The 55,993-nt window shown below is 73.6% G+C and carries 53 protein-coding genes, 1 pseudogene and 1 riboswitch (2 of these 55 cut by a window edge); of the genes and pseudogenes, 34 read left to right on the plus strand and 20 right to left on the minus strand.

Annotated elements, in window-relative coordinates; translation table 11 throughout:
• Nucleotides 1-419: the end of a nucleotide pyrophosphatase/phosphodiesterase family protein gene (locus HCC30_RS00420; RefSeq protein ID WP_169439914.1), read on the plus strand. The gene continues 775 nt to the left of window position 1, outside the view; the window shows 419 of its 1,194 coding nt (coding positions 776-1,194); the start codon falls outside the window, past its left edge; the stop codon is at nt 417-419.
• Nucleotides 420-514: 95 nt separating this feature from the next.
• On the plus strand, nt 515-1,222 hold the full coding sequence (locus HCC30_RS00425) for a thymidine kinase (RefSeq protein WP_169439915.1): 708 nt from the start codon (nt 515-517) through the stop codon (nt 1,220-1,222).
• Nucleotides 1,223-1,246: 24 nt separating this feature from the next.
• Here the strand turns inward: HCC30_RS00425 and HCC30_RS00430 are convergent, their stop codons facing one another.
• The gene (locus HCC30_RS00430; protein ID WP_169439916.1) at nt 1,247-2,056 is read right to left on the minus strand and encodes a VOC family protein; all 810 of its coding nucleotides are present in this window, start codon (nt 2,054-2,056) and stop codon (nt 1,247-1,249) included.
• A 416-nt stretch (nt 2,057-2,472) separates the two neighbouring features.
• Between HCC30_RS00430 and HCC30_RS00435 the strand changes: the two genes are divergently transcribed.
• Nucleotides 2,473-3,303 (plus strand): sulfurtransferase, encoded by an 831-nt coding sequence (locus HCC30_RS00435; protein WP_169439917.1) that lies wholly within the window; start codon nt 2,473-2,475, stop codon nt 3,301-3,303.
• Nucleotides 3,304-3,414: 111 nt separating this feature from the next.
• Here the strand turns inward: HCC30_RS00435 and sepH are convergent, their stop codons facing one another.
• Complete coding sequence (gene sepH / locus HCC30_RS00440; protein ID WP_169439918.1) at nt 3,415-4,620, minus strand: septation protein SepH; 1,206 nt, start codon at nt 4,618-4,620, stop codon at nt 3,415-3,417.
• 459 nt (nt 4,621-5,079) lie between these two features.
• Between sepH and HCC30_RS00445 the strand changes: the two genes are divergently transcribed.
• Nucleotides 5,080-6,330, plus strand: coding sequence for a hypothetical protein (locus tag HCC30_RS00445; protein WP_169439919.1), 1,251 nt, complete (start codon nt 5,080-5,082; stop codon nt 6,328-6,330).
• Nucleotides 6,331-6,395: 65 nt separating this feature from the next.
• On the opposite strand, the pseudogene HCC30_RS00450 reads toward HCC30_RS00445, so the two are convergent.
• Nucleotides 6,396-7,682, minus strand: a pseudogene (locus HCC30_RS00450) (D-arabinono-1,4-lactone oxidase); the annotation flags it as partial.
• A gap of 7 nt (nt 7,683-7,689) precedes the next feature.
• Complete coding sequence (locus tag HCC30_RS00455; RefSeq protein WP_240979241.1) at nt 7,690-9,042, minus strand: MFS transporter; 1,353 nt, start codon at nt 9,040-9,042, stop codon at nt 7,690-7,692.
• Between the two features lie 140 nt (nt 9,043-9,182).
• On the opposite strand from HCC30_RS00455, the gene HCC30_RS00460 reads away from it, so the two are divergent.
• Complete coding sequence (locus HCC30_RS00460; RefSeq protein WP_169439921.1) at nt 9,183-10,337, plus strand: ferrochelatase; 1,155 nt, start codon at nt 9,183-9,185, stop codon at nt 10,335-10,337.
• A gap of 52 nt (nt 10,338-10,389) precedes the next feature.
• Complete coding sequence (locus HCC30_RS00465; protein WP_169439922.1) at nt 10,390-11,199, plus strand: inositol monophosphatase family protein; 810 nt, start codon at nt 10,390-10,392, stop codon at nt 11,197-11,199.
• Between the two features lie 88 nt (nt 11,200-11,287).
• Here the strand turns inward: HCC30_RS00465 and HCC30_RS00470 are convergent, their stop codons facing one another.
• Nucleotides 11,288-11,464: a hypothetical protein gene (locus HCC30_RS00470; RefSeq protein WP_169439923.1), complete on the minus strand. Its 177-nt coding sequence runs from the start codon at nt 11,462-11,464 to the stop codon at nt 11,288-11,290.
• A 448-nt stretch (nt 11,465-11,912) separates the two neighbouring features.
• On the opposite strand from HCC30_RS00470, the gene HCC30_RS00475 reads away from it, so the two are divergent.
• The 4 genes from HCC30_RS00475 (at nt 11,913) to HCC30_RS00490 (ending at nt 15,525) form a co-directional block, all read left to right on the plus strand.
• Entirely contained in the window at nt 11,913-12,566 is a 654-nt protein-coding gene (locus tag HCC30_RS00475) for a response regulator transcription factor (protein ID WP_169439924.1), read from the plus strand.
• A gap of 3 nt (nt 12,567-12,569) precedes the next feature.
• Nucleotides 12,570-13,826, plus strand: a complete 1,257-nt coding sequence (locus HCC30_RS00480) for a HAMP domain-containing sensor histidine kinase (protein WP_169439925.1) — start codon at nt 12,570-12,572, stop codon at nt 13,824-13,826.
• Between the two features lie 438 nt (nt 13,827-14,264).
• The gene (locus HCC30_RS00485) at nt 14,265-14,564 is read left to right on the plus strand and encodes a DUF4193 domain-containing protein (protein WP_016910133.1); all 300 of its coding nucleotides are present in this window, start codon (nt 14,265-14,267) and stop codon (nt 14,562-14,564) included.
• A gap of 31 nt (nt 14,565-14,595) precedes the next feature.
• On the plus strand, nt 14,596-15,525 hold the full coding sequence (locus tag HCC30_RS00490) for a hypothetical protein (protein ID WP_346776438.1): 930 nt from the start codon (nt 14,596-14,598) through the stop codon (nt 15,523-15,525).
• A gap of 42 nt (nt 15,526-15,567) precedes the next feature.
• Here the strand turns inward: HCC30_RS00490 and HCC30_RS00495 are convergent, their stop codons facing one another.
• Entirely contained in the window at nt 15,568-16,092 is a 525-nt protein-coding gene (locus HCC30_RS00495; RefSeq protein ID WP_169439926.1) for a DUF3093 domain-containing protein, read from the minus strand.
• A gap of 148 nt (nt 16,093-16,240) precedes the next feature.
• Here HCC30_RS00495 and HCC30_RS00500 point away from each other — a divergent pair, with 148 nt between their 5' ends.
• From HCC30_RS00500 to HCC30_RS00530, 7 genes are all read left to right on the plus strand, one after another.
• Nucleotides 16,241-16,804: a PaaI family thioesterase gene (locus HCC30_RS00500; protein WP_169440471.1), complete on the plus strand. Its 564-nt coding sequence runs from the start codon at nt 16,241-16,243 to the stop codon at nt 16,802-16,804.
• The gene (gene dut, locus HCC30_RS00505; RefSeq protein WP_169439927.1) at nt 16,801-17,307 is read left to right on the plus strand and encodes a dUTP diphosphatase; all 507 of its coding nucleotides are present in this window, start codon (nt 16,801-16,803) and stop codon (nt 17,305-17,307) included. Before HCC30_RS00500 ends, dut begins: the two co-directional genes overlap by 4 nt.
• Nucleotides 17,308-17,319: 12 nt before the next feature.
• Nucleotides 17,320-18,090 carry a DUF3710 domain-containing protein gene (locus tag HCC30_RS00510; RefSeq protein WP_169439928.1) on the plus strand — a complete coding sequence of 257 codons (771 nt, stop codon included), beginning with the start codon at nt 17,320-17,322 and terminating at the stop codon, nt 18,088-18,090.
• A 287-nt stretch (nt 18,091-18,377) separates the two neighbouring features.
• A complete protein-coding gene (locus tag HCC30_RS00515) occupies nt 18,378-20,975 on the plus strand; it encodes a sensor histidine kinase KdpD (protein WP_169439929.1) in 2,598 nt (865 codons plus the stop codon).
• Between the two features lie 103 nt (nt 20,976-21,078).
• Nucleotides 21,079-21,765, plus strand: coding sequence for a response regulator (locus HCC30_RS00520; RefSeq protein WP_169439930.1), 687 nt, complete (start codon nt 21,079-21,081; stop codon nt 21,763-21,765).
• Nucleotides 21,766-21,842: 77 nt separating this feature from the next.
• Nucleotides 21,843-22,250 (plus strand): OB-fold nucleic acid binding domain-containing protein, encoded by a 408-nt coding sequence (locus HCC30_RS00525; protein ID WP_169439931.1) that lies wholly within the window; start codon nt 21,843-21,845, stop codon nt 22,248-22,250.
• Nucleotides 22,251-22,331: 81 nt separating this feature from the next.
• The gene (locus HCC30_RS00530) at nt 22,332-23,018 is read left to right on the plus strand and encodes a DUF3159 domain-containing protein (protein ID WP_169440472.1); all 687 of its coding nucleotides are present in this window, start codon (nt 22,332-22,334) and stop codon (nt 23,016-23,018) included.
• 101 nt (nt 23,019-23,119) lie between these two features.
• Here the strand turns inward: HCC30_RS00530 and HCC30_RS00535 are convergent, their stop codons facing one another.
• Both HCC30_RS00535 and HCC30_RS00540 read right to left on the minus strand, forming a co-directional pair.
• Complete coding sequence (locus tag HCC30_RS00535; RefSeq protein WP_169439932.1) at nt 23,120-23,785, minus strand: TrkA family potassium uptake protein; 666 nt, start codon at nt 23,783-23,785, stop codon at nt 23,120-23,122.
• Entirely contained in the window at nt 23,782-24,453 is a 672-nt protein-coding gene (locus tag HCC30_RS00540; RefSeq protein ID WP_169440473.1) for a TrkA family potassium uptake protein, read from the minus strand. Before HCC30_RS00540 ends, HCC30_RS00535 begins: the two co-directional genes overlap by 4 nt.
• A 69-nt stretch (nt 24,454-24,522) precedes the next feature.
• On the opposite strand from HCC30_RS00540, the gene HCC30_RS00545 reads away from it, so the two are divergent.
• Nucleotides 24,523-26,685, plus strand: coding sequence for an APC family permease (locus HCC30_RS00545; RefSeq protein WP_169439933.1), 2,163 nt, complete (start codon nt 24,523-24,525; stop codon nt 26,683-26,685).
• A 193-nt stretch (nt 26,686-26,878) separates the two neighbouring features.
• A complete protein-coding gene (locus HCC30_RS00550) occupies nt 26,879-28,222 on the plus strand; it encodes a class I SAM-dependent RNA methyltransferase (protein ID WP_169439934.1) in 1,344 nt (447 codons plus the stop codon).
• Between the two features lie 256 nt (nt 28,223-28,478).
• Here the strand turns inward: HCC30_RS00550 and HCC30_RS00555 are convergent, their stop codons facing one another.
• The 6 genes from HCC30_RS00555 to HCC30_RS00580 form a co-directional block, all read right to left on the minus strand.
• Complete coding sequence (locus HCC30_RS00555) at nt 28,479-28,949, minus strand: DIP1984 family protein (RefSeq protein WP_169439935.1); 471 nt, start codon at nt 28,947-28,949, stop codon at nt 28,479-28,481.
• Nucleotides 28,950-29,086: 137 nt separating this feature from the next.
• A complete protein-coding gene (locus tag HCC30_RS00560; protein ID WP_169439936.1) occupies nt 29,087-30,073 on the minus strand; it encodes an acyl-CoA dehydrogenase family protein in 987 nt (328 codons plus the stop codon).
• A gap of 247 nt (nt 30,074-30,320) precedes the next feature.
• Entirely contained in the window at nt 30,321-30,713 is a 393-nt protein-coding gene (locus HCC30_RS00565; RefSeq protein WP_169439937.1) for a hypothetical protein, read from the minus strand.
• On the minus strand, nt 30,713-31,300 hold the full coding sequence (locus tag HCC30_RS00570) for a hypothetical protein (protein WP_169439938.1): 588 nt from the start codon (nt 31,298-31,300) through the stop codon (nt 30,713-30,715). The genes HCC30_RS00565 and HCC30_RS00570 overlap by 1 nt, the downstream gene beginning before the upstream one ends.
• A gap of 153 nt (nt 31,301-31,453) precedes the next feature.
• Complete coding sequence (locus tag HCC30_RS00575) at nt 31,454-32,317, minus strand: GNAT family N-acetyltransferase (RefSeq protein ID WP_169439939.1); 864 nt, start codon at nt 32,315-32,317, stop codon at nt 31,454-31,456.
• A gap of 122 nt (nt 32,318-32,439) precedes the next feature.
• Nucleotides 32,440-33,636, minus strand: coding sequence for a GTP-binding protein (locus HCC30_RS00580; RefSeq protein ID WP_346776472.1), 1,197 nt, complete (start codon nt 33,634-33,636; stop codon nt 32,440-32,442).
• Nucleotides 33,637-34,081: 445 nt separating this feature from the next.
• Nucleotides 34,082-34,272: riboswitch (cyclic di-AMP (ydaO/yuaA leader) on the plus strand.
• Between the two features lie 6 nt (nt 34,273-34,278).
• On the opposite strand from HCC30_RS00580, the gene HCC30_RS00585 reads away from it, so the two are divergent.
• Entirely contained in the window at nt 34,279-35,049 is a 771-nt protein-coding gene (locus HCC30_RS00585; protein WP_169439940.1) for a LysM peptidoglycan-binding domain-containing protein, read from the plus strand.
• A gap of 273 nt (nt 35,050-35,322) precedes the next feature.
• Here the strand turns inward: HCC30_RS00585 and HCC30_RS00590 are convergent, their stop codons facing one another.
• Complete coding sequence (locus HCC30_RS00590) at nt 35,323-36,477, minus strand: PLP-dependent aminotransferase family protein (protein WP_346776439.1); 1,155 nt, start codon at nt 36,475-36,477, stop codon at nt 35,323-35,325.
• Between the two features lie 573 nt (nt 36,478-37,050).
• On the opposite strand from HCC30_RS00590, the gene HCC30_RS00595 reads away from it, so the two are divergent.
• Both HCC30_RS00595 and HCC30_RS00600 read left to right on the plus strand, forming a co-directional pair.
• Nucleotides 37,051-38,394 carry a bifunctional o-acetylhomoserine/o-acetylserine sulfhydrylase gene (locus HCC30_RS00595; RefSeq protein ID WP_169439942.1) on the plus strand — a complete coding sequence of 448 codons (1,344 nt, stop codon included), beginning with the start codon at nt 37,051-37,053 and terminating at the stop codon, nt 38,392-38,394.
• Between the two features lie 2 nt (nt 38,395-38,396).
• Entirely contained in the window at nt 38,397-39,530 is a 1,134-nt protein-coding gene (locus HCC30_RS00600) for a homoserine O-acetyltransferase (protein ID WP_169439943.1), read from the plus strand.
• Between the two features lie 37 nt (nt 39,531-39,567).
• Here the strand turns inward: HCC30_RS00600 and HCC30_RS00605 are convergent, their stop codons facing one another.
• Both HCC30_RS00605 and HCC30_RS00610 read right to left on the minus strand, forming a co-directional pair.
• A complete protein-coding gene (locus tag HCC30_RS00605; protein WP_169439841.1) occupies nt 39,568-39,747 on the minus strand; it encodes a hypothetical protein in 180 nt (59 codons plus the stop codon).
• An 85-nt stretch (nt 39,748-39,832) separates the two neighbouring features.
• Nucleotides 39,833-40,987, minus strand: a complete 1,155-nt coding sequence (locus tag HCC30_RS00610; protein WP_169439944.1) for an LLM class flavin-dependent oxidoreductase — start codon at nt 40,985-40,987, stop codon at nt 39,833-39,835.
• A gap of 480 nt (nt 40,988-41,467) precedes the next feature.
• Between HCC30_RS00610 and HCC30_RS00615 the strand changes: the two genes are divergently transcribed.
• The 8 genes from HCC30_RS00615 to HCC30_RS00650 all read left to right on the plus strand — a co-directional run bounded on the left by HCC30_RS00615 (nt 41,468) and on the right by HCC30_RS00650 (nt 49,746).
• On the plus strand, nt 41,468-42,715 hold the full coding sequence (locus HCC30_RS00615; protein WP_169439945.1) for an ATP-binding protein: 1,248 nt from the start codon (nt 41,468-41,470) through the stop codon (nt 42,713-42,715).
• A gap of 113 nt (nt 42,716-42,828) precedes the next feature.
• Nucleotides 42,829-43,158 (plus strand): nucleotide pyrophosphohydrolase, encoded by a 330-nt coding sequence (locus HCC30_RS00620; protein WP_169440475.1) that lies wholly within the window; start codon nt 42,829-42,831, stop codon nt 43,156-43,158.
• A 105-nt stretch (nt 43,159-43,263) separates the two neighbouring features.
• Nucleotides 43,264-43,722, plus strand: a complete 459-nt coding sequence (locus HCC30_RS00625; RefSeq protein WP_169439946.1) for a DUF6099 family protein — start codon at nt 43,264-43,266, stop codon at nt 43,720-43,722.
• Nucleotides 43,723-43,827: 105 nt separating this feature from the next.
• Nucleotides 43,828-44,751, plus strand: coding sequence for an LLM class F420-dependent oxidoreductase (locus HCC30_RS00630; RefSeq protein ID WP_169439947.1), 924 nt, complete (start codon nt 43,828-43,830; stop codon nt 44,749-44,751).
• The gene (gene mmuM / locus HCC30_RS00635) at nt 44,748-45,671 is read left to right on the plus strand and encodes a homocysteine S-methyltransferase (protein ID WP_169439948.1); all 924 of its coding nucleotides are present in this window, start codon (nt 44,748-44,750) and stop codon (nt 45,669-45,671) included. The genes HCC30_RS00630 and mmuM overlap by 4 nt, the downstream gene beginning before the upstream one ends.
• A gap of 73 nt (nt 45,672-45,744) precedes the next feature.
• Nucleotides 45,745-46,977 carry an arginine deiminase gene (locus HCC30_RS00640; protein WP_169439949.1) on the plus strand — a complete coding sequence of 411 codons (1,233 nt, stop codon included), beginning with the start codon at nt 45,745-45,747 and terminating at the stop codon, nt 46,975-46,977.
• 108 nt (nt 46,978-47,085) lie between these two features.
• Nucleotides 47,086-48,096, plus strand: a complete 1,011-nt coding sequence (gene argF / locus HCC30_RS00645) for an ornithine carbamoyltransferase (RefSeq protein ID WP_169439950.1) — start codon at nt 47,086-47,088, stop codon at nt 48,094-48,096.
• 210 nt (nt 48,097-48,306) lie between these two features.
• The gene (locus tag HCC30_RS00650) at nt 48,307-49,746 is read left to right on the plus strand and encodes an amino acid permease (protein WP_169439951.1); all 1,440 of its coding nucleotides are present in this window, start codon (nt 48,307-48,309) and stop codon (nt 49,744-49,746) included.
• A gap of 10 nt (nt 49,747-49,756) precedes the next feature.
• Here HCC30_RS00650 and HCC30_RS00655 read toward each other — a convergent pair whose 3' ends face one another.
• Nucleotides 49,757-50,557: a hypothetical protein gene (locus HCC30_RS00655; RefSeq protein WP_169439952.1), complete on the minus strand. Its 801-nt coding sequence runs from the start codon at nt 50,555-50,557 to the stop codon at nt 49,757-49,759.
• A gap of 216 nt (nt 50,558-50,773) precedes the next feature.
• Between HCC30_RS00655 and HCC30_RS00660 the strand changes: the two genes are divergently transcribed.
• From HCC30_RS00660 to HCC30_RS00675, 4 genes are all read left to right on the plus strand, one after another.
• Nucleotides 50,774-51,628, plus strand: coding sequence for an enoyl-CoA hydratase family protein (locus tag HCC30_RS00660; protein ID WP_169439953.1), 855 nt, complete (start codon nt 50,774-50,776; stop codon nt 51,626-51,628).
• A gap of 109 nt (nt 51,629-51,737) precedes the next feature.
• Nucleotides 51,738-54,068 carry a bifunctional salicylyl-CoA 5-hydroxylase/oxidoreductase gene (locus HCC30_RS00665; protein ID WP_169440476.1) on the plus strand — a complete coding sequence of 777 codons (2,331 nt, stop codon included), beginning with the start codon at nt 51,738-51,740 and terminating at the stop codon, nt 54,066-54,068.
• Between the two features lie 52 nt (nt 54,069-54,120).
• Nucleotides 54,121-54,387: a CopG family transcriptional regulator gene (locus HCC30_RS00670; RefSeq protein ID WP_169439954.1), complete on the plus strand. Its 267-nt coding sequence runs from the start codon at nt 54,121-54,123 to the stop codon at nt 54,385-54,387.
• Nucleotides 54,384-54,809 (plus strand): hypothetical protein, encoded by a 426-nt coding sequence (locus tag HCC30_RS00675; RefSeq protein WP_169439955.1) that lies wholly within the window; start codon nt 54,384-54,386, stop codon nt 54,807-54,809. The genes HCC30_RS00670 and HCC30_RS00675 overlap by 4 nt, the downstream gene beginning before the upstream one ends.
• A 216-nt stretch (nt 54,810-55,025) precedes the next feature.
• Here the strand turns inward: HCC30_RS00675 and HCC30_RS28340 are convergent, their stop codons facing one another.
• Together HCC30_RS28340 and HCC30_RS00685 are read right to left on the minus strand one after the other, a co-directional pair.
• The gene (locus HCC30_RS28340) at nt 55,026-55,199 is read right to left on the minus strand and encodes a DUF3099 domain-containing protein (protein ID WP_240979273.1); all 174 of its coding nucleotides are present in this window, start codon (nt 55,197-55,199) and stop codon (nt 55,026-55,028) included.
• A gap of 142 nt (nt 55,200-55,341) precedes the next feature.
• Nucleotides 55,342-55,993: the 3' portion of a PaaX family transcriptional regulator C-terminal domain-containing protein gene (locus HCC30_RS00685; protein ID WP_206323260.1), read on the minus strand. The gene runs 143 nt beyond the window's last position; the window shows 652 of its 795 coding nt (coding positions 144-795); the start codon falls outside the window, past its right edge — the gene reads right to left on this strand; the stop codon is at nt 55,342-55,344.

Below are 55,993 nucleotides of genomic sequence, written 5' to 3' on the forward strand. Positions count from 1 at the left end.
CGCTCTACATCACCGCCGACCACGGCATGGTCGACGTCCCCGACACCCCCGAGGCCCGCTTCGACGTCGACGAGGACTGGGAGCTGAGCGCCGGGCTCGCGCAGCTCGGCGGCGAGGGCCGGATGCGGCACGTGTACGCGGTGCCGGGCGCCGCGAGCGACCTGTACACGGTCTGGCGCGAGGTGCTGGCCGACCAGGCGTGGGTGGCCACCCGCGAAGAGGCCCTGGCCCTGGGCTGGTTCGGGCCGACGGTCGACGACCGGGTACGCGCCCGGCTGGGCGACGTCGTCGCCGCGATGACGGGGAACTCCGCGGTCATCGCCACCGAGCGGGAGCCCAACGAGTCCGCGCTGATCGGCATGCACGGTTCCGCGACCTCGGCGGAGCAGCTCGTTCCGCTGCTTGAGGTCCGTACCTGAGCGCACGTCCCCGCCCCGCGCACCCGGGGTACGCACGTCCTGCGCCCGCCCGTCCGCACGGGGTGGGCACGCTGTCACGAAAGGCCGAAGTCCCCATGTCAGAGCTGGTGTTCTTCTCGGGAACCATGGACTGCGGCAAGAGCACCCTCGCGCTCCAGATCGAGCACAACCGTTCGGCCCGCGGCCTCTCGGGCGTGATCTTCACGCGCAACGACCGCGCGGGGGAGGGGCGGCTCTCCTCGCGGCTGGGGCTGGTCACGGAGGCGGTGGAGACGGAGGACGGCTTCGACTTCCACCTGCACGTGGTCAAGCACCTCACGGCCGGCGGCCGCACCGACTACGTCATCGTCGACGAGGCCCAGTTCCTGGAGCCGGAGCAGGTCGACCAACTCGCCCGGATCGTCGACGACTTGGGCATGGACGTCTTCGCCTTCGGCATCACCACCGACTTCCGCACCAAGCTCTTCCCCGGCTCGCAGCGGCTGATGGAGCTCGCCGACCGGATCGAGGTCCTCCAGGTCGAGGCGCTGTGCTGGTGCGGCGCCCGTGCCACGCACAACGCGCGCACCGTCGGCGGCCGGATGATCGTCGAGGGCGCCCAGGTCGTCGTCGGCGACGTCGGCCGTCCCGCGGCCGAGGTGGGCTACGAGGTGCTGTGCCGCCGTCACCACCGCAGGCGGCTGACGGCCGCGAGCGCCGGCGCGGGCGCGCTGTCGCCCGACGTCCTCCCCGTCGACGCGGCGCAGCCCCCGGCCGAGCGGCCCCAAGTCCCCGGCGCGCGCGCCGAGTTCCCCGGCGCCTGAGCCGGGCCCCGGCCGGTCCGGGGGTCAGTCCGCGCCGGACCCGCCCGAGTGGATCACGCAGAACTCGGCGCCCTCCCGGTCCGCGAGGGTCGCCAGCCGGCCGTAGGGCGAGTCGCGTGGCGGCTCCACGACCCGGCCTCCGATGCGCTGCGCGGTACGCGCCGCCGCGTCGGTGTCCGCCACGGAGAAGTACGTCTTCCAGTGCGGGCCCTTGTCGCGCGGCAGTTCCTCGCCGACCCCGTGCACCCCCGCCACGGGCTCGCCGCCGACGTGCAGCGTCAGATAGTCGAACTCCCCGGAGACGACCGCCTCCGCATGGTGACCGAAGACCGACCCGTAGAACTTCCCGGCGAACGAGGTCTCCACCGTGACCAGCTCGTACCAGACGGGAGTGCCGGGCGCGCCGGCGGCCGACGGCTTCAGGCCGATGTGCGCGCCGCCCTGCCACACGCCGAACGCGGCCCCCACCGGGTCCGAGACGATCGCGATCCGCCCCTCCTCCTCGGCGTCGAGCGGACCGACGGCGACGGTGCCGCCGCACTCGTGGATCCGGGCGGCCGTCGCGTCCGCGTCGTCGCTCGCGAGGTACGGCAGCCAGGCGGCGCGGTGGTGCACTCCCGGCTTCATCTGCCCCAGCCCGGCGACCTCGTGCCCCTCGGCCAGGGCCCGCACGTACGGGCCCATCTGCTGCGGTCCGGGGCGGAACTCCCAGCCGAACAGCTCGCGGTAGAAATCCTGGCAGTCGGCCAGGCCGTGCACCAGAAGACTTGCCCAGCAGGGCTTGCCGGGGGTGTGGCGGGCCGGCCGGTGCCGGGTGGCTGCTGCCTCGGTCATTGTCGCTTCTCTCCTCGGACCATCATCGATGCGGTCGTGCGGCGGGACGGCTGCGGGCCGTGCGGTACGGCCCTGTGCGGTACGGGTACCCCGCGGAGCGCGGGCCGTGCGGTGCGCGCTCCCGTGCGGTGCGTGCCGGTTCAGATGCTCGCACCCGTGACGCCGCGCCGCCGCCCGGCAGCGCCGCGCCGGGGCGCTTCCGCCGGGTGGTGCGCGCGTACGGCCCGGCGCGTGCGCCGCGTCCCACGCCGCGCGGCGTCACCGGGCGCACGCGCGTACCCGCGGACGCCCGGCCACGAGAATCTGGCCGAGAACGTACCCGAAGCGTGATCCCGCCGCTGCCGTCTGTCCGAACTCAGCCGCCGCCGTCCGGACGGAACCGTCCGGGCGTGCCGGGCTGCGCGAGGATGGGCGGTATGACAGCCATCATCTCCGCATCCGGACTCGCGGGCGACCTGGCGGCGGGCCGGGCGCCCGTACTCCTCGACGTCCGCTGGCAGTTGGGCGGCCCGCCCGGCTACCCCGCGTACCAGGCCGGTCACCTTCCCGGCGCCGTCTACGTCGACCTCGACACCGATCTGGCCGGACCGGCGGGGGAGGGGAAGGGACGCCATCCGCTGCCCGGGGCCGCCGAGTTCGGCGCGGCGATGCGCCGGGCCGGCGTCCGGGCCGACCGCCCGGTGGTCACCTACGACGGCGGACAGGGCTGGGCCGCGGCCCGCGCCTGGTGGCTGCTGCGCTGGGCCGGACACCCGGACGTACGCGTCCTCGACGGCGGCCTCGCCGCCTGGGACGGACCGCTGACCACGGACGAGCCCGCGCCGGAACCGGGCGACTTCCAGCCGTCGCCCGGCACGCTCCGCACCCTCGACGCCGAGGAGGCCGCGACCCTCGCCCGGCGCGGGGTGCTGCTGGACGCGCGGGCCGCCGAGCGGTACCGGGGCGAGGTGGAGCCGGTCGACCCCGTCGGCGGTCACGTCCCCGGCGCCCTCTCGGCCCCCACCTCGGACAACACCGGCGAGTCCGGAACCCTGCGCCCCCGCGCGGAACTGCGCGAGCGCTTCGCGGCCCTGGGTGCGACGCCCGGCGCCGAGGTCGGGGTCTACTGCGGCTCCGGCGTCTCGGCCGCGCACCAGCTGCTCGCGCTGACCGAGGCGGGCGTCGAGGCCGCGCTCTACCCCGGCTCGTGGAGCGAGTGGACGTCCGACTCCGCACGCCCCGTCGCCACCGGCCCCGAACCGGGCTGAGCCACAACGGGACCGGCCCCGGCCGCCGTCAGGCAGCCGGGGCCGGTCCGTGCAGAAACGTTTACGGCAGGTGTTCGGCGCCGGTGTTCCGCCCGGGGAAGGGGCGGCGGGTCATTCCTTCTTGCGGCGCGTACCGAAGACGATCTCGTCCCAGCTCGGCACCGCGGCCCGGCGGCCGGGCCGGACGCCGTCCGCCTCCGCCTGCCGGTCGGTGGTGCCCTTGAGCCGGTCCCGGTGCGCGGTGACCGAGCGCGGCATCAGCACGTCCGCGTACGCCGACCCCGCGCTCGCCGCGGGGGCGGGCGGCTCGACCGGCTCCTCCTCGGCCTCCGCCTCGCGGTCGTCCTCGTCCGTCACGGAGGGACCCGCGACGGAGGGACCGACGACGGGGGCGACCGGCGGCGGCTGCTGATCCGGCACGACCATGTCGCCCCGGAAGTTCGGCACCGCCTCCAACAGGCTGGTCAGGGACTCCGGTTCGTCGTCCGCGGCGAACGCGGCCGCCGCCGTGTCCTCCTCGGGCGTGCCCTCGGGGCCGTCCCCGTCCTCGCGCCGGACGGGGTACGGCGCCGGCCCGACGGGTGAGACCGAGGCGGGCTCCAGCTCGGGGCGCGGGTCGCGGCCGCCCCAGCCGTCGCGGCCGTCCCGGTGGTCGCGGCCCGTCCGCTCGCCGGACTCGCCGCGCTCCTCGCGCTGCGGGAGCCGCGCGATGCGCGGGATGAACGGGAAGCTCGGCTCGGGCGACTCGTCGGTCTCGCCGATCAGTTCGCGCGCCTCGTCGTCGACGGCCTGCACCAGACGGCGCGGCGGGTCGTACGTCCAGGTCGCGGCGTGCGGCTGTCCGGCGACGCGGTAGGCGAGCAGGACCTCCCAGGTGCCGTCGTCCCGGCGCCAGGAGTCCCAGTGGGTGGAGTCCTTGTCGGCGCCGCGCAGCAACAGCCGCTCGCCGACGGCCTCTCCGAGCTGCGGGCCGGCGTTCTCGCCGGGGCGGCGCACGGGTGTCTTCCGGGCGCGCTCGGCCATGAACGCGCGCTCCGCGAGCACGGGGCCCTCGAAGCGGCGTACGCGGTCGACGGAGATCCCCGCGAGCTGGGCGACCTCCTCCGCCGAGGCACCGGCCCGTATCCGCGCCTGGATGTCGCGAGGGCGGAGGTGGCTCTCCACCTCGATCTCGATCTGGCCGAGCCGTGCACGGTCGTTGCGCACGGCGGCGCGCAGGCGCTCGTCGATCGGAAGCGTGTATTCCGTGCTGTCGGCAGCCTTGAGCACCAGCCGTGTGCCGTCGTTGCTGACGGCCACGACACGCAGTTCGGGCATGGGAACCTCCCGGGTGGTGCCTGCCGACGTCACGTGCGTCGCTGCTCCCGCTAGACGAGTGTGGCGTGCCCGGGTGCAGCCTGCCACAACCTTGCCGAGTTGCTCGGCGCCCCGGTTCGCTGGATTCGCTTGCCGGAACCGCCAGTTGGCACGGTTACCACTTCGCAACGCATAGTGACCGTCCAGGTCACCTGTGCTGCCTGCGCCGGGCCATAGCCGAGGCCAGGGCTCGTCACACTACTCCATTAGGGCCAGCGGAGTAGAGCGGCACGCCGTCGAAGTTGCTCCGGGGCGCGGGAGTTGGTCCCGACTGCTGCCCTTCCGTCCGTCCCTGCCCAGGGTGAAGCGGCACGAAACGGGTGGCAAGGTTCACAGAACCCCCTGAACCGGAACCATCCGCTTCGCGCATTGGGTCCCTTTCAGTGCACAGTGGATGAAGTGTGCGAACGAGGGCGGGTAATGGGAGAGAAGGACAAGCCGGACAAGACCGGGGAATCGGACGGTTCCTCGTCCAAGCGAATAGACGTGAGCTTCGCGCAGGTTGCGGGGAGCGCCGTCGCGGCGGTGATCGCCGCGCTGCTCGCCGGACGCATGGGCGTCTACGGCACGTTCATCGGCGCGGGTGTGGTCAGCGTGGTCGCCACCACGGGCGGCCCGCTCTTCCAGCATTTCTTCAGCCGTACCGGGGAGCAGATCAAGGACAAGACCGTCCAGGCGCAGCCCCGTGTGCGGAAGGTCACCCTGCGGGAGCGGACCACGGGCAAGCGGGGCGGCAAGGTCGTCACGACCGTCGAGGCCCGGCCCGAGGCCACCGCCCCGGTCCCCGCGCCGGTCCCCGGTGACGACGCGACGCGGCTGCTGCCGCGTGCCGTGCCGGGCGCGCGCGGTGCCGAGCAGGACGACCGCACACGGCAGTTGAGGCCCGGTGCGATCTCGCAGGGCGACACGGAGCGTACGCAGCTGCTCGCGTCCAGTGACGTCACGCAGCTGCTGCGCACCGCCGAAGACCCGGACCGCACCCGGAAGTTGACCGCGGCCGGAACCGGAAACGGAACCGGAGCGCAGGACGGTACCGGTGCGGGTGACCCCTCCGGCGACGGCGAGGCTGACGTCGTCCTCCCCGCGGAGGACGAGGAGTTCACCGAGGGGACCACGCACGGGACCCGGTGGCGCGGCTGGCGGCGGACGCTGATCCCGACGGTGATCGTCTTCGCCGTGGCCATCGGCGGCATCACGCTGTACGAGGTGATCACCCAGAACAACGTCTCCGGCGGCAAGGGCACCTCGATCAGCAACCTGTTCCACTCCGGCTCCTCGCAGGGCGCGGACGAGGACGGCGAGCGGAGCACGGACCCGGCGCCGCGGCCCGAGCAGTCCGGGCCCACCGGCGAGCCCACCCCGGAGACCGGCACCGACGGCGGCGGCGCCACCCAGGACCCGGGCACCGGCACCCAGCAGCCGGGCACCGGCACCGGCACCGGTGACGACGGCGGCACCGGCGACGGCTCGTCCCCGCAGCCCGGCACCGGCGGCACCCCCGCGCCGGGCACGGGCGGCGAGCAGGGCACCGGCGGCGAGGACGGAAGCGGAACCGAAACCGGAACCGGCGGGGACACGGAGACCGGCGACCCGTCCGAGACCGGCGGCGAAACCGAGGGCGCCGACGGGCAGTTCGACGACCAGAAGCAGCCCGCCCCGAGCGAGAGCTGAACCCACCACGCGCACACCGGCGGGGCCCGGCCTGAACGATCAGGCCGGGCCCCGCCCGTACGCGCTCACTCGCCCAGGACGCGGCGCAGGTAGTCGTTGCCGAAGACGCGGTGCGGGTCGAGCCGGTCGCGCAGGGCCGTGAACTCGGCGAAGCGCGGGTAGACCTCCCGGAGGTACCCGGCGTCCCGCGAGTGCACCTTGCCCCAGTGCGGGCGTCCGCCGTGCGCCGTCATGATCGACTCGGCGGCGGTGAAGTACGGCTCGTGCGGGGTGCCCCGGTACATGTGCACGGCGATGTACGCGGTGTCCCGGCCGCTCGCGGTGGACAGCGGGATGTCGTCGGCCGGGGCCGTGCGCACCTCGACGGGGAAGCTCACCCGGAAGTCCGACCGCTCCACCAGGGCCTTCAGCTCGCGCAGCGCGTCCATCGCGGCCTCGCGCGGCACGGCGTACTCCATCTCGATGAAGCGCACCCGCCGCGGGCTGGTGAAGACCCGGTACGGGATGTCGGTGTAGGTCCGGGCCGAGAGCGCGCGGCTGGAGATCTTCGCGACCGGCGGGACGGAGCCGGGGAGCGCCCGGCCCAGCGAACACACCGCCTGGAACAGGCCGTTGGAGAGCAGCTCGTCGTCGATCCAGCCGCGTACCGCGGGCAGCGGGCGCGCGGGGCCGGCGCTGCGGTTGTTGCGCTTGGTGCTGCATCCCTCGGTGTGCGGGAACCAGTAGAACTCGAAGTGCTCGTTCTCGGCGACGAGTTGATCGAACTCCTCGGTCACCCGCGCGAACGGCATCGGCTCCTCCCGCGCGGTGAGCAGGAAGGACGGCTCCACCGCGAAGGTCACCTCGCTGATCACCCCGAGCGCCCCGAGGCCGAGCCTGGCCGCGGTGAAGACCTCCGGGTGCTCGGTGGCGGAGCAGCGCAGCACCGAGCCGTCGGCGAGCACCAGCTCCAGCGCCACGATCTGCGCGGCGAGCGAGGCCGAGTCCCGGCCGGTGCCGTGGGTGCCGGTGCTGACGGCGCCGGAGACGGTCTGCTCCATGATGTCGCCCATGTTCGTCAGCGACAGGCCCTCGGCGGCGAGGGCCTCGTTGAGGTGGTGCAGCGGGGTGCCGGCGGCGACCCGTACGGTTCCGGCCGCGCGGTCGATCTCCCGGACGCCGCCGAGCAGTTCGGGCCGGATCAGGACGCCGTCCGTCGCGGCGGCCGCGGTGAAGGAGTGGCCGGTGCCGACGGCCTTGACCCGGAGCCCGTCCTCGGCGGCCCGGCGCACCGCCTCGGCCAGCGCCTCGGTGCAGGAGGGGGAGACGCTGCGGGACGGGGTGACGGTGACGTTGCCCGTCCAGTTGCGCCAGGTCCGCTCAGCCGCCGGGCTCCGCCGCGGCGCGGGCGTCCGGTGCGCCGGATTCCGGGGCGTGCCCCTGTTCCGGGAGCCGTGCTTCGGGTCGTGCTGGGGCTGGTGCGATTGTGCCGGTTGCGTCGTCATGTACGACCGTCCCCTCTCGCCGTGGCGCCGGCCGAGGGCTCAGCCGGCGGTAGCCCAGGAACGCCACCGCGGCCGCCAGCGCTCCGGCCACCGCCGGGACCAGGTACGCGCGGTCCGGGCCGTACGCGTCCACGGCCCAGCCCGCGGCCGAGGAACCGAGCGCCACCCCGACGGCGAGCCCGGTGCTGGTCCAGGTCATGCCCTCGGTCAGCTTGGCGCGCGGAACGAGCCGCTCGACGAGGCCCATGGTGGTGGCCATCGTCGGCGCGATCGTCATGCCCGCGAGGAAGAGCGCCACGGCCAGGGACGGCAGGTTCCCGACCAGTTGGAGAGGGATCATACTCACGGCCATCAGGCCCACCCCGGCCAGCCAGCGGGGCGCCGCGTGCGAGCGGAACCGCACCAACCCGTAGACGGCGCCCGCCAGTACGGAGCCCAGCGCGTACACCGCGAGGATCAGCGAGGCGGCGCTCTTCGCACCCGCGTCCTCGGCGTACGCGACGGTGACGACGTCGATCGAGCCGAAGATCGCACCCGTGAACGCGAACGCGGCCACCAGCACCTGGAGTCCCGGGGTGCGCAGCGCGGAGCCGCCGCCGTGCTGCTCGCGCGGGCGGGGCACCGGCTCCGTCGCCCGCTGGGTGCTCAGCCACAGCACGCCGACGGCGAGGAAGGCGGCGGCCAGCAGCGGCCCCGCCTCGGGGAGCACCGCGGTGGACAGGCCGATGGCGAGGATCGGGCCGAAGACGAAGCAGGACTCGTCGACGACGCCCTCGAAGGCGAAGGCCGTGTGCAGCCGGTCCGGGCGGTGCTCGTAGATCTCGGCCCAGCGGGCCCGCACCATCGAGCCGACGCTCGGCGTGCAGCCCGCGCCGGCCGCGAAGAGGAACAGCAGCCAGTCCGCCGCGCCCGAGCGCGCGGCCAGCACCAGCCCCGCGACGGAGGCGACCGAGACCAGCATCGTCGGGCGCAGCACCCGCGCCTGCCCGTGCCGGTCGACGAGCCGGGAGATCTGCGGGCTGAGCGCCGCCGTGGCCAGCGCGACCGTCGCCGCGAGGGCACCGGCGAGCCCGTAGCGGCCGCTGAGCTGGGAGATCATCGTGACGATCCCGACCCCCGTCATGGACAGGGGGAGACGTCCGAAGAAGCCGGCCGCGGAGAAGGCGGCACTGCCGGGCGACGCGAAGATCGCGCGGTAGGAGCCGGAGGAACGGGAGGAACTGGACAAGGGGGCGACGCTCTTGCTGCTCGGGTGCCGGTCGGGACGGAGGGGGCACCGGCGGGCGCGTAAGGGACGTCGGTGCCCATACAGCTTACGGGTGGGAGGCGGCGGCCCGGACCGCCCGCGGGTAAGGCAGGATCGGAGATATGTCCGATGCGCTCGATGTCACCGAAGCCACCGCCGACGAGGCGGCCCGCCCCTACGACGCCCTTCTCCTGCTGTCCTTCGGCGGGCCCGAGGGGCCCGAGGACGTGGTCCCGTTCCTGGAGAACGTGACCCGCGGCCGGGGCATCCCGCGCGAGCGGCTGGAGGAGGTCGGGCAGCACTACTTCCTCTTCGGCGGCGTCAGCCCGATCAACGCCCAGTGCCGCGAGCTGCTCCAGGCGCTGCGCAAGGACTTCGCCGAGTCCGGCCTGAACCTGCCGGTGTACTGGGGCAACCGCAACTGGGCGCCGTATCTCACCGACACCCTGCGGGAGATGGTGCGCGACGGGCACCGGCGCATCCTCACCCTGGCCACCAGCGCGTACGCCTCCTACTCGGGCTGCCGCCAGTACCGCGAGAACCTCGCCGAGTCGCTGGCCGCGCTGGAGGCCGAGGGCCTGCCGGTGCCCCGGGTGGACAAGCTGCGGCACTACTTCAACCACCCGGGCTTCGTGGAACCGGTCACCGAGGGCGTCCTCGCCGCCCTGGACACGCTCCCCGAGGACGTACGCGACGGCGCCCACCTGGCGTTCACCACGCACTCCATCCCCACCGCCGCCGCCGACACCTCCGGCCCGGCGGAGCAGCACGGCGACGGCGGCGCGTACGTCGCCCAGCACCTGGACGTCGCCCGGCTGATCGCGGACGCGGTGCGCGAGCGCACCGGCGTCGAGCGGCCCTGGCGGCTCGTCTACCAGTCCCGCAGCGGCTCGCCCAGCACGCCCTGGCTGGAGCCGGACATCTGCGACCACCTGGAGGAGGTGCACGGCGCCGGCGTCCCGGCCGCCGTGATGATCCCGGTCGGCTTCGTCTCCGACCACATGGAGGTCCTGTACGACCTCGACACCGAGGCCCGGGACAAGGCGGCCGAACTGGGCCTGCCCGTCGCCCGTTCCGCGACGGTCGGCTCCGACCCGCGCTTCGCCGCCGCCGTGCGCGACCTCGTGCGCGAGCGTGCCGCCACCGAGCGCGGGCAGGCGCCCGAGCGCTGCGCGCTGGGCGCCCTCGGCGCTGGGCACGACCTGTGCCCGGTCGGCTGCTGCCCGGCCCGGGCCCCGAAGCCCGCCGCCGCGGGCGCGGACAGCCCCTGGGCCTGAGCCGGGCCCGACCCGACGAGTACGCGACACCGAGCCACGAGCAAGGAGCACCGTGAGCGACCAGCTCGACCAGCTGAAGGCCGAACTCCTCGAACACGCGCTGGAGGCAGCCCGCCGCGCCGGCGAGCTCCTCCGGGACGGCCGCCCCGCCGACCTGGGGGTGGCGGCGACCAAGTCCAGCGCGGTCGACGTCGTGACGGAGATGGACCTGGCCTCCGAGAAACTGATCACCGGCTACCTCGCCGAACACCGGCCCGACGACGGCCTGCTGGGCGAGGAGGGCGCGGCCACCACCGGCAGCAGCGGCGTCCGCTGGGTCGTCGACCCGCTGGACGGCACCGTCAACTACCTCTACGGGCTGCCCGGTTGGGCGGTCTCGGTGGCCGCCGAGTACGAGGGCGAGACCGTGGTGGGCGTGGTGGAGGCGCCCACCCGGAGCGAGACCTTCCGCGGCGTCCTCGGGCACGGGGCCTTCCGCAACGCCCAGCCGCTGCACTGCCGCCCGGCGCCCCCGCTGGCGGAGGCGCTGATCGGCACCGGCTTCAACTACGTGCACGAGCGGCGCCTCGCCCAGGCCGAGGTCGCCCGCCAACTCATCCCGCAGGTACGGGACATCCGCCGCTCGGGCTCGGCCGCGATCGACCTGTGCGACGTGGCCGCGGGCCGCCTGGACGGCTTCTACGAGCGCGGGCTGCACCTGTGGGACCTCGCCGCCGGTGACCTCATCGCCCGCGAGGCGGGCGCGCGCACCGGCGGCCGCCCGGGCTGCGGCCCGGACGGCGATCTGACCGTCGCCGCCTCGCCCGGCGTCTTCGAGCACCTCCAGCCGCTGCTGGACCGGCTCGGCGCCTGGCACGACTGAGCGGCGCGGGCACACGGACGGGCCCCGGGGAGCGGAACTCCCCGGGGCCCGTTCGTGATCGTGGCCGTGCGGTGCCCGGCCCGGTGGATCAGGCCGAGGCGCTGGTGCCGACCTCGACGCCGTGCTCGGCGGCGAGGCGGTGCAGGTCCTCCAGCTCGGACTGCTCGACTTCGACGAGGAAGTCGTCGCCCGACTCACGAGCGCGGTGCAGGTCGGACTCGGTGTTCCGTATGCGCTGCAGGATGCCTGCGGTGAACGCGTCCATGTGCGCCCCCTCGTCATGGGTCGGTGGCACGGGGGTGTGCCGAGGGTCAGGGTCAGGTCTGTGCGGCGGACCCCGATCACTGTGCGGCCCCCGCTCTGGACGGTCGGCAGCGCGTGGGGGCCGTTTCCGTGACGTCCGGTGACCCGGCGTCCGGCCCTCCGTGGCATGCCGCCTACGGGGTGTGATCGTGGATGTGCTTCTCGTCCTCCCCAGGCGCACTCCCGCGAAAACCTCAACTCCCGGGGAGAAACGGTGAACAGGCCCCGGCGCGCACCCCGCCGCCGGGACGCCCGCGGAGGCCCGGACCGGGCTCTTACAGCCGGTTTACCGGAGTTCGGGGCACGATGGTGGCAGTGCGGAGTGCCCTGATGTCACGCATGTCACGCGGGACACGGTGGCGGACCGCAGAACCCGGAACCGCAGCAGGAACAGCAGGAAGGACAGCGCCGTGCGCGTACTCGTCGTCGAGGACGAGCAGTTGCTCGCCGATGCCGTGGCGACCGGACTCCGCCGGGAGGCCATGGCCGTCGATGTGGTCTACGACGGAGCCGCGGCGCAGGAGCGCATCGACATCAACGACTACGACGTCGTCGTGCTCGACCGCGACCTGCCGCACGTGCACGGCGACGACGTCTGCCGCCGGATCGTCGAGCTGGGCCTGCCCACCAGGGTGCTGATGCTGACCGCCTCCGGCGACATCAGCGACCGGGTCGAGGGCCTGGAGATCGGCGCCGACGACTACCTCCCCAAGCCCTTCGCCTTCTCCGAGCTGATCGCCCGCGTCCGGGCCCTGGGGCGGCGTACGACGACGGCGCTGCCGCCGGTGCTGGAGCGCGCCGGCATCCGGCTGGACCCGAACCGGCGCGAGGTCTCGCGCGAGGGCCGGGAGATCCAGCTGGCGCCCAAGGAGTTCGCCGTGCTGGAGGTGCTGATGCGCGCCGAGGGCACCGTCGTCTCCGCCGAGCAGCTGCTGGAGAAGGCGTGGGACGAGAACACCGACCCCTTCACCAACGTCGTCCGCGTCACGGTCATGACGCTGCGCCGCAAGCTCGGCGAGCCCGCCGTGATCCTCACCGTGCCGGGCGCGGGATACCGGATCTGAGTGATGTCCGCCTCGACCGGCCCCGAATCCTCCGGGGCGAGCGCCGTCCCGCCCAAGCCGACCTGGGACCCGCGCGAGCCCTCCCGCCCGTACCCGTGGCTGCGCCCGACCATCCGGATACGGCTCACCCTGTTGTACGGCGGCATGTTCCTGATCGCCGGCATCGTGCTGCTGACGATCATCTATCTGCTGGCGGCCCAGGCGCTCCAGGAGAACACCGCGCTGCCGTTCCGCATCCTCGACGCCAACGCCCAGCTGACCTCGGACCGTTGTCCGGGGCTGACGGGCACGCTGCCGAGCGAGGTGTTCATGCAGCGCCTCTCGGAGTGCACCGACGCGCAGCGCGCCCTCGCCCTCGACCAGCTGCTGCGGCGCTCGCTGATCGCGCTGCTGGGCCTCGCCGTCGCCGCGTTCGCCTTCGGCTACGTGATGGCGGGCCGGGTGCTGGCCCCGCTGGGCAGGATCACCCGCACCGCACGCCAGGTGGCCGGCTCCGACCTGCACAAGCGGATCGAGCTGGAGGGCCCGGACGACGAGCTCAAGGAGCTCGCCGACACCTTCGACGAGATGCTCGACCGCCTCGACCGCGCCTTCACCGCGCAGCAGCGCTTCGTGGCCAACGCCTCGCACGAGCTGCGCACCCCGCTGGCGATCAACCGGACCCTGCTGGAGGTCCAGCTCTCGGACCCGGACGCGTCGCCGGAGCTCCAGCAGCTCGGCAAGACCCTGCTGGCGACGAACGAGCGCAGCGAGGAGCTGGTCGAGGGCCTGCTGCTGCTCGCGCGCAGCGAGAACGAGATCGTCGACCGCAAGCCCGTCGACCTCTCCGAGGTCGCGAACCAGGCGGTCGAGCAGGTACGCGGTGAGGCCGGGAACAAGGGCCTGGAGTTGCGCGGAGTGCGCCAGCCCGCGTATGCACAGGGCAACGGCGTCCTGCTGGAGCGGGTCGCGCTGAATCTGCTGCAGAACGCCGTGCGGTACAACCTGCGGGAGGGCGGCTGGGTCTCGGTCACCACGGAACCGCTTCCCGGGCAGGCGGTGCTGGTGGTGGAGAACACCGGCCCCGCCGTCCCGGCGTACGAGATCGACAACCTCTTCGAGCCGTTCCGGCGGCTCGGCGGGGACCGTACGGGCAGCGACAAGGGGGTCGGGCTCGGGCTGTCGATCGTGCGCTCCGTGGCACGGGCGCACGGCGGCACGGTGAGCGCGGAGCCGCGGGAGGACGGCGGTCTCGTGATCCGGGTCGCGCTGCCCGTCTGAGAACGTCCGGTGGGCGTTTCCGGACCCGGTGCACAACCGGATTCGGGCCCTCCGTTTGTTCGCCATATGCGGAATCCGTACCGTTTCACCAGGTCGGCGCGGGGCCTTGACAGGGCCCTGTGATCGATCACACAGGCGGTTTTCCCGGGCGGCTTGCGGAGGTGGCGCATACCGGGAAGAAAACCCGGAAAATCCAGGTTTCCGCAGGTGGGGATCGTGGGCAGTACCCGGGGTGCACGCGCTGAGCGTGCCCCTGGGACCGTTTATGGTCCTCCTCGGCACCGGCCGTGATCACCTCTTCAGGGGTGCGGTTGGGTGTCGATTGAGTAACAGACCTTGATGTGAGGCAAAATCTCCGCCTCGGGTCGGGCACAAGTCCGGCCTCTCACGCGTTACGTGCGCTGGAGACACCGCAGACACCCAGAGGGGGAGAGCGACATGGCAACGGACTACGACACCCCACGCAAGACCGATGACGACGTCAACGAGGACAGCCTCGAGGAACTGAAGGCCCGGCGGAACGACAAGTCCGCGTCCAATGTGGACGTCGACGAGTTCGAGCAGGCCGAGGGCCTCGAACTGCCCGGAGCGGACCTCTCCAACGAGGAGCTGTCCGTCCGCGTACTGCCGCGCCAGGCCGACGAGTTCACGTGCATGAGCTGCTTCCTCGTGCACCACCGCTCGCAGCTGGCCGCGGAGAAGAACGGTCAGCCGATCTGCCGCGACTGCGCGGCCTGACCGGGATCCAGCGGGACCCGGGAGGCCGGCCGTGACGGACGACGACGCACGACGTGACGGAGAGCGGGGCGAGCCTGACCAGCCGTCCCCGCTCCTGCCGGCGAAGCGGCGTTTTCCGGCGGCGAAGCGGCTCACCGAGCTCCCGCGACTGCCGGGACGACGCAGGGCGCCCGCGGGGGACGCCTCGGCGTCCCCGGAACGGCCCAGGGCCGTGGTCCCGGAGCCGGGCAAGGGGGGCGAGGCCGCGACCGCCGAGGCGGCGGACAGCGGAGCCGGGGAGGTGCCGCGCGGCAAGGTGCGGGCCTTCCTCGGAGTGGTCACCGACCGCATCATCGACACCGCGCCGCGTGTGCCCGTGCGTGATCTGCGCACCCTGCGCGCGCAGTTCCCGGGGCTCGGCCCCGACGAGATCGCCGACCGGCTCATCGCCGGCGCGATGAACAGCTCGGCCACCGTCGGCGCCGGTGTCGGCGCAGCGGCGATGATGCCCGTACCGCCCGCCATGCCGGCCGAACTGGCCGCCGAGATCGTCGGCGTCGCCTCGGTCGAGCTGAAGCTCGTCGCCGAGCTGCACGAGGTGTACGGGCACCGGCCGCCCGGCAACGCGACCCAGCGGGGCACCGCCTACCTGGGCGCCTGGACCTCGGAGCGGGGCATCGACGTCGTCCGCCCCGTGACGCTGAACGCCGTCGGCGGCCAGCTCAAGCGGGAGGTCAGGCAGCAGCTGCTGAAGCGCACCGCACGCACGCTGCCGAACCTCGCGCCGTTCATGATCGGGGCCGTCGTCGGCGCCGTGATGAACCGGCGGGACACCAAGAAGGTCGCCGAGAAGATCCGCGACGACCTGCGCTCCCGCGCCGTCGCCTGGGACGCGCTCCCGGAGACGGCCCACGAGCCCCTGGACCCGGCGCCGGCCCCGAGCCGCCGCAAGGGCCTGCCCCGGGGCCGCGACCGGGCCTGACACCGCGGGCCCGCACGGGCCCGGGTGCCCCAACTCCCGCCGTCAGCCGCCCTGCTGGGCGCTCCCGTCCTTCGCGCGCTCGTCCTCGACCTCTGTGTTCTTCGCGCGCTCGTGGCCGAGCGCAGCGAGTAGCCGCTCCGGGGTGCGCGTCGAGAGGTAGACGTACGGGGTGGGGTCGGCCGGGTCCGTGATCTCGATCCGGACGGCGGTCTTCACGTAGGCCCGCAGCAGCATGTGCGCGCGCGGGTCCGCCTTGTGCGTGCGCCAGGCGCGGGTCTCCTCCTCGTCCAGCGCGTGGGCCTCGCCCAGCGCGGACAGCGGGATGCGCGCGTCGCCCGCGACCAGCGAGCCGGCCACGACCCGGATGCGGGCCGAGCCGTAGGAGCTGACCAGCACCGCCGAGGCCGCGGCGCCCACGACCAGTCCCGCCAGCATCGGCAGGGTGCCGAAGGGCAGCAGCGTCAGCGCGGTGACGACGCCGACCATGAACGCGACGAGCCACCACGAACGCGGCGCGGTGAGGCGCTCGTCGTAGGGCTGGGCGTGGTGCTGGAGAGGAGATGCCATGGTTCCCAGACTGCCACGCCGCCTGGGACGACCCCGCCACAGGTGGGACCCCTGACAGGACTCGGCGGTAGGGTCTGCTCACGTGAGTGCTGACCGACCATCCCACGCCCCAGGCGACCCGGCACCGGCCCCGGCCGCGGAGAACCGGCTGACGCCGCCCCCGGACGCCGTGCCGCCCGTGCGCCACCCCGAAGCCCCGGCCCCCGGCGAGCTGCTCGGCGCCCACTACGACCGCTGCTTCGGCTGCGGCACCGGGCAGCCGCACGGGCTGCACCTGGAGGCGCGCGCGGGCGAAGGCGTCAACATCACCGCCGAGTTCACGGTGAAACCGGCCCATCAGGGCGCGCCCGGACTCGCGCACGGCGGGGTGCTGGCCACCGCGCTGGACGAGACGCTGGGCTCCCTGAACTGGCTGATGCACGTCATCGCCGTCACCGGCCGGCTGGAGACGGACTTCGTCCAGCCCGTCCCGGTGGACACGGTGCTGCACCTCGACGCCCGCGTGACGGCCGTGCACGGGCGGAAGATCTACTGCTCGGCCACCGGCCGCATCGGCGGCCCCGAGGGGCCCGTCGCGGTCCGCGCCGACGCCCTCTTCATCGAGGTCAAGGTCGAGCACTTCATCGACAACGGCCGCGACGAGGAGATTCAGGAAGCGATGGCCGACCCCGACCAGGTGCGCCGTGCCCGTGCGTTCGAGGTGAACCCGTGAGCCGCCCGCCCGTCGACGTCCTGCTGCGCCGCCTCGACCCCGAGGTGCCGGTGCCCGCCTTCGCACATCCGGGCGACGCGGGCTGCGATCTCGTGACGACCGAGAGTGCCGAACTGGCCCCGGGCGAACGGACGGTGCTGCCCACCGGTGTCTCGATCGCGCTGCCCGACGGCTACGCGGCCTTCGTGCACCCGCGTTCGGGCCTCGCCGCCCGTTGCGGCATCTCTTTGGTGAATGCACCCGGAACGGTCGATGCCGGGTACCGTGGGGAGATCAAGGTGATCGTGGCCAACCTCGATCCGCGCGAGTCGGTGCGGTTCGAGCGGCTCGACCGCATTGCCCAACTCGTCGTCCAGCAGGTGGAGAAGGTGCGCTTCCACGAAGTGGAGGAGTTGCCGGGCTCGGCGCGGGCCGCGGGGGGATTCGGCTCCACAGGCGGCCACGCTTCGGCCGCGCAGCTAAACGAAGACATCCGGTCGGGGCCGGCCGGCATTCCGACCTGAGAGGACAGTGACGTGTTCGGACGTCGTCGCAAGAAGAGCGAAGAGCCCGAGACGGCCGCGGGCGAGGTCGGGACGGAGCAGGCAGCGGCCGGCGGCGAGGACAGCGCCGTCGACGAGGCGAGCCGCCAGAAGCTGCCCCCGGCCCCGCGCCCCGACGGCCCCTGGGACCTCACCGAGGTGGGCGACCCGTCCGCCGGCCGCGTCAACCTCGGCGGCATGTACGTCCCCGGTGTCGAGGGCATGGAACTGCGCGTCGAGGTCGCGGGGGACGCGATCGTCGCGGCCACGCTCGTGCTCCAAGACAGCGCCGTCCAGCTCCAGGCGTTCGCGGCGCCGAAGCGCGAGGGCCTCTGGGACGAGGTGCGCGAGGAGATCGCCTCCGGCATCACCCAGCAGGGCGGCGTGATCGACGAGATCGAGGGCCCGCTGGGCTGGGAGCTGCGCGCGCAGGTGCCGGTGCAGCTGCCGGACGGAACGAACGGTGTGCAGGTCGTCCGTTTCGTCGGCGTCGACGGCCCGCGCTGGTTCCTCCGCGGCGTCATCTCCGGCCAGGGCGCGGTCCAGCCGGAGACGGCCGGGCTGCTGGAGCAGATCTTCCAGGACACGGTCATCGTGCGCGGTGACGCCCCGATGGCGCCCCGTGACCCGATCGTCCTCAAGCTGCCCGACGACGCGCAGATGGTGCCGGACGGCGTCCAGCAGGAGACGGTCGAGGAGGGCTCCCGGTTCGCGGGCGGCCTCGACAAGCTCCAGCGCGGCCCGGAGATCTCCGAGGTCCGCTGACACCCCGGACGGTGCCCGCCGCCAACGGGCCGCTCCCGTAACGGCGTTGGCCGCCGCCGCACGTCCACCGAAGCCGCCCGGCACACCCGTCGCGTACGGGAGTGCCGGGCGGCTTCGCTGTGCGCTCCGGCGGGGTGTGACGGATCTCGCGGCGGGGCCGCACGCGCGTGCGCGGGCCCGTGGCGCCGCGGCGGGGGCACGGGCGGTGGCCTGATCCATACGCATCCCTGACGCCCGGGTGCCGCCGAGCGGGCCGAGGCGGCCCCGACAGCGGTGACAATGAAGCCATGGCGTCAACAGGTACGACACGGCGCGGCAGGCTGCGGATCTACCTCGGTGCGGCGCCCGGGGTCGGCAAGACGTACGCGATGCTGTCCGAGGCGCACCGTCGGCTCGAACGCGGCACCGATGTCGTCGTCGGCTTCGTCGAGCACCACGACCGGCCCCGCACCGAGGTGCTGCTGCACGGGCTGGAGGCGGTGCCGCGCCGCGAACTCACGCACCGTGGCGGCACGTTCACCGAGATGGACACCGCCGCCGTGGTCGAGCGGGCACCGGCCGTCGCCGTCGTCGACGAGATGGCGCACACCAACGTGCCCGGCGCGGGGCACGAGAAGCGCTGGCAGGACATCGAGGAGCTGCTGGCCGCCGGGATCGACGTGCTCTCCACGGTCAACATCCAGCACCTGGAGTCGCTGGGCGACGTCGTGGAGTCGATCACCGGCGTCCGCCAGCGGGAGACCGTGCCCGACGAAGTCGTGCGCAGGGCCGACCAGATCGAGCTGGTCGACATGGACCCGCAGGCGCTGCGGCGGCGCATGGCGCACGGCAACGTCTACGCGCCCGACAAGGTCGACGCCGCGCTCTCCAACTACTTCCGCCCCGGCAACCTCAGCGCGCTGCGCGAGCTGGCCCTGCTGTGGACCGCGGACCGGGTCGACGAGTACCTCCAGCGGTACCGCTCCGAGCACCGGATACGTTCGACCTGGCAGGCCCGCGAGCGGATCGTCGTCGGCCTCACCGGCGGGCCCGAGGGGCGCACCCTGATCCGCCGCGCCTCCCGGATGGCCGCGAAGGGCTCGGGCAGCGAGATCCTCGCCGTGCACATCGTCGGCGCCGACGGGCTCACCCCCGCCTCTCCGGACTCGCCCAAGGAGCTCGCCGTCCAGCGCGCCCTGGTCGAGGACCTGGGCGGGACGTACCACCACGTCGTCGGCGAGGACGCGGCCGAGGGGCTGCTGGACTTCGCGCGCGGCGTCAACGCCACGCAGATCGTGCTCGGTTCGTCCCGGCGCAAGGCGTGGCAGTACCTCTTCGGACCCGGCACCGGCGCCAGCGTCGCCCGCGACTCCGGGCCCGATCTCGACGTGCACATCGTCACCCACGACCAGGTCGGCCGCGGGCGCGGCCTGCCCGGGGCGCACGTCTCGCCCGTCGGCCGCTCCCGGCAGGTGGCGGGCTGGCTGACGGCGCTGGCCGGGCCCTGCCTGCTGACGATGGGGCTGCGGGTGATCGACCCGCACATCGGCTTCGCCAACGACGTGCTGCTCTTCCTCGTCGTCACCGTCGCCGCCGGACTGATCGGCGGGCTGCTGCCCGCGCTGGGCGCCGCCGCCGTCGGCTCGGCGCTGCTGAACTACTTCTTCACCGCGCCGCCGCACACCTGGACCATCAGCAACGCGCGGAACATCCTCTCCCTCGTCGTCTTCTTCGGCGTCGCCGTGGCGGTGGCCTCCGTCGTCGACCTCGCGGCCCGCCGTACGCACCAGGCGGCGCGGCTGCGCGCCGAGTCCGAGATCCTCTCGACGCTGGCCGGGAGCGTGCTGCGCGGCGAGGACTCGCTCGACGAACTGCTGGAGCGGGTGCGCGAGACCTTCGGCATGGAGTCGGCCGAGCTGATGGAGCGGGAGGACGAGCGGGGCTCGTGGACCTGCGCCGCCGGCGTCGGCCAGCACAGCGGGGGACCGCTGACCCGGCCCGAGGACGGCGACGTCGACGTACCCGTCGGCGACCACATGATGCTGGTGCTGCGCGGCCGGGTGCTGCCCGCCGAGGACCGCCGCGTCCTGGCCGCCTTCGCCGCGCAGGCCGCCGGGGTCCTGGACCGGCAGCGGCTGCTGGGCGAGGCCGAGAGCGCCCGCGAACTCGCCGAGGGCAACCGCATCCGCACCGCGCTGCTGGCCGCCGTCTCGCACGACCTGCGCACTCCGCTCGCCGCGATCAAGGCGTCGGTGACCTCGCTGCGTTCGGACGACGTGGCCTGGTCCGAGGACGACGAGGCCGACCTGCTGGAGGCCATCGAGGAGGGCGCCGACCGGCTGGAGCACCTGGTGGGCAACCTGCTGGACATGTCCCGGCTCCAGACCGGCACCCTCGCCCCGCTGATCCGCGGCACCAGCCTGGAGGAGGTCGTGCCCAAGGCGCTGCGCGGGGTGCCGGACGGCAGCGTACGGCTGGCGCTGGCCGAGGCGCTGCCGCTGGTCGCGGTCGACCCGGGGCTGCTGGAGCGCACGGTCGCCAACGTCGTGGAGAACGCCGTCAAGTACAGCCCGGCGGACCGGAAGGTCCTGGTCCGGGCGAGCGCGCTGGGCGACCGCGTCGAACTGCGCGTCACCGACCGGGGCCCCGGCGTCCCGGACACCGCCAAGGAGCGGATCTTCGAACCGTTCCAGCGGCAGGGGGACGCGCCCGGGGCCTCCGGCGTCGGCCTCGGCCTGGCCGTCGCCCGCGGCTTCGCCGAGGCGATGGACGGCGCGCTGGAGGCCGAGGACACCCCGGGCGGGGGCATGACGATGGTGCTGACGCTGCGCGCGGCCCACGGCAGGGGCCGCCCCGCGAAGAGCGCCCGCGCGGCCACCGCGGGGGCGCTGCCCCGCGTCACCTGACCCGCCCGCCCCCGCACAGCCGCCCCGTCCGGGGCGGCCGCACCACCCGGGGCGGGGCGGCCGGCCGCCGTCCCGCCCGTCGCAGAACTGGAGAGGAACGCTCATGCACCGGGTGCTCGTGGTCGACGACGAGCCGCAGCTCGTCCGCGCCCTCGTGATCAACCTGAAGGCGCGGAAGTACGAGGTGGACTCGGCGCCCGACGGCGCCACGGCGCTGCGGCTGGCCGCCGAGCGCCACCCCGACGTCGTGATCCTCGACCTCGGCCTGCCCGACATCGACGGCCTCGACGTCATCCGCGGCATCCGCGGCTGGACCCGTACGCCGATCCTCGTGCTCTCGGCCCGGCAGACCTCCGACGAGAAGGTCGAGGCGCTCGACGCGGGCGCCGACGACTACGTCACCAAGCCCTTCGGCATGGACGAGCTGCTGGCGCGGCTGCGCGCCGCGGTGCGCCGGGCCGAGCCCGCGGCCTCGCCCGGCGGCGAGGAAGGCACCGTGGAGACCGGGGACTTCGCCGTCGACCTGGCCGCCAAGAAGGTGCACAAGGACGGCCGGGACGTGCGGCTGACCCCGACCGAGTGGCACCTGCTGGAGGTCCTGGTCCGGAACACGGGCCGCCTGGTCAGCCAGAAGCAGCTGCTGAAGGAGGTCTGGGGCCCGTCGTACGGCACCGAGACCAACTACCTGCGGGTCTACATGGCGCAGCTGCGGCGGAAGCTGGAGCGTGACCCGTCGCATCCGGTGCACTTCGTCACCGAACCCGGCATGGGCTACCGCTTCGAGCGCTGAGGGGGAGCCGGGGCCGGTGCGCAAGGGCCCGTTCCCGGGCGGTGAACCGGGGCCGCTCCCACCGGTACGCTGGCTGCATGACAGGTGTCGCCCGAGAGAAGGCCCGCCCGGCGGGAGGCGGACGTTTCAAGCGGTTCCTGGAGCGCCTCTCCTCCTCGGAGGAGGACCTGCGCTCGGAGGAGCTCCGCCAGGAATCCGACAGCACCGGCTGCACCCGGATATGCGACTGTACGGACCGGCAGGTGGCGCGCGTGACCGGTACGCTGCGCACGGTGACTCTGCGGCCACGCGGCGGAGTTCCCACCGTGGAGGCCGAACTCTTCGACGGATCGGCCTCGCTGGACGTCGTCTGGCTCGGCCGCCGTGCGATCGCGGGCATCGAGCCGGGACGCAAGATCATCGCCTGGGGCAGGGTCGCGACGAGTCACGGCCGCCCCGTGCTGTTCAACCCCAAGTACGAGCTGCGACCCCTCGGACAGGAGTAGCGGGTGACCCCCCTCGACAAGCCGACCGCCGGAAGCCACGCCGCCGGGCCGGAGACCGAACGTGCCGAGCCCGGCCCGGACGTGCACGACGCCGACGGCCCGGCGGCGACCAGGGAGGTCACCGAGGCGGCCCTCTTCGAGGCGTTCGGCGGGCTCCGCGGCCTGGTGGAGACCACCGTCCCCGGCCTCGTCTTCATCGGCATCTACACCGTCAACGCCGACATCAAGACGGCGGCGCTGGCGGCGCTCGGCCTGTCCGCGCTGATGGGTGTGCTGCGGCTGGCGCGCAAGGACACCGTCAAGCACGCCTTCAGCGGCGTCTTCGGCGTCGGCTTCGGCGTCGTCTTCGCGATGATGACGGGCAACGCCAAGGACTTCTACCTGCCCGGCATGCTCTACACGCTGGGCCTGTCGCTGACGTACCTGATCACCGCGGCGACGGGCGTACCGCTGCTCGGTCTCGTCCTCGGCCCGGTGTTCAAGGAGAACCTCTCCTGGCGCACCCGCAACCCGGGCCGCAAGAAGGCGTACACGAAGGCGAGTTACGCCTGGGGCCTGATCCTGCTCACCAAATGCGCGATCCTCTTCCCGCTCTACTTCTGGGGCGACACCCAGCAGTTCGGCTGGGTCACGGTGGCCCTGAAGATCCCCCCGTTCCTCCTCGCCGTCTATCTCACCTGGATCTTCCTCGCGAAGGCTCCGGCACCGATCAACGTGATCGCGGAGATGGAGGAGGAAGAGGAGCGCCGCAAGGCGGAGAAGCCCTAGGCAGGCAAGCGCAGCACCACGACGAAGGGGCACCCCGTACTTCTCGGGGTGCCCCTTCGTCGTGCTCGGTCGCGCGGTTCCCCGCGCCCCTTGGCGGGGCGCTACGCGCCGCGGACCGAGAGGAGGTCCTCCAGCTGCTCCTCGCGGGAGGGCGCCGCGACGAACAGCAGCTCGTCGCCCGCCTCCAGCGCGTCGTCCTGCGTCGGCGTGAGCACCCGCGTGCCGCGGATGATCGTCACCAGCGAGGTGTCCTCGGGCCAGGTGACGTCCCCGACGCGGGTGCCGGCCAGCGCCGCCTCCGGCGGGAGCGTCAGCTCGACGAGGTTCGCGTCGCCCTGCGAGAAGCGCATCAGCCGCACCAGATCGCCGACGCTGACGGCCTCCTCGACGAGCGCCGACATCAGGCGCGGCGTCGAGACGGCGACGTCGACGCCCCACGACTCGTTGAACAGCCATTCGTTCTTGGGGTTGTTGACGCGCGCGACGACCCGCGGCACCCCGTACTCCGTCTTCGCCAGCAGGGAGACGACCAGGTTCACCTTGTCGTCGCCCGTCGCGGCGATCACGACGTGGCAGCGCTCCAGCGCGGCCTCGTCCAGCGACGTGATCTCGCAGGCGTCCGCCAGCAGCCACTCGGCCTGCGGCACCCGCTCCACGGAGATCGCCGTCGGCGCCTTGTCGATGAGCAGGACCTCGTGCCCGTTCTCCAGCAGCTCGCCCGCGATCGAACGGCCCACGGCCCCCGCACCGGCAATGGCAACTCTCATCGCTCGCGCTCCTCGTTAGGACCCTTCGCGAAGACGGCCTCGACCTCGCCGACCTGATCGCAGCGCATCATCACATGCACGAGGTCGCCCTCCTGCAGCACCGTCGCGGACGTGGGCAGCATCGACTCGCCCAGCCGCGTCAGGAACGCGACGCGCACCCCGGCCTCCTCCTGGAGCTTGCTCACCCGGTGCCCGACCCAGCCCGGCGACGGGTGCACCTCGGCCAGCTGCACGCCGCCCGTCGGGTCCCGCCACAGCGGCTCGGCGCCGGAGGGCAGCAGTCGGCGCAGCATCTGGTCAGCCGTCCAGCGCACCGTGGCCACCGTCGGAATGCCCAGCCGCTGGTACACCTCCGCCCGGCGCGGGTCGTAGATCCGCGCGGCCACGTGCTCGACGCCGAACAGTTCGCGCGCGACCCGCGCCGCGATGATGTTCGAGTTGTCGCCACTGCTCACGGCCGCGAAGGCCCCGGCGTCCTCGATCCCGGCTTCCTTCAGGGTGTCCTGGTCGAAGCCGACGCCCGTCACTCTGCGTCCGCCGAAGGCGGAACCCAGGCGACGGAATGCCGTCGGGTCCTGGTCGACCACCGCGACCGTATGACCCTGTTGTTCCAGCGTCTGCGCGAGCTCGGCACCCACTCTGCCGCAGCCCATGATCACTACATGCACGCCCGTCCCTCTCGTCCCGTACAGCGGGCCGTCCCAGGATCGCACGGCTGACCGCATACGATCCTCCCCGTGTCCAGGATGACCGACGTTCCGAAACGACTTCTCCTCGGGAGGGCGCTGCGCAGCGACCGACTCGGGGAGACCCTGCTGCCGAAGCGGGTCGCACTCCCCGTGTTCGCCTCCGACCCGCTGTCGTCGGTGGCGTACGCGCCGGGAGAGGTTCTGCTCGTCCTGTCACTGGCCGGGGTGTCGGCGTACAACTTCAGCCCCTGGATCGCCGTGGCCGTCGTTGTGCTGATGTTCACAGTCGTCGCGTCCTACCGGCAGAACGTCCACGCCTACCCCTCGGGCGGCGGCGACTACGAGGTCGCCACCACCAACCTCGGCCGCCGGGCCGGGCTCACCGTGGCCAGCGCGCTCCTCGTCGACTACGTGCTGACCGTCGCCGTCTCCATCTCCTCGGGCGTGGAGAACCTGGGCTCCGCCGTTCCGTTCGTCGTGCACCACAAGACGCTGTTCGCGGTGCTGTTCATCGTGCTGCTGACGGTGATGAACCTGCGCGGGGTGCGGGAGTCCGGCAAGCTCTTCGCCGTCCCCACCTACTGCTTCGTCGCCGGGGTGTTCGGGCTGATCGCCTGGGGCGTCATACGCGGGGTGGTCCTCGGGGACGAGATGCGCGCCCCCACCGCCGACTTCGAGATCCACACCGAACACGCGGGCGGGCTCAGCGGGTTCGCGCTCGCCTTCCTGCTGCTGCGGGCCTTCTCCTCCGGCTGCGCGGCGCTCACCGGCGTCGAGGCGATCAGCAACGGCGTGCCCGGTTTCCGCAAGCCCAAGTCGAAGAACGCGGCGACGACGCTGGCCATGATGGGCCTGATCGCCGTGGTGATGTTCTGCGGCGTGATCGCCCTGGCGCTGGCCACGGGCGTCAAGATGTCGGAGAAGCCGGCCACCGAACTGTTCATCAACGGCGCGCCCGCCGGGGCCGATTACCACCAGAACCCCGTGATCACGCAGGTCGCCGCCGCGGTCTTCGGGGACGGCTCGGTGCCCTTCGTCTTCCTCGCCGTCGCCACCGCGCTGGTGCTCTTCCTCGCCGCGAACACCGCGTACAACGGCTTCCCGCTGCTGGGTTCGATCCTGGCGCAGGACCGCTACCTGCCCCGCCAGCTGCACACCCGCGGCGACCGGCTCGCCTTCTCCAACGGCATCGTGCTGCTCGCCGCGGCCGCCGCCATACTCGTGGTCGTCTACGAGGCGGACTCCACGAGGCTGATCCAGCTCTACATCGTGGGCGTCTTCGTCTCGTTCACGCTCAGCCAGACCGGCATGGTCCGGCACTGGAACCGGCACCTGCGCACGGAAGCGGACCCGGCCAGGCGCCGGCACATGGTCCGCTCCCGCGCCATCAACACCTTCGGCGCCTTCTTCACCGGCGTCGTGCTCGTGGTGGTGCTGGTCACGAAGTTCTCCCACGGCGCCTGGGTGTCCCTCGTGGGCATGGCGCTCTTCTACGCGGTGATGACCGCGATCCGCCGGCACTACGACGGCGTCTCCGAGGAACTGAGCGAGCCCGAGCCGGGCGAGAAGACCGTCCGGCCCTCCCGCGTGCACTCCATCGTCCTCGTCTCCAAGATCCACAAGCCGACGCTGCGGGCCCTCTCGTACGCCCGCCTGATGCGCTCCGACAGCCTGGAGGCCGTCACCATCAGCGTCGACGCGGAGGAGACCGCGCAGCTGCGCAAGGAGTGGGACGAGCGCGGCCTCGACGTCCCGCTCAAGATCCTCGACTCGCCCTACCGCGAGATCACCCGACCCGTCATCGACTACGTCAAGCGGCTGCGCAAGGAGCACCCGCGGGACGTCGTCAGCGTCTACATCCCCGAGTACGTCGTCGGCCGCTGGTACGAGCAACTGCTGCACAACCAGAGCGCGCTGCGGCTCAAGGGCCGGCTGCTCTACACCCCCGGCGTCATGGTCACCTCCGTCCCCTGGCAGCTGGAGTCCTCCGAGGCCGCGCGCAAGCGCGCCAAGCGCGGCGCCGACTGGAACGCCCCCGGCTCGGCCCGCCGCGGCCCCGCCACCCTGCACGGAGCCGTCCGCTCGGCCGCGGGGCTCACGTCGCACAACGGGAACGCGAACGGGGACGGGCCGGGGAAGGGGAAGCCGGGGAAACCGTCCGGGCGCGGGCGGGACGACGGGCGTTCGGGCGGAGGGGCCGAGCGGCACTAGACTGGACGGCTGCGCCCCAGGCGCAGCGCGGTGTCGGCCCGCCGGGACTCACAGCCAGCTCCTCGTCAGCTCACTGTCGGCCTCCCCGTACGGCCCGCACCGTCCGTCCACCCCGCTCGCGCGGCTCCTCCGCGCGGGCCGCCGCCCGCACCGTCCGTACCGCCGCCCCCGCGCACTCTGGAGCCGTCCCGCCATGCCCGATGCCCCCTCTCCCGAAGCCCTCGCCCCCTCGCTCGTCGGGGAGGAGTACGAGGTCGAGGTCGGCCCCGTCGCGCACGGCGGACACTGCGTCGCCAGGACCGAGGCCGGGCGCGTGCTGTTCGTCCGGCACACGCTGCCCGGCGAGCGCGTCGTCGCCCGCGTCACCGAGGGCCGCGAGGACTCCCGCTTCCTGCGGGCCGACGCCGTCGAGATCCTGGAGGCCTCCAAGGACCGGATCGAGGCGCCCTGCCCGTTCTCCGGCCCCGGCAAGTGCGGCGGCTGCGACTGGCAGCACGCCAAGCCCGGAGCCCAGCGCCGCCTCAAGGCCGACGTGCTCGCCGAACAGCTGCAGCGGCTGGCCGGGATGACCCCCGAGGACGTCTCCTGGGACGGCACCCTGGAGCCGGCCCCCGGCGACAAGCTCCCCGCGGGCGAGGTGCCCGCCTGGCGCACCCGCGTGCAGTACGCCGTCGACGACGAGGGCCGGGCGGGCCTGCGCAAGCACCGCTCGCACGAGGTGCAGCCCGTCGACCACTGCATGATCGCGGCGCCCGGTGTCACCGAGCTCGGCATCGAGCGGCGCACCTGGGAGGGCATCGTCACCGTCGAGGCCACCGCGGCGACCGGCTCCCAGGACCGCCAGGTCGTCCTCACCCCGCGGCCCGGCGCGCGGCTGCCGATCGTCGAACTCGACCGCCCCGTCTCGGTGTTGCGCGTCGGCGAGAAGGACAAGGCCCTGCACCGCGTGCACGGGCGCGACTTCGTCCGCGAGCGTGCCGACGAGCGCACCTGGCGGGTCGGCGCGGGCGGCTTCTGGCAGGTGCACCCGAAGGCCGCCGAACTCCTCGTCGACGCCGTGATGCGCGGACTCACCCCGCGCAAGGGCGAGATGGCCCTCGACCTGTACTGCGGCGTCGGCCTCTTCGCCGGAGCCCTCGCCGACCGGGTCGGCGAGACGGGAGCCGTGCTCGGCATCGAGTCGGCCAAGCGCGCCGTCGAGGACGCGCAGCGCAACCTGGAGGACTTCGACCGCGTCCGCATCGAACGCGGCAAGGTCGAGACCGTCCTGCCGCGCACCGGCATCACCGAGGCCGACATCGTCGTCCTCGACCCGCCCCGCGCGGGCGCCGGCAAGCGCACCGTCGAACACATCGCCTCCCTCGGCCCGCGCCGCATCGCCTACGTCGCCTGCGACCCGGCCGCCCTCGCCCGCGACCTCAAGTACTTCAAGGACGCCGGCTACGCCCCCCGCTTCCTCCGCGCCTTCGACCTCTTCCCGATGACCCACCACATGGAGTGCGTGGCGGTGCTGGAACCGGTGCAGAAGGCGGGCTGAGCTGCGAGGCGGGTGCGGGTGCGGGAGCGGAGTGCGGGTGCCCCGGGCCCGCCCTCGCCGTTGTCGGAGCTGCACGTGGTGATGAGTGGTGTGGTGTGTGCTGTCACCTGTGCGCGGTGCTGAGCTTCGTTGTGACGGGGGAGTCGAACCCCCACGCTGCTCTCCGCGTGCCAGGAGTGGGCCGGATGAAACCGCCGGCCCGCGGTGGTGCACGCCTCCGATGCGGCTACCTGCTCCGCATTCCGCTCCCGCCCGTTCAGTCCAGCAGGTCGACCTCCCAGTTGCTGCGCTGGATCAGGACGTCCAGCAGGCGGATGTCCCGGGCCAGTTCGTCCGCGCGGGCGCGGACGTCCCGTACATCCAGTGCGGACAGGGTGAGCAGTTCGGAACGCATCTGCCGGCCGTAGCCGCGCTGCTCGCGGCCGGCCGCGGCGTCCGCCGCCGCGGTGAGCAGCGCGTGCCACTGCCGCAGTGCGTCACGGCGGGCCAGGGCGTCGCTGATCGTGCCCTGGGCGCCGATGTGCGTCGTCGCGTTCGTCCGGTGGATGCGGCGGATCAGTTGCTCCAGCCGGTCCAGCACCTCGCCGGACTCGGCGAGCAGCTGTGCCGCGTCCTCGGCGGGCTCCTCGCCCTCCTGGTACCGGGCGTTGCTCACGATGCGGCTGCGCAGCTGCTCCACGCGCCGTGCCGCGTCGGCCCGTTCGGCCAGTGCCTCTCCGAGCTTCATCCCGCACCCCCTCTCGCGCGATCCATGGCCCGAGTATGCGCGGCCGCGAGAAGGGCCCGCACGCGGTTTTCCACAGGAGCGGCAGTTCGTCGTACGAACTCGCGCGCAGGGCTCTGAGCAGGGCGTTCGCGGGAGGCTCAGTGCTCGAAGCGGTGCATGAGCTCTTCGCGGATGCCGGGGCGGGAGGCGAAGACCAGCAGCAGGCCCGCCTCGCGCAGCAGGCGCTGCGGCGCGCTGTCCGCGAGGACGGCCGAGCTGCCGCCGTGCACCACGCAGGCCGTCGCCGCGCGGACCGCGAACTCGGCGGCGCGCGCCCGGGCGACCTCCAGGTCCTTCATCGCGTCGAGGTCGGCGCGGCAGGAGTCGAGTTCGGCCGCCCAGGCCGGATCGTCGTCGAGCAGCCGTACGCAGCGGCGGGCCACGCCCAGCGCCAGGGCGCCGTTGAGCCGGTGCAGGAACGGCTCGCCCTCGGCGTGCTCGGCCCGCGTGGAGACCGTCACCAGCCGGTCCGCGGGGACGGGATGGCCGGTGAACTCCACCGTGACAGTGTTCGTCGCGTCCGCCGCCAGCATGCGGTGCGGCTGGACCCGCAGCGTCGCCGACTCCTCGGCGTCCACCAGGAACCAGACGATGTTGTCCTCCGCGTCCCGCGCGGCCGTGCCCAGGACGTGCACCATTCCCCAGCCGGAGACCCACGGCGCGGTGCCCTCCAGGCGGTACCCGGCGGAGGTCTCCCGGACCGTCAGCCGCGGCGGCCCCGGCATGGCGCCGGTGAAGGCGGCACCGCTCCGGATGCGCCCGTCGGCCAGCCCGCGCAGCCAGCGCCTGCGCAGCTCCGGGCTGCCCTTCGCGGCCACCGTGCCGCTGATGCCCAGGTGCTGACCCAGCGTCAGCGTCGTGCTCAGGCAGCCGGCCGCCAGCACCTCGGCGAGCTGCGGCGCCGTGCCGGCATCGACCCCGAGACCGCCCGCCTCGGGCGGCAGCATGCTGCCGTAGAAGCCGTGCCGGGCCAGAACGTCCAGATTCCGGCCCAGGTCGCGGCGCCCGGTGTCCACCGCCGCGGCATTCGCGTACAGCACGTCCTCGGCCAGCCGCCCGGCCAGTTCCACGACATCCTCAGTCATGCCCGCCAGCGTAGGGCGTGGCACCGACAACGGAGGGGGAAACCGGCCGCGAGGCGCGCCCGCGCTCGCCCGTCCGGCCCGCGCCCGGCCGTCGTCGACGACCTGCCGGGGCGCGTCGTCGCGAGAGGGAGCGCGCGGGAGGCGGTGTGCCGCTCGCCGGCAGATGACGCGTCAAGTGGTCCCGCCCGAAGCCGAGTTACCCGTCCGCCCCACCCCCGGCCGAAGCCGGAAGCGGGGCGGGCGTGGTTCACCGGCACTCGGTGAGGTGTTTGTCGAAGGTGTGGGTTTTGGCCTGGTGGGTGAGTTTTCGGGTGACGGTGTCGGTGCGGAGGATGCCGACGGCCAGTTCGGTGCCGTCCTGGATGTTCTTCGTGTTCGCGCAGGAGGCGACGACGGTCCATTCCTCGTCCGTGCCCGCGTCGTCCGCGATCCGGTAGCTGGGCTCGGTGCCCTGGACCGGTGTGGACAGGTCGTAGGAGACCATGGACGCGTTGTCGGGGAGCTTGCGTTCCGCCTGGGCGACGGACTGGCCGACGAGGGATTCCACGCTCACCGCCGGTTCCTCCTGCTGCCCGCAGCCGCCCAGGCCGAGGGCGGTGACGGCGACGAGGGCGAGGGCCGGGGCCGTGCGGCCGCGCATCACTTGACCTTGCAACTCACGCTCGCCGGCGAGGGGTTGAAGGCGTGCTTCCAGCCGCTGGTGCCGGCCTTGTAGGGGAGGCCGTTCGCCGTCATGTGCTTTTCGATCTTGTAGCGGTACTTCGTACCGATCGGGTAGGCGACGAGCGAGTGCCCCTTCTTCACCTTGGAGGTGCAGGACACCGCGACGGACTGGGTCTTCGCCTTGCTGATGCCGAGGTTCCCCGCGACCGCGCCCCTGCTCAGGCCGAATCCCGCGTCGATCGTGCGGGTGGCGGAGGCGGTCTTGTTGATCGTGCACGTCATGCCCTTGGACTGGGCGGTGCAGCGCGCGATCTCGTTCTTGGTGTTCGTCTGCTTCGTCTTCTTGGTCTTCTTGACGACCTTGCTGTAGTACCCGACGGCCCCTCGCGGGGCGATCTCCTCGGGTGCGGTGCTCTCGTCCGGCTCGGAAGTCCCCTCGCCGGTCCGGGAGTCGACGCCGGCGGCGGGTGCGCTCGGCTGCGCCTGGGCAGTGGTGGGTGCCAGGGCGACGGGCAGGAAGGCCAGGGCCACCGCGGCCGCGCGTGCAGTCGTTCTCCGGTTCATTTTTCCCCCTTGTGGGCGGGCGGCGGTGGTCGTGGTGCGTGGGTGCCGCCCGCCTGCGTGATCTTAAGGATCACCAGGGCGGTTGTCGTATTTGCTCTCCGGTGGGCGATGTGCGTGTCACCCGGGGTTACGCGGGCGCTCCCGGGCGGGGGCTCAGCCGAGTTCGAGGGTGGTGACGGCCCAGGCGCGGCCGGTCGGGGTCGCGGGCGGCGGGCCCGCGTACATGCGGGTGGTGCGGAAGCCCGGGGTGAGGCCGCGGGCGGTGGCGAGGGCCGCGGCCGCGCCGTTCGGGTCGGGGATGTCGAGCGCGACCTCGTCGTCCGGGCCGAGGTGTGCGAGCAGGGCGTCGAGCAGGGACTCGGCGTCCTCGGGTGTCTCCGCGAACAGCGGGCCGAGCCGGAAGCCGAGGGTGGAGGGCCGGAGCGAGCCGTAGCCGGTGATGCGGCTCCCGCGCTCCCGGACGTGGGTGACGCGTCCCGGGCCGGTCAGCCAGCGGCGGAGGAAGGCGCCGCGTTCGGCCGGGAAGTAGCCCTGGTCGTAGGCGGTGAGCGCGTCGAGGTGGTCGGGGGAGAGGGGGGCCGTGCCCGGAAGGGCCGATTCCGTGAGGGTCGTGGCGGGGCGGTGCGGGCGGCCGGTGTAGCGGGCGTTGCCGTAGAGCGGTTCGAAGCCGGAGGCGCGGTAGTTGCCGACCTGGGCCGGTACGGCGTCGAGCCCGACGGTGCGCCCGCCCGCGTGCGCGAGGGCCGCCTGCCAGGTCGCGTAGCCGAAACCCTTGCCGCGCAGGGCCGGTTCGGTGATGTAGTGCCCGAGGAAGGCGTACCTCGGGGAGTAGTTGACGACGGAGACGGCGGAGACGGTACGGCCGTCGAGCCGGCCGAGGAGGAAGCCCCCGGGGTCGGTGGGGAGGAAGGCGTCGGCGTCGCCCCGGCCGACGTTCCACCCCTCCGCGTCGGCCCACTCCGTCACCTGCCCCCAGTCCGCGGTGGCCTGGGCGGGGGAGACGGTGAAGCCGGTCATGGGCCTTCCCTTCTGGACGCGGGCCCTGCCGGGCGCGCTCTGCTGGACGCGGGCGCAGCGTAGTGGGCGCGGGGTGCCGGGGCGGGGCGCACGGGTCGTTTCCGGCCGTTCTGCGCCGCGGGTCAGGCCGGTGCGTGCTCGTGGTCGCAGGTTTCGTCGGGGGAGTGGGTGTCCCAGGCGGGGAACGGGTCGTGCGCCGGGGCGGGTTCGCCGTCGGTGAGGAGGCAGGCGGTGAGGGCCGTCCGGAGCGCCTCGGCGCGCAGGTACGTGCCGATGAGGACGAGCTCCTGGCCCTGCCCGGGTTCGCGGGCCCCCGCGGGCTCGAAGCGGGCGACGGAGCCGGCCTGGGACCAGAGGCCCGTGACGTGCGGGCGGCCGGCGAGGTGGAAGAAGCCCTTGGAGCGCAGGACGTGGCCGAACTCGCCGCTGTCCAGCCGCCGGCTGACGAAGTCCCACAGGCGGCCGGGGTGGAAGGGGCGCGAGGCGCGGAAGACGGTCGAGGAGATGCCGTACTCCTCGGTCTCGGGGACGTGGTCGCCGTTGAGTTCCATGACCCAGCCCGGTGCCTGCTGGGCGCGTTCGAGGTCGAAGAGGCCGGTGCCGAGGACGGCGCTGACGTCGACGCGGCCGAGGACCGCGGGGACGAGGCGGGCCGCGGGGTTGAGCCGGGAGAGCGTGGCGCGGAGGCGGTCGGCGGTCGCCGCGTCCACCAGGTCGAGCTTGTTGAGGACGAGGACGTCGGCGAACTCGATCTGGTCGATCAGCAGGTCGCTGACGGTGCGTTCGTCGTCCTCGTACTGGTCGAGGCCGCGTTCCGCGAGGCCGTCGCCGTCGGCGAGTTCGGGCAGGAAGTTCACGGCGTCGACGACGGTGACCATGGTGTCGAGGCGGGCGAGGTCGCCGAGCGTCGCGCCGTCCTCGCGGGGGAAGGCGAAGGTGGCGGCGACGGGCATGGGTTCGGAGATGCCGCTGGACTCGATCAGGAGATGGTCGAAGCGGTCCTCGCGGGCGAGCCGGTCGACCTCCTCCAGCAGGTCGTCCCGCAGGGTGCAGCAGATGCAGCCGTTGGTCATCTCGACCAGGCGCTCCTCGGTGCGGGAGAGCGCGGCCCGGCCGCCGCGTACGAGCTCCGCGTCGATGTTGATCTCGCTCATGTCGTTGACGACGACGGCGACGCGGAGCCCCTCGCGGTTGGCCAGGACGTGGTTGAGCAGCGTGGTCTTGCCCGCGCCGAGGAAGCCGGAGAGGACGGTCACGGGGAGCGGCGGTGCCGGTGGCGTCGCCGGGGAGGGCTGGGGGTGCTGCGGCTTCTCGGGCACCTTCGGGGTTCTCACTTTCCGGGCGTGCGGGGTGGTTTGGCTCAATCGGTACATCTGGGGCATCTGTGCACCACCCGGGCCCGGGGTGGACGGCCGTGGCGCTACATGAAAACGGTTCTCAAGAACAGTCGGGAAGCTTGTCCGCTTTTGGTCGGCCATGGACTCTTGGCGGCTTTGGGGTCATTGGTGAAGCTGGCGCAAAATGCCGCGCGGGGCGGGGTGTTGAGGGCCCGGCGGTTGCACCGGAATCCCGTGATACGCGTCACGAATTCGCCTGCGGCGGGGTGCGGCGGTGCGTCGCCATTTCCCTTGCGCGGCGGGGGAGTTGGAATGCGTCCGGGGAATGGATCTTCCGGCTTTCCGTGGCCTTGTGTGCCGGTCGGTGTGCGGAGCGGAATTCCCGGGCTTGTTCGCCGTCGCGCCTCTCGCTTACGGTCGCCGCAATCCGGATGGAACGCCGAATCCTGCCGCCGTCCGGTTATCGCACCCACACGACCACCACGTCCGGCAGGAGCGGGGGACCCGATTACCGCCGGTCCGGAATTCCGGAACGGCTAGGGGTGAAGCCGCGTCAGCGCGGCCGGGCATCTCCAGCCCGAACCCGACAGCTCACCTCGCAGGCGACGGAGAGGAACCCACATCATGGCCGCACGCGGCAAGCACCGTCGTCCCAAGTCCACCCTTCTGACCCGCGGCCTCATGGTCCTCGGCACCGGCGGCGCGGCCCTCGCGCTCCCGGCCGTGGGCGCGGTCTCCGCGCACGCGGCGCCGGCCGAGAAGCCCGCCGTGGCCGAGAAGTCCGCCGCGCCGTCCGCCGCCGACGCGAAGGCGGCCGCCGAGAAGACCGCCGCCAAGAAGGAGAAGTCCGGGACCTATTCCGTGGTCGCGGGCGACACCCTCGCCAAGATCGCGGATGAGAATTCCGTGAAGGGCGGCTGGGAGAAGCTGTACGACCAGAACCGTGACGCCGTCGGCGAGGACCCGGGCCTCATCCTGCCCGGTCTCAAGCTGACGATCGACGGTGAGGAGAAGGCGTCCGCCGAGACGAAGTCGGCCGGCAAGGGCGCCGCCGAGGCGAAGCCCGCCGCGTACTCCGACAACCTCGACGGCTGGATTCGCGAGTCGCTCGACATCATGCAGAAGAACGGAATTCCCGGAACCTACGAGGGAATTCACCGCAACGTCATGCGTGAGTCCGGCGGCGACCCCCAGGCCGTCAACAACTGGGACGTGAACGCGCAGAAGGGCACCCCCTCCAAGGGCCTGCTCCAGGTGATCGCGCCGACCTTCGACAGCTACCACGTCGAGGGCACCTCGACCGACAGCCTCGACCCGGTCGCCAACATCGTCGCCGCCTGCAACTACGCCGCCGACCAGTACGGCTCCATCGACAACGTCAACGGCCCCTACTGACCGGCGGACCGGCGACCCGTACGCCCGCCCCCGCACCCCCGCCCGCTCCCTGCCCCGCCCGTCCCCTCGGCACGGCAGGAAGCGCGCAGGGCGGTGCGGGGGCGGGCGTACCGCTGCCACCACCACCCCGCCTTGAGGGCCGGGTGTTCGCCCCGGACGCGACTCTCCGGGAGGCGCAGCGCCGGAGAACCCGCTCCGGGCGACCCGCGGCGCCACGGAGCGTGAGGCGAAAGCCCGGTGCAGGGACTGCCGTTGGCGGCCCGTGCACGGCCGTCAGCCCGTCGCCCGGTGCCAGATCGGGGCGAGGCGGCCGATGCCCTCGTGGATCTCGTCGGGGGCGTACGTCGTGAAGGAGAGGCGGAGGGTGGCGTGGTCCGGGGGGCCCGCGTGGAAGGGGGCGCCGGGGACGAAGGCCACGTTCCGGTTGAGGGCCTCGTGGAGGAGCTGGGCGGTGTCCACCTCGCCGGGCAGGCGTAGCCAGACGAACATGCCGCCGTCCGGATCGCTCCAGCGGCTGCCCTCCGGCGCGTGCTCGGCCAGCGCCGCGAGCATCGCGTCCCGCCGCGGCCGGTACGTGTCGCACAGCCGGCGCAGGACGGCGTCGAGGTCGGTCTCGGCGAGGTAGGCGGCGACGGCGGCCTGGTCGACGGCCGAGGTGTGCAGGTCGGTGGCCTGCTTGGCGACGACGAGGGCGCGCCGCAGCGCCTCCGGAGCGCGGAGCCAGCCGAGCCGCAGCCCCGGCGCCCCGGTCTTGGAGAAGCTGCCGAGGTGGACGGACCGGTCCTCGGCGCCGGGGAACGCGCAGACCGGGGGCAACGCCCCGCCCCGGTACCGGAGTTCGCCGTACGGGTCGTCCTCGACGATCCGGAAGCCGTGCCGCGCGGCGAGCTCGGCGACGGCCGCGCGCCGGGAGCGGGCGAGGGTGCGCCCGGTGGGGTTGGCGAAGTTCGGCACGAGGTAGACGGCCGCGGGCCGCTCGCGGAGGACGGCTTCCCGCAGCGCGTCGGGGTCCATCCCGTCCTCGTCGCCGCGGACGGGGACGACGCGGGCGCCCGCGAGCCGGAAGCGCTGGAGCGCGGCCAGGTACGTCGGTTCCTCGACCAGGACGGTGGCGCCCGGCTCCAGCAGCGCCGTGGTGACCAGTGCCAGACCCTGCTGCGAACCCGTGGTCACGATCAGGTCGTCGGGGCCGGACGGCAGGCCCCGTCCGGTGAGTTTCGCGGCGAGCGCCGTCCGCAGCCGCGGGTCGCCCTCCGTCGCCGCGTACTGGAGGGACCTGCGGGCCTCCTCGCCCGAGAGCACCCGGTCGAAGGCGCGGCGCAGGCCCTCGGTGTCGAAGAGTTCGGGGGCCGGGAGCCCGCCCGCGAAGGAGATGACCTCCGGGCGGGAGACGAGCGCCAGCAGGTCGCGCACGGGTGAACTGCCCACGCCCGCAAGGGAGTCGGCGAGCGGGGGCGGGGCGCAGGGGGCGGACGGGAGTGACGGCACGGTGAGGCTCCGGAACCAGGCGGGGACGGGGGAGACGCGGGCGGTCCGGCACGGGTGGGCGGGGCCGCGCACCGCGGTCGCGGAAGGCGCGTCGGGGCCCCGGGTTCGGGAGCTGGACCCCACCGTACGCAGCGGCTCCGCCGCGTGCCAGTGCTTCGGGTGCAGACGGCAACGGTCCTGCGGCACGTCCCGGGGCGGCCGAAGTGCCGGGTGCGACCGGGGTGTTGCGGGTGCGTGAAGTCCGGGGCGTTTCCCTCGCCCCGGCCGCCCGGCCCGTGCTTGCCTCGGGGCATGGACCTGCTCGTGAGCCGTCCGCACATCGACCTGGCCCGGGCCGGCAGTGCGGCGTGTACCACCGCGGCGCGCTGACGCCGCCCGCCCGGCACCCCGGGTCCTGACCCGCAGCCGGCGGCCCTTCGGGGCATGAGCCCGGCGCGCCCCGACTTCCCCTGCCTGCCCGGCACGTGGTGTGCCCCGGCAGGCACCACCCCCGCACCGTGAGGAGCATTCCCCGTGTCCGAGAGCACCGCAGGCAGCGCCACCCCCGCCTGGTCGTTCGAGACGAAGCAGATCCACGCGGGCGCCGAGCCCGACTCCACCACGGGTGCGCGCGCCACCCCCGTCTACCAGACGACGTCGTACGTGTTCCGGGACACGCAGCACGCCGCCGGGCTGTTCTCGCTCGCCGAGCCCGGCAACATCTACACCCGCATCCAGAACCCCACCCAGGACGTGTTCGAGCAGCGGATCGCCGCGCTGGAAGGGGGAGTTGCCGCCGTCGCGCTCGCCTCGGGCCAGGCCGCCGAGACGCTCGCGCTGCTCACGCTCGCGGGCGCGGGCGACCACATCGTCGCCGGTGCGTCGCTGTACGGCGGCACGTACAACCTGTTCCGGCACACGCTGCCGCGCTTCGGCATCGAGGTGACCTTCGTCGAGGACGTGGACGACCCCGAGGCGTGGCGGGCCGCCGCCGGGCCGCGCACCAAGGCGTTCTTCGCCGAGACGCTCGGCAACCCGCGCGGCAACGTCCTCGACGTACGGGCCGTGGCCGACGCCGCGCACGACGTGGGCGTGCCCCTCGTCGTCGACAACACCGTGCCCACCCCGTACCTGCTGCGGCCGCTGGAGCACGGTGCCGACGTCGTCGTGCACTCGGCGACGAAGTTCCTCGGCGGGCACGGCACCGCGATCGGCGGCGTCGTGGTGGACGGCGGCACCTTCGACTTCGGCGCGCACGCCGAGCGGTTCCCCGGCTTCCACGAGCCCGACGCCAGTTACCACGGGCTGCGCTACTGGCCGGACCTGGGCCCTTCGGCGTACGCCGTCAAGCTGCGGGTCCAGCTGCTGCGCGACCTCGGGCCCGCGATCTCGCCGCACAACGCGTTCCTGCTGCTCCAGGGCGTCGAGACGCTCTCGCTGCGCATCGCGCGGCACTCGGCGAACGCGCTGGAGCTGGCCGAATGGCTCCAGCGGCGCGACGAGGTGCTGGCGGTGCACTACCCGGGCCTGCGCGACAGCGCCTGGTACGAGGCGGGCCGGCGGTACCTGCCGGACGGTGCCGGCGCCGTGGTCTCCTTCGAGCTGCGGGACGGGGTCGAGGCGGGGAAGCGCTTCGTCGACGCCCTCGGCCTCTTCAGCCACCTCGCCAACATCGGCGACGTCCGCAGCCTCGTCATCCACCCGGCCTCCACCACGCACAGCCAGCTCGACGAGGAACAGCTCGCCGCGACCGGCGCGGCGCCCGGGCTGGTGCGCCTCTCGGTCGGGCTGGAGAGCCCCGAGGACCTGAAGGCCGACCTGGAGGCCGGTTTCCGCGCCGCGAAGGCGGCGGCCGACGGTACGGAGGCGGCGGTCTGACCGTGCGGGACGCTCCCGGGACGGCCCTCCCGCCGGGCGGCAGCGGCGCCTGGCGGGAGGGCGATCCGCCGGGCCGCCGCCGCTGGCACGAGCTAGCCGCGCCGCTGCCGCTGGAGGCGGGCGGCTCGCTGCCCGGCGTACGCCTGGCGTACGAGACCTGGGGCACGCTCGCGCCCGACGCCACGAACGCCGTGCTCGTCGAACACGCCCTCACCGGCGACAGCCACGCGGCCGGACCCGCCGGTCCCGGTCATCCCACGGCCGGCTGGTGGGACCGCCTCATCGGCCCGGGGCGCGCGGTGGACACCGACCGGTTCTTCGTCGTCGCGCCCAACGTGCTGGGCGGCTGCCAGGGTTCGACCGGTCCCGCCTCGCTCCGGCCGGGGCGGGGGCGGCGCTGGGGCGGCGACTTCCCGTTCCTCACCCAGCGGGACCAGGTGGCCGCCGAGGCCGGGCTCGCGGAGGCGCTCGGCATCGACCGGTGGGCGCTCGTCGTCGGCGGCTCGATGGGCGGCATGCGCGCCCTGGAGTGGGCCGCGGGCCGCCCCGGGCGCACCGGGGCGCTGCTGGTGCTGGCGGCGCCCGCGGTCACCGAGGCCGAGCAGATCGCCTGGGCCGCCGTCCAGTTGGCGGCGATCCGCGCCGACCCGTACTGGCGCGGCGGGAGTTACCACGACGCGCCGGACGGGCGGGGACCGCACACGGGGCTCGGCATCGCCCGCCGCCTCGCGCACACCACGTACCGCAGCGGCCCGGAGCTCCAGCACCGCTTCGGCAACGCGCCGCAGGGGGAGCCGGGCGGGCGGTACGCCGTCGAGTCCTACCTGGACCACCACGCGGGCAAGCTCGTGCGGCGGTTCGACGCGGCCAGCTACGTGGTGCTCACCGAGGCCATGAACGCGCACGACGTCGGACGCGGCCGGGGCGGCACCGCCGCCGCGCTGCGCCGGATCACGGCCCGCACCCTCGTCGCGGGCGTCGACTCCGACCGGCTCTACCCGCTCCACCAGCAGGCCGCCCTCGCCGCCGGCATCCCCGGCGCCGACCGGCACCGGGTCATCGAGTCCCCGTCCGGCCACGACGGCTTCCTCGTGGAGACGGAGCAAGTCGGCGCGCTGGTACGGGAGTTGACATGACGGAGGAGCGGGGGATCCCGGAGCCCCGGCCCCTCCGTCAGGTCCGCGCCAGGGACGGCTCCCCGTCACGGGCCCGGGGCGCCCTGTTCGCGGCGCTGTTCCCGGCCGGGGCGAGCGGACCGGCCTGCTCGTCCGTGGGCAGCAGGCCGATCAGTGCCGTCGAGCCGCCCATCAGGCCCATGGTGAACGTGAGGGTCCGCTTCCGGCCGATGACCACTCGACGGTCGTCCCGAGCAGGCCGGAGAGCAGCACCGTGCGCAGCCGACGGGCCTCCGGCGCGCCGGAGGCGGCTTCGCACGGGCTCACCGGCCCGCGAACGGGACGGTGCCCGCCTCCGGGGTGCGGGCCGCCGCGGCGGGGTGGTGCCACAGGCCGCGCCGCTCCAGCAGCGGCAGCACGCCCTCGCCGAACCAGTACGCCTCCTCCAGGTGCGGCACCCCGGACAGCACGAACTCCTCGATGCCCAGCCGGTGGTACTCCTCGATCAGGTCCGCCACCTCGGAGTGGCTGCCCACCAGCGCCGTTCCGGCGCCGCCCCGGACGAGGCCGATGCCGGCCCACAGGTTCGGGTACACCTCCAGCCGCTTGCTGCTGCCGCTGCCGTGCAGCTCCCGCATCCGCCGCTGGCCCTCGGACTCGCTGGTGGCCAGCCCCTCCTGGACCTCCCGCACCCGCCGCGGGTCCATGCCCTCCAGCAGCCGCGCGGCCTCCGCCCACGCGGCCTCGGAGGTGTCCCTGCTGAGGGTGTGCAGCCGGATGCCGAACCTGACCTCGCGCCCCTGCGCCTCGGCCAGCGCCCGCACCCACTCGATCTTCTGCTTCACCTGCTGCGGGGGTTCGCCCCAGGTCAGGTACACGTCGGTGTGCGCGGCGGCGACGTCACCGGCGGCGGCCGAGGAGCCGCCGAAGTAGACGCGCGGGGCCGGTTCGGGGAGCCGGCTGAGCGCGGCCCGTTCCACGCGCAGGTGGGTGCCGTCGTGGTCGACGGTCTCGCCGGCCCACAGCCGCCGCACGATGCCGAGGAACTCGCCGGTGCGCGCGTACCGCTGGTCCTTGTCGAGGAAGTCGCCGTAGGCGCGCTGCTCGGCCGACTCGCCGCCGGTGACGATGTTCAGCAACAGCCGCCCGCCGGACTGCCGTTGGTACGTCGTCGCCATCTGCGCCGCCAGCGTCGGGCTGATCTGGCCGGGGCGGAACGCGACGAGGAACTTCAGCCGCTCGGTGACCTGCGTGAGCATCGCCGTCGTCACCCACGCGTCCTCGCACCAGGCGCCGGTCGGCGTCAACGCGGCCTCGAAGCCGAGCTGTTCGGCGCTGCGGGCGATCTGGCCGAGGTAGGCGACGGACGCGGGACGGTCCCCGCCCGCGGTGCCGGGCTCGGAGCCGTGCCCGCCGCCGACGACATGACGGCTGTCGCCGGTCGTGGGCAGGAACCAGTGGAACGTCAGAGCGGACATGCGAACTCCAGAGGAGGTGGCCGCGCGTGGGCGACGCACGCGCGGGAGGGGTGAGGGCACGCGGGCACGCGGGTACGCCCCGCCGACGCGGGTCAACGGGCGTACGGGGAGCCGTGGTTGAGGAAGCGGTGCGCGGCGCGGTCAGCCGTACGGAGTCCGCGCGGGGGCGGAGGTCACGGCGGGGGACCGGCGGGATGCGCGCGGGTCAGGCGCGACAGGTGGCGCTGGACTGGCGACAGAGATCGACGTGGCGTCGTTCCACGAGTCGGTCGGCAGCAGCGGTCATGTGTCGCATTCTCGACGAGCGTTGCGCGCGGATCAAGACCGTCACGGAGACGTTCCGGCAGGTGAGACGCCGGGCGTACGGCAGGCGAGACGCGAGGCGGGGCGCGCGCCCCCGCGCGCCGGGCTCACACGATCGGAGGAGGGCGCCACGGAGGGAACGGTTCAGCAGCGCGGCCGCTGCGTAGCGTCCTGCGCATGGACGACGCGCAGGCGGTGGAGAGCTCCGTGGTGACCGAACTCCGCCTGTCCGCCTTCCGTTCGCTGCGCTCCACCACCGTCCCCGTCGCCCCGGTGACCCTGCTGTCGGGCCCCAGCGGAAGCGGCAAGTCGACCGTGCTGGAGGCGTACGAGGCGCTGGCCAGACTGGGCTGCGGCGAGGGCCTGGGCGAGATCTTCTCCGGCGCGCGCGGCGGCGCGGCGGCGTACGTGCCGCGGCGGGCGCGCGCGGACCGGAACGGGCGCCGCGGCTTCCGGCTCGGCTGTTCCGTGGACGGCCCCGAGGGCCTGGTCCACTGCGACCTCTCCGTCCAGGTGGAACCCGAACTGCGCATCGCCGGCGAGCGGTTGCGGGACGGCGACGGACGCCTGCTGCTCGCCACGGGCCAGCGCGACCCGCGCCAGCGCATCGTGCAGGCCGAGTGGCGCACCTCCGCCTCCGGGTGCGTGGTCCGCGGCCAGCTCCCGGACGACCGGCTCGCCACGGCCATGCTGCCGCTGCGCGTCGCGGGCCGGACGCGGGAGCAGCGCCGGGTGCTGGCCTCGGCCGAGCAGGTGGTGGTCGCGCTGCGCTCGGTCTTCGCCTGCGACCCGCGGCCCGCGACGATGCGGGACCCGGTGGCCGCGGGCGACGGGCTGCTGCGCGGCGGCTGCGACAACGTCGCCGCCGTGCTCCGCCGCGCCCGCCGCGAGCGCCCCGACCGGCACGCGCGGCTGATCGAGACGCTGCGGGCCGGGCTGGCGGGACCGGTCGCGGAGCTGTCGGCGGACGTGGCCGTCGAGGCCGACGACCGGGGGCTGGTCCGGGCGGTCCTGGACCGGGGCCGCGGGCGCGGCCGCACCCCGCTGGAGTGGCTGGGCGACGGCGAACTCCGGTACACCGCACTGGCGTTGGTGCTGATCGCGGGCCGCGGCGTGCTGGAGCCGGCCCCGGACGAGGAGTCGCAGGAGGAGGAGCGGCCCCTCACGGTGCTGACCGACGGCCTGGACCGCGGGCTCGATCTCCGGCAGACCGGTCAGCTGCTCACGCTGGCCGGGCGGGCGGGCGCGCACGGGAGCGTACGGCTGATGGCGGCGGTCTCCCAGCCGGCGGCCGGTCTCGCACCGCGCGGCGGGCCGGTCACGCGGGCGGAAGCGAAGGTTCCGAGGCCCCGGACGGGCGCCGTGGACGGGGCGGGGGAGCCGTGCGGGGCTCCCGGTGTGTGCCTGGTAGACCTGGGGGCGTGAGTGACACCTCTGACAACGGCTCCCGCCTCCCGGGCGCCCCCTCCGCGACCCCCTCGGCTCCCACCGCGGCCTCCGGACCGTCCGGCCCCCCGGACCCGTCCGGCCGCCCCTCGGTGGGTGAACTCCAGCGCAGGCTGGCCGACTTCGCGGTGGCACGCGACTGGGGCCGGTACCACACGCCGAAGAACCTGTCGGCGGCGCTGAGCGTCGAGGCGGGCGAACTCGTGGAGATCTTCCAGTGGCTGACGCCCGAGCAGTCGGCCCGCGTGATGGACGACCCGGAGACGGCGCACGCCGTCGAGGACGAGGTCGCCGATGTCCTCGCGTATCTCCTCCAGTTCTGCGAGGTCCTGGGCGTCGACGCGCTCTCCGCGCTGGAAGCGAAGATCGAGAGGAACGAGAAGCGTTTCCCGGTCCGCAAAAACGGTCACTCTATGGAGTGATGGAAGTGCCCACACAGGGCAGGTTATCCACAGATATCCCAAACCCCCTGGCGAGAACGCCCGTTGACGGTCACGCTGGGTAGCGACCAGTGAGGGGGATGGCAGATGGAAGCAGTACGACTCATCGAAGCCACCCGACGAGCTCTGGAGCAGTGCACGACGGTGCCCGGCATCGTCGCCGAGGCCTGGCAGGCGCAGGCGATCGCCGAATCGGTCGGCGGCCGCCTCGCGACGGCCGGCCCCCTCGTCGTCCGGGCCGAGGCCCGCGGACTGGGCGAGTCGGGCAGCCGCGCGCGGGGCGCCCTGCACCACGCGGGCCTGCGTCCCGGCGGCCTGCGGGCCGACCGGCTCACGCTCGTGGAGGAACCGCGGTGCGCCCTGACGGCGCTCGGCGGGCTGCTCGGCGAGGTGGGCGCCGCGCTGGTCAGAGTCGCGGTGTCGGCGGAGGAGGAGGGTCTCTACTGGCAGTGCATCGAGGCGATCGACGTCGTCGACGAATCGGGGGACCGCGTGGCGGGCATGCTGCGCAGCCTCGCCCTGCGCGAGCGCGACGGAGTTCCGTGAGGCGGCGCCGCGTGCGGTGACGCGCCCTGGCGGGCGGGCTTCGGGCCGGGGTGGACCGGCCCAAGGCCCCGGCGCCCGGCACCGGCGTCCGTGCAAGATGGATCCATGGATCTGCGTATCTTCACCGAGCCCCAGCAGGGGGCCGATTACCCGACGCTGCTCAACGTCGCCCTGGCCGCGGAGGACCTGGGCTTCGACGCCTTCTACCGCTCCGACCACTATCTCGTCATGGGCGATTCCGACGGCCTGCCGGGCCCGACGGACGCCTGGATCACGCTGGCCGGCCTCGCCAGGGAGACCAGCCGCATCCGGCTCGGCACCCTGATGACCGCTGCCACCTTCCGGCTGCCGGGTCCGCTCGCCATCCAGGTCGCCCAGGTCGACGCGATGTCCGGCGGCCGGGTCGAACTGGGCCTGGGCACGGGCTGGTTCGAGGCCGAGCACCGCGCGTACGGCATTCCGTTCCCCAAGGAGAAGTTCGGGAGGCTGGAGGAACAGCTGGAGATCATCACGGGCCTGTGGGGCACCCCGGTCGGCAAGACCTTCTCCTACGAGGGCACCCACTACCAGCTGGAGAACTCGCCCGCGCTGCCGAAGCCCGCCCAGCGGCGGGTGCCGGTGCTGGTCGGCGGGCACGGCAAGAGCCGGACGCCGCGCGTAGCGGCCCGCTTCGCCGACGAGTTCAACATCCCCTTCGCCTCGCCCGAGGACACCAGGGCGCAGTTCGCGCGGGTACGGGCCGCCGCCGAGGAACACGGCCGCCGCGCCGACGACTTGATCTACTCCAACGCCCTCGTCGTCTGCGTCGGCCGGGACGACGCGGAGGTCGCGCGCCGGGCCGCCGCCATCGGCCGGGACCCGCAGGAGCTGCGGGAGAACGGCCTGGCCGGCACCCCGGCCGAGGTCGTCGAGAAGATCGGGAGGTACGCCGAGGCGGGAGCGTCCCGCTTCTACCTCCAGGTGCTGGACCTGAAGGACCTGGACCACCTGGAGCTGATCGCGTCCCAGGTGCAGGCGCAGCTGCCGTGAGTGCCGCGCCTCCGCTCGCCGCCGCGCTCGCCGAGGGGCCCGTCGTCCTGGACGGCGGGCTGTCGAACCAGCTGGAGGCGCAGGGCTGCGACCTGTCCGACCCGCTGTGGTCGGCGCGGCTGCTCGCCGACGCGCCCGAGCGGATCCGCGCCGCGCACACCGCGTACGTGGCGGCCGGTGCCCGGGTGCTGATCACCGGCAGCTACCAGGCGTCCTTCGAGGGCTTCGCCCGCAGGGGCGTGGGCCGGGCGGAGGCGGCGGCGCTGTTCCGCCGCAGCGTCGAACTGGCCCGCGCCGCGGGCGAGTCCGGTGCCGCGGGTGGTGAACCCGTCCGGGTCGCGGCCTCGGTCGGCCCGTACGGCGCGGTGCTCGCGGACGGCAGCGAGTACCGCGGCCGGTACGGGCTGAGCGTGCGCGAGCTGGAGCGGTTCCACCGGCCGCGGGTGGAGGCGCTGGCCGAGGCCGGCCCGGACGTCCTCGCGCTGGAGACGGTGCCGGACGCCGACGAGGTAGAGGCGCTGCTGCGCGCGGCCGGGGGGTGCGGGGTGCCGGTGTGGCTGAGCTGCACGGTCGCCGCCGGGCGTACCCGGGCCGGGCAGCCGCTCGCCGCGGCCTTCGCGCCCGCCGCGGGGAACGCACAGGTGATCGCCGTCGGCGTCAACTGCTGCGCGGCACACGAGGTGGGGGACGCGGTCGAGGAGGCCGTCGCCGTCACGGGCCGGCCCGCGGTGGCCTATCCGAACAGCGGCGAGGGCTGGGACGCGGCGGCCCGCGGCTGGCGGGGCGCCCCCACCTTCGCGCCGGAGCGCTCGCCGGCCGCCGTCCGGGACTGGGCGGACCGGGGCGCGCGGCTGATCGGCGGCTGCTGCCGGGTGGGCCCGGAGCAGATCCGCGGCGTCGCCCGCGCACTGCGCGCCTGACCCCGGAGGTGCCGCCCCGCGGAAAGGCGGGATTCGCCACGCGGCGGCCCTCCGGCTCGGCCAGGATGGGGCCATGGCCTTCCACGTCGACTCCGAGACCGGGCGGCTGCGCCGCGTGATCCTGCACCGGCCGGATCTGGAGCTCAAGCGGCTGACCCCGACGAACAAGGACGACCTGCTCTTCGACGACGTGCTCTGGGTCCGCCGCGCCCGCCAGGAGCACGACGCCCTCGCCGACTGCCTGCGCGACCGCGGCGTCGCCGTCCACCTCTTCGGCGACCTGCTCGCCGAGACGCTGGAGATCCCGACCGCCCGCACCCTCGTTCTGGACCGCGTCTTCGACGAGAACGAGTACGGGCCGCTCGCGACCGCGCACCTGCGGGCCGCCTTCGACGCGATGCCGACGGCCGAGCTGTGCGAGGCGCTCGTCGGCGGCATGACGAAGCGGGAGTTCCTCCAGGCGCACAGCGAGCCCTCCTCCGTCCGCTTCCATGTGATGGACCTCGACGACTTCCTGCTCGCCCCGCTCCCCAACCACCTGTTCACCCGCGACACTTCGGCCTGGATCTACGACGGGGTGTCCATCAACGCGATGCGCTGGCCCGCGCGGCAGCGCGAGACGGTGCACTTCGAGGCGATCTACCACCACCACCCGTTGTTCGCCGGGCCCGATTCGGGCCGCTTCCACGTCTGGTCGGAGGGGCAGGGCGCGTACCCGTCGACGATCGAGGGCGGGGACGTGCTCGTGATCGGCGAGGGCGCGGTGCTCATCGGGATGAGCGAGCGGACGGCGCCGCAGGCGGTGGAGATGCTGGCCCGCGGCCTGTTCGCGGCGGGCTCGGCCCGCACGATCGTGGCGCTGGACATGCCCAAGCGCCGCGCGTTCATGCACCTGGACACCGTGATGACGATGGTCGAGCGGGACGCGTTCACGCAGTACGAGGGTCTGGGCATGGTCCGCTCGTACACCATCGAGCCGGGCACCTGCGCCTACGACCTGCGGGTCACCGACCACCCGCCGGAGCACATGCACCGGGCGATCGCGGCGGCGCTGGGCCTGGACCGCATCCGCATCATGACGCCGACGCAGGACGTGCACTCCGCCGAGCGCGAGCAGTGGGACGACGGCTGCAACGTGCTGGCCGTGGAGCCCGGGGTGGTCGTCGCGTACGAGCGGAACGTCACGACGAACACCTATCTGCGCAAGCAGGGCATCGAGGTGCTGGAGATCCCGGGCAGCGAGCTGGGCCGGGGGAGGGGCGGCCCGCGCTGCATGAGCTGCCCGGTCGAGCGCGACCCCGTGTGAGCCCGGCGGGGGCCGCCGGGCACGGGTGGATGAATAGGGATACGGTGAGTCGTATAGAATTCCGGTTTCCTTTCGTTCATCCGTACGCCAGCGATCTAGGAGCGCTTCATGGCGAAAAACCTCGCGGGCCGCCACTTCCTCAAGGAGGCGGACTTCTCGGCCGAGGAGTTCCGGTACCTGGTCGGCCTGGCCGCCGAGCTGAAGGCCGCCAGGAAGGCGGGCACCGAGGAGCAGCGGCTGCGCGGCCGCAACATCGCGCTCATCTTCGAGAAGACCTCCACCCGCACCCGCTGCTCCTTCGAGGTCGCCGCCGCCGACCAGGGCGCCAGGACCACGTACCTGGACCCGAGCGGCTCCCAGATCGGGCACAAGGAGTCGGTCAAGGACACCGCCCGGGTGCTCGGCCGGATGTACGACGGCATCCAGTACCGGGGCAGCGGCCAGGACGTCGTCGAGGAGCTGGCCGCGCACGCCGGCGTCCCGGTCTTCAACGGCCTCACCGACGAGTGGCACCCCACCCAGATGCTGGCCGACGTGCTCACCATGACCGAGCACTCCGCGAAGCCCCTCACGGACATCGCCTTCGCCTACCTCGGCGACGCCCGCAACAACATGGGCAACTCCTACCTCGTCACCGGCGCCCTCCTCGGCATGGACGTCCGGATCGCCGCCCCCCGGAGCCTGTGGCCCGAGGACGCCGTCGTCGCGCGGGCCCGCGCCCTGGCCGAGACCTCCGGCGCCCGCGTCACGCTCACCGAGGAGGTGGCCGAGGGGGTGCGCGGCGCGGACTTCGTCGCCACCGACGTCTGGGTCTCGATGGGCGAGCCCAAGGAGGTCTGGGACGAGCGGATCGCGCTGCTCGGCCCGTACGCGGTGACCATGGACGTGCTGCGCGCCACCGGGAACGAGCAGGTCAAGTTCCTGCACTGCCTGCCCGCCTACCACGACCTGGGCACCGCCGTCGGCCGCGAGCTGTACGAGCGGCACGGGCTGGAGTCGCTGGAGGTGACGGACGAGGTCTTCGAGTCGCCGGAGCACTCCGTCGTCTTCGACGAGGCCGAGAACCGGATGCACACCATCAAGGCGGTCCTCGTCGCGACGCTGGGCACGGCCGCCTGACCGGGGCCGCGCGCCGGTGTGCGCATACTCATACGCATATATGCGAGAGCATGCATACACCGCGGTTACGATGGATGCAGCTCCGAAGGGTCCGGGCACTCGCGGCCCGGACCCTTTTCGACGCAGTCCCCTCGGAAACCCCGACGTCCCCTCGGAGCCACCCCCGCCACCGACCCCGTGGCGGGGCTGCACCATCAGAAAGACCGCACCATGCCCCGCACCGGACTCCGCATCAAGTCCCCCGATCTGCTCGTCGCCGAGTCCGGGGCCGACCTCGAAGGACACGGCCTCAAGCGCACCATCGGCCTCTTCCAGCTCGTCTGCTTCGGCGTCGGCGCCATCGTCGGCACCGGCATCTTCGTCGGCCTCTCCGACACCGTCGCCGAGGCCGGGCCCGGCGTGATCGTCTCCTTCGTCCTCGCCGCGATCACCTGCATCTTCACGGCCTTCTCCTTCGCCGAACTCGGCGGCGCCATCCCCGTCTCCGGCAGCTCCTACAGCTACGCCTACGCCGCGCTGGGCGAGCGCACCGCCTTCCTCGTCGGCTGGTGCCTGCTGCTGGAGTACGGCGTCTCCGTCTCCGCCGTCGCCATCGGCTGGGGCCAGTACCTCAACGAGCTGCTGCACAACACCGTCGGCTGGGAGATCCCGGCCGCGCTCGCCGACGCCCCGGGCCACGGCGGCATCGTCAACGTGCCCGCCGTCGTCGTGATGGTGCTCGCCTCCGTGCTGCTCGTGCGCGGCATCCGGGAGAGCGCGCGGGCCACCGCCGTCATGGCCATCATCAAGATCGGCATCCTGCTGCTGTTCTGCGCGATCGCCTTCACCGCCTTCTCCTCGGGCAACCTCTCCCCGTTCGCGCCCGAGGGCATCGGCGGCATCGGCGCCGGGGCTTCGCTCGCCTTCTTCTCCTTCATCGGCTTCGACGCCATCTCCACCGCGGGCGAGGAGGTCAAGGACCCGCGGCGGAACGTGCCGCTGGCCATCCTGGTGACCATCGGCGTCGTCGCGCTGCTGTACTGCCTGGTGTCGGTCGCCGCGCTCGGTGCCATGCCCTGGCAGGACGTCGGCGGCCAGCCGGCCGCTCTCTCGCTGATCGTCAACCACACCACCGGCTCGACGCTCGGCAGCACCGTCATCGCCATCGGCGCCGTCGTCGCCATCGCCTCCGTGGTGCTGGCCGTGCTGTACGGGCAGACCCGCATCCTGATGTCGATGTCCCGGGACGGGCTCGTCCCCAAGGTCTTCGAGCGGGTCTCCCCGAAGACCTCCACGCCGGTGGCCAACACCTGGATCGTCTGCGCGGTCTTCGCCGTCCCGGCCGCCGTCGTCCCGCTCGACGTCGTCCTCGACATGACGGTGATCGGCGCGCTGTCCGTGATGGCCGTGGTCAACGTCTGCGTGATCGCGCTGCGCCGCAGCCGCCCCGAGCTGGCCCGCCGGTTCCGGGTGCCGCTCTACCCGGTCGCGCCGCTGCTGGGCGTCGCCTTCTGCCTGTACCTGATGTACGGGCTGCCGCTGCTGACCTGGATCCAGTTCGCCGGCTTCCTCGTCGTCGGCCTCGCCGTCTACTCCTTCTACAGCCGCAAGCGCTCCCGTCTCGCCGGGGCCGAGGCCGCCCCGGAACCGAAGCCGACGGCGGGGGTCTGACCCGCCCGGATCAGCCCGCGTCCGGACGGCGCGCATTCCACACGACGGCGTCGAACCGCACCCGCGGTTCGACGCCGCTGTGCGGCAGCCGCGTCACGGTCAGCCGTGCGACGCGGCCCTCGCCCGTGCGCACGCACACGTCCCGGCCCTCCGCGAGGTCGAGGCGCCGGACGGCACCGTCGGCCAGTGCCTGCGCGCAGTCGCGGTGGCCCGGGGTGCGGCTCCCCTTCCAGGGGGCGACCTCCGTGCCGTAGTGCGTGGCGAGGGTGAAGCGGTCGTAGAGCGACGAGATGTGGACGTCGTCCCGGTCCGGGCTGCCGGTGGCCACGGGTGCCCGGGCGTCGAGGTCCTTGTCGCCCGGGCCGTCGAGGCCCGCCAGCACCAGCTCGCCGCGCCAGCGTTCGCCGCCCTCGGCCGAGTGCTCCGGGGCGGACGTCTCCTCCGGCCGCTGGGCCGTCGGGCCGCCGGAGGGTGCGGAGGCGTCGCCCTGCGACAGGGTGGCCAGGGCCGCGATGAGGGCCGCGACGACCGTGGCCAGGGCGCTGATCCACGCGGCGCGGTGGTGCGCGAACCGGTGGTTCCCTTCGGGCTCCTCCGGCTCGGGCAACTCCGGTGCGCCCGCGGCGCCTTCGGCATTCCCGCCGGCCGCCGGGGGACCACCGGCCAGGTAGTAGTGGTGGCTGATGAACTGGTCCCGGCCCGCCTGGTGCACCTGGCCCCGGCCGTCGGCCCTGCCGGTCCACTCCTCGTGCCGCGCACCCGGTCCCGGATCCCTGCCCCGGCCCCCGGCGCCCGGTTCCTCGTCCCGCACCGCATCCCCCGCTCCCGGTCCGCACGTCCCACGACGGCGAGCGGACCTTCGCCAACGCGCCGGTGCCCCGACCGGCCGGAACCACAGGCTACGTGGCCGCGCCACCGCACGTCCGTCGCTCTATCGCGTACCCGTGACGGCAGTCACAAAGCAGTGATACGTTCGCGGGGCGTCACGACAGCAAGCCCGCACAGCCGAGCCGAGTGAGGGGCGCGCATGACAGCGTTCAAGGGGGCCGAGGAGTCCGGGGGGTTCACCGGGTCGGCCCGTCGTACGGACAGGTGGGAACACCTCGGGGTCACGCGCGAGGACGGGGTCGTCACCGTCACCCTCGCCCGCCCCGAGAAGCTCAACGCCCTGACCTTCGAGGCGTACGCCGACCTCCGCGACCTGCTCGCCGAGCTCTCCAGGGAGCGGACGGCGCGCGCCCTGGTCCTCGCGGGCGAGGGGCGCGGATTCTGCTCCGGCGGTGACGTCGAGGAGATCATCGGCGCCACCCTGGAGCTGGACACCTCCCGGATCCTCGACTTCAACCGCATGACCGGCCAGGTCGTCCGGGCGATCCGCGAGGCGCCGTTCCCCGTGGTCGCCGCCGTGCACGGGGCCGCCGCGGGCGCGGGCGCCGTGCTCGCCCTCGCCGCCGACTTCCGGGTCGCCGACCCCACCGCCCGCTTCTCCTTCCTGTTCACCCGGGTCGGGCTCTCCGGCGGCGACATGGGCGCGGCCTACCTGCTGCCCCGCGTCGTCGGCCTCGGGCACGCCACCCGCATCCTGATGCTCGGCGAACCCGTCCGCTCGGCCGAAGCGGAACGCATCGGCCTGATCAGCCAGTTGACGGAGGACGGCGGCGCGCACCAGGCGGCCGCGGACCTCGCCCGCCGCCTCGCCCAGGGCCCCGCGCTGGCGTACGCGCAGACCAAGGCCCTGCTCACCGCCGAACTCGACCTGCCGCTCTCGGCCGCCGTCGAGATGGACGCGGCCACCCAGGCGCTGCTCATGCACAGCGCGGACTACGCCGAGTTCCACGCCGCGTTCACCACCAAGCGGAACCCGGACTGGCGCGGCAGGTGAACCCCCGCCCGGGGCCCATTCCCCGGGCGGGAGCACGTACGTCCCCACCGCACGGCACGTCCGCGGGGCCCGCGGGGCCCAGGGTCCAGCCGAGGAGGCGCAGTCCGTGATGCGAGAGACAGACAGCAGCGAACCGGCGGGCGGCCTGCGCGTCGCCGTCATCGGCGGCGGACCCGGCGGGCTGTACGCCGCGGCCCTGCTCAAGCGGCTCGACCCGGCCCGCCGGGTCACCGTCCACGAACGGAACGCGCCCGAGGAGACCTTCGGCTTCGGCGTCGTCCTCTCCGACGAGACGCTCGGCGGCATCGAGAGCGCCGACCCCGAGGTCTACGCCGCGCTCCGCAAGGAGTTCGTGCGCTGGGACGACATCGACGTGGTGCACCGCGGCCGCACCCTGACCTCCGGCGGGCACGGCTTCGCCGCGCTCAGCCGCCGCAAGCTCCTCGCCGTCCTGCACGAGCGCTGCCGCGACCTCGGCGTCGACCTGCGGTTCCGTAGCGAGGCGCCGCCGGCCGCCGAACTCGCCCGCACCCACGACCTGGTGATCGCCGCCGACGGTGTGCACAGCCGCACCCGCGAGGCGCACGCCGAGGCCTTCGGCCCCCACGTCACCACGCACCGCTGCCGCTACATCTGGCTCTCCGCCGACGTCGCCTTCGACGCCTTCCGCTTCGAGATCGCCGAAACCCCGTACGGCGTCGCCCAGTTGCACGCCTACCCCTACGAGCATCCCGAACGGGGCGGCCCCGGGCGAGGGGCGAGCACCGCGATCGTCGAGATGCGCGAGGAGGTGTGGCGCGCGGCCGGGCTGGACGGCATGGCGGTGGAGGACGCCGTCGAGCGCTGCGCCGGCTGGTTCCCCGGCACCCTCGCCGCCACCGGCGCGCACCTGCGCGCCGCCGACTCCCGCTGGACCACCTTCCGCACCGTCACGTGCGACCGCTGGTCGCACGGCAACACCGTGCTCGTCGGGGACGCCGCGCACACCGCGCACTTCTCGATCGGCTCCGGCACCAAACTCGCCGTCGAGGACTCCCTCGCCCTCGCCGCCTGCCTGTCCGAACAGCCCGGCCTGCCCGCCGCGTTGGCCGCCTACGAGGACGAGCGGAAGCCCGTCGTCCGCTCCACCCAGCGGGCGGCCCGCGCGAGCCTCGAATGGTTCGAGGACCTGGCGACGTACGTGCACCAGCCCCCGCGGCGGTTCGCCTTCAACCTGCTCACCCGCAGCCGCCGGGTCACCCACGGCAACCTGCGGCTGCGCGACCCGGAGTTCGTCGCCGGCGTCGAACGCGAGGCGGGCGCGGACGAGGGCACGCCGCCGATGTTCACCCCGTACCGGCTCGGCGGGCTGCGGCTGCGCAACCGCGTCGTCGTCTCCGCGATGGACATGTACTCCGCGCGGGACGGCGTCCCCGGCGACTTCCACCTCGTCCACCTCGGCGCCCGCGCCCTGGGCGGCGCCGCGCTGACCATGACCGAGATGGTGTGCGTCTCGCCCGAGGGGCGCATCACCCCGGGCTGCGCCGGGCTGTGGACGGCGGAGCAGGAGGCCGGGTGGCGCCGCGTCACCGAGTTCGTCCACACGGCCTCGCCCGGCGCGGCCGTCGGCGTGCAGCTCGGGCACTCGGGGCGCAAGGGCTCCACGCGGCGCATGTGGGAGGGCATCGACCAGCCGCTGCCCGAGGGCAACTGGCCACTCGTCGCGCCCTCGCCGCTGCCCTACCGCGCGGGCGTCAACCAGGTGCCCGCGGCGCTGGACGCGGCCGGACTCGCCGCCGTGCGCGAGGACTTCGTCCGCGCCGCGCGCCGCGCCGCGGACGCCGGCTTCGACCTCCTCGAACTGCACTGCGCCCACGGCTACCTGCTCTCCAGCTTCCTCTCCCCGCTGACCAACCACCGCACCGACGCCTACGGCGGCAGCCCCGAGGCCCGGCTGCGCTACCCGCTGGAAGTCTTCGACGCCGTCCGCGAGGTCTGGCCCGACGGCCGGCCGATGACGGTCCGCATCTCGGCCACCGACTGGGCCGAGGGCGGCCTCACCGGGGAGGAATCGCTCGGCATCGCCGCCGCCTTCGCCCGCCACGGGGCCGACGCGATCGACGTCTCCACCGGCCAGGTCGTCCCCGAGGAACAGCCCGACTTCGGCCGCTCGTACCAGACGCCCTACGCCGACCGCATCCGCAACACCCTCGGCGTCCCCGTCGTCGCCGTCGGCGCCATCTCCTCCTGGGACGACGTCAATTCGCTGATCCTCGCCGGCCGCGCCGACCTCTGCGCCCTCGCCCGCCCCCACCTCTACGACCCCCACTGGACCCTCCACGCCGCCGCCGACCAGAACTACACCGGCCCCGCGGCCCCCTGGCCCGCCCCCTACCGCGCCGGCAGCCGCCGCCCACCCACGGGCCGCACGGACGGGCCGCGGCCGCGGTTGTCGTTGTAGGGGGGGCGGGAATGCCGGTATGGCGGTCACGGTGGCGAGTATGGTGGGGAGTATGGCTACCAAGAAGGTGACGGTCACCATCCCCGAGGAACTGCTCGAAGAGGTCAAGGCCGAGGCGGCGGACCAAGGCATTTCGGCCTATGTCACCGAGGCGATCCGGACCAAGCGTGACCAGGACCGTCTGACGGAGTTGGTGGACTGGCTGGAGGACGAGTACGGGCCGGTCACGGACGACCGACTGGCGGCCGCCCGTGCCGAGTTGGACGAAATCGACGCCGAACACGACCGGCGTCGAAAGGCAGGGGGGAAGGCCGCGTGACCCCGAAGCGCCATCCGGAGCAGACGCGACGACGACGCGTCTACGTGCTGGACTGCGAGGCTCTGTCACTGGCGGTTCAGGGGCGTCCCGAGTGGGTGGACCGGCTGAAGCTGGCTGCGATGGGAGAGGCCGAGATCGTCACCTCTCCCATGACCCTCGTCGAAGCCTTCGACGGGCGGATCACCCAGCGGCGCTGGGACTGGGTGCTGTCGCGGATCCGGGTGGCGACGGTCGGCACGGAGGAAGCGAGGGAAGCACGGAGGCTGCTGGCCTCGGCCGGGCTGCACGGCCACAAGTACGCGATCGACGCGGTGCTGGCCGTGGTCGCGTTGCGGCAGCGGGGGCAGGTCACGGTCTTCTCGTCGGACGTGGACGACCTGGAGAAGCTGCTGCCGGAATCGGTGGTCGTGCGGAAGGTGTGACCGGGGGCAGGCAAGGCCGCTCAGCGCGGTCCGGGGAACTGCGCGACCAGTGGGCCCGCGCCCGCACTTGCCGGTGTACGGGAGGGGGCACCCCGAGATGCGGCGCACCCCGTGCCGTGGCCGGCACGCGCACGGGGCGCAAAGGGGCGCGGGGAACTGCGCGACCAGCCACGGCGAGAGGCGCGCCCGGCGAGGGGCGGCACCGCGCCCCTGGGGTCACCGCGGCCCGGGCTCGTCCCACCACCGGTCGTCCGGGCCGCGGCGGTTGCCGATGATGGCGGCGACCGGGGGGATGACCATGGCGACGACGCACATGCCGATCGCGACGGGGACCGACCAGAGCCGGACCAGTGCCCAGGCGCCGATGAACAGGGCCAGGCAGACGGTCATCAGGACGGCGTAGCGCTTGCGGCGGCGCAGGTAGGCACGGCGGGCGGGGTCCTCGCCGCCCGCCCCGTCGGGCCCTGCCGCCGGATCACGGGTGCGCATGTCTCCAGCGTACGGCCGGGCGGCGGGCCGGGTCAGCCCCGCGTCAGCTCTCCCGGCGGAGGGCGGACACGTACTCCAGGCCCTCCGCGCGCAGCCGGTCGTGCAGCCCGGCGAAGACCCGGGCGGCGCGCTCGCCGGGCCAGTCGGCGGGCAGCAGCTCGCGGGGCAGGCCCGGGTCGGCGTACGGGAGGCGGCGCCAGTCGTCGAGCGCGGCCAGGTAGTCCCGGTAGGCGGCCTCGGGGCGCGGGCGGCGGCGCCGGGACCAGGTGCGGAGCACCGGCTCGTGCGCGTCGAGGAAGGCGCGGTGCAGGGCGGCGAGCGCGTCCAGGTCCCACCAGCGGGCGACGGCCTCGGCGGTCGGGGTGAAGCCCTGGTGCGTGCCCAGGAACAGGTCGACGTACGGCGCGAGCCGGAGCCGCTCCAGGGTGTGCCGGGTCTCCTCCTCCAGGTGGGACGGGGCGATCCAGATGCCGGGGGCCGCGTTGCCGAAGCCGAGCCGGGCGAGGCGGGAGCGCAGCACGTGGCGGCGTTCGCGCTCGCTCTCGGGGACGGAGAAGACGGCCAGCAGCCAGCGCCCGTCCGGTTCGGGGCGCTGGTAGATGCGCCGGTCGCCGTCGTCGAGCAGCTGCCGCGCGGCGGGGGAGGGGGCGTACCCGGCCGCCTTGCTGCCGGGCCGGTCGGCGGTGAGCAGCTCG

Origin of the sequence: Streptomyces sp. HNM0574 (genome assembly GCF_012726235.1) — a bacterium.
Taxonomy (GTDB): Bacteria; Actinomycetota; Actinomycetes; order Streptomycetales; family Streptomycetaceae; genus Streptomyces.

Coding starts and splice junctions, on each gene's coding strand:
- HCC30_RS00425 (WP_169439915.1), top strand. CDS start 515: ATGTCAGAGCTGGTGTTCTTCTCGGGAACCATGGACTGCGGCAAGAGC.
- HCC30_RS00430 (WP_169439916.1), bottom strand. CDS start 2,056: ATGACCGAGGCAGCAGCCACCCGGCACCGGCCGGCCCGCCACACCCCC.
- HCC30_RS00435 (WP_169439917.1), top strand. CDS start 2,473: ATGACAGCCATCATCTCCGCATCCGGACTCGCGGGCGACCTGGCGGCG.
- sepH (WP_169439918.1), bottom strand. CDS start 4,620: ATGCCCGAACTGCGTGTCGTGGCCGTCAGCAACGACGGCACACGGCTG.
- HCC30_RS00445 (WP_169439919.1), top strand. CDS start 5,080: ATGGGAGAGAAGGACAAGCCGGACAAGACCGGGGAATCGGACGGTTCC.
- HCC30_RS00460 (WP_169439921.1), top strand. CDS start 9,183: ATGTCCGATGCGCTCGATGTCACCGAAGCCACCGCCGACGAGGCGGCC.
- HCC30_RS00470 (WP_169439923.1), bottom strand. CDS start 11,464: ATGGACGCGTTCACCGCAGGCATCCTGCAGCGCATACGGAACACCGAG.
- HCC30_RS00480 (WP_169439925.1), top strand. CDS start 12,570: ATGTCCGCCTCGACCGGCCCCGAATCCTCCGGGGCGAGCGCCGTCCCG.
- HCC30_RS00485 (WP_016910133.1), top strand. CDS start 14,265: ATGGCAACGGACTACGACACCCCACGCAAGACCGATGACGACGTCAAC.
- HCC30_RS00495 (WP_169439926.1), bottom strand. CDS start 16,092: ATGGCATCTCCTCTCCAGCACCACGCCCAGCCCTACGACGAGCGCCTC.
- HCC30_RS00515 (WP_169439929.1), top strand. CDS start 18,378: ATGGCGTCAACAGGTACGACACGGCGCGGCAGGCTGCGGATCTACCTC.
- HCC30_RS00520 (WP_169439930.1), top strand. CDS start 21,079: ATGCACCGGGTGCTCGTGGTCGACGACGAGCCGCAGCTCGTCCGCGCC.
- HCC30_RS00525 (WP_169439931.1), top strand. CDS start 21,843: ATGACAGGTGTCGCCCGAGAGAAGGCCCGCCCGGCGGGAGGCGGACGT.
- HCC30_RS00535 (WP_169439932.1), bottom strand. CDS start 23,785: ATGAGAGTTGCCATTGCCGGTGCGGGGGCCGTGGGCCGTTCGATCGCG.
- HCC30_RS00550 (WP_169439934.1), top strand. CDS start 26,879: ATGCCCGATGCCCCCTCTCCCGAAGCCCTCGCCCCCTCGCTCGTCGGG.
- HCC30_RS00555 (WP_169439935.1), bottom strand. CDS start 28,949: ATGAAGCTCGGAGAGGCACTGGCCGAACGGGCCGACGCGGCACGGCGC.
- HCC30_RS00560 (WP_169439936.1), bottom strand. CDS start 30,073: ATGACTGAGGATGTCGTGGAACTGGCCGGGCGGCTGGCCGAGGACGTG.
- HCC30_RS00565 (WP_169439937.1), bottom strand. CDS start 30,713: ATGCGCGGCCGCACGGCCCCGGCCCTCGCCCTCGTCGCCGTCACCGCC.
- HCC30_RS00570 (WP_169439938.1), bottom strand. CDS start 31,300: ATGAACCGGAGAACGACTGCACGCGCGGCCGCGGTGGCCCTGGCCTTC.
- HCC30_RS00575 (WP_169439939.1), bottom strand. CDS start 32,317: ATGACCGGCTTCACCGTCTCCCCCGCCCAGGCCACCGCGGACTGGGGG.
- HCC30_RS00585 (WP_169439940.1), top strand. CDS start 34,279: ATGGCCGCACGCGGCAAGCACCGTCGTCCCAAGTCCACCCTTCTGACC.
- HCC30_RS00610 (WP_169439944.1), bottom strand. CDS start 40,987: ATGTCCGCTCTGACGTTCCACTGGTTCCTGCCCACGACCGGCGACAGC.
- HCC30_RS00615 (WP_169439945.1), top strand. CDS start 41,468: ATGGACGACGCGCAGGCGGTGGAGAGCTCCGTGGTGACCGAACTCCGC.
- HCC30_RS00625 (WP_169439946.1), top strand. CDS start 43,264: ATGGAAGCAGTACGACTCATCGAAGCCACCCGACGAGCTCTGGAGCAG.
- HCC30_RS00630 (WP_169439947.1), top strand. CDS start 43,828: ATGGATCTGCGTATCTTCACCGAGCCCCAGCAGGGGGCCGATTACCCG.
- HCC30_RS00640 (WP_169439949.1), top strand. CDS start 45,745: ATGGCCTTCCACGTCGACTCCGAGACCGGGCGGCTGCGCCGCGTGATC.
- argF (WP_169439950.1), top strand. CDS start 47,086: ATGGCGAAAAACCTCGCGGGCCGCCACTTCCTCAAGGAGGCGGACTTC.
- HCC30_RS00650 (WP_169439951.1), top strand. CDS start 48,307: ATGCCCCGCACCGGACTCCGCATCAAGTCCCCCGATCTGCTCGTCGCC.
- HCC30_RS00660 (WP_169439953.1), top strand. CDS start 50,774: ATGACAGCGTTCAAGGGGGCCGAGGAGTCCGGGGGGTTCACCGGGTCG.
- HCC30_RS00665 (WP_169440476.1), top strand. CDS start 51,738: ATGCGAGAGACAGACAGCAGCGAACCGGCGGGCGGCCTGCGCGTCGCC.
- HCC30_RS00670 (WP_169439954.1), top strand. CDS start 54,121: ATGGCTACCAAGAAGGTGACGGTCACCATCCCCGAGGAACTGCTCGAA.
- HCC30_RS28340 (WP_240979273.1), bottom strand. CDS start 55,199: ATGACCGTCTGCCTGGCCCTGTTCATCGGCGCCTGGGCACTGGTCCGG.